Source organism: Bradyrhizobium sp. IAR9, from assembly GCF_013408065.1.
GTDB lineage: Bacteria > Pseudomonadota > Alphaproteobacteria > Rhizobiales > Xanthobacteraceae > Bradyrhizobium.
Genome location: NZ_JACBZW010000008.1, coordinates 1 through 57671, shown reverse-complemented (window position 1 = coordinate 57671; position 57671 = coordinate 1). Strand labels below are relative to the sequence as shown.

The window sequence follows — 57671 nt, the reverse complement described above, 5'->3', positions numbered from 1 at the left end:
GCATGTTGCGTGAGATGACGTCCGGCGCGCGGTAACGGTCGCTGCCAAGCGCGCCTTCGAGATAGCGACTGGCGTAGTACAAGATATCGCCGCCACCCCAGTCGATGAATTCGAGCAGTCCGAGTACCGCGTAGCGGAAGCCAAAACCGTAGCGGATCGCCTTGTCGATCTCCTCGGCACTGGCGACGCCTTCCTCGACCATGCGTGCGGCCTCGTTCATCGCCAGCGCCTGGATGCGCGGAACGATGAAGCCGGGCGTCGCCGCGCAGACGACCGGGACCTTGCCGATGCCTTCGAGCAGTCCCTTGACCTCGGCGACGATTGCCGGATCGGTGGCCTTGCCGGGCGAAACCTCGACCAGCGGAATCAGATAGGCTGGGTTGAGCCAATGCACGTTGAGGAAGCGGCGAGGATTCACGATCGCGCCGGAGAGATCATCGACGAGGATGGTCGACGTCGTCGATGCAATGATCGTGTCCGGTCGGACCTGCCGTGAGGCTGACCCAAGCACCTCGCGCTTGAGCTCGACGACCTCCGGAACCCCTTCGAAAACCATACCGGCCTCGGAGAGTGCTGCCCCGCTCTGGCTGGCGGGCACCACCGAGACGCGCGCGACGAGCGGATCGACATCGGCCTTAGTCAGCAGCCCCAGCTTGGACAGGCTGGCAAAGGTCTTCGCGACCTCGCCGAGCGCGTCCGCCTCCAGCTTGGCAAACTCCTCCGCGGAGCGCGCCTTGACGTCGATCATCGTGACCTGATGCCCAGCGTAGGCGAAAGCGACGGCAATGCCGCGCCCCATGCGGCCAGCCCCCAGACAGACGATGTTGGCGCGATTGGTCATCGGTCAAAATCCATTGCGAAGCAACGTCTGCAATTCAGCCTTGCTGAGATTGTCGAGCCCCAGCGTCTCAAGCGTTCTGCCGCCCTGCGCAAAGTTCTCGCCGCAAATCGCGCCACCGATCGCCAGAAAAGCTTTCGCCAGCGGCGTGGCCACGCCGGCCAGGCCGGCAGCGGAGACCAGCAGCGACAGCCCAAGCCGCAGGTCCTCACGCATATAGCGGTGCTCCGTCAGCACGATCCGCTCGCGCCAGTCGCCTGAATCCGTCAGCCGGTCGTGCGAGCCGCGGCCATACATCCAGATCTCGCCCTCTTTCGCATAGTGATGAGCGAGCGGGAAATGCGGTGCGCCGTAGCCGAGCGCTTCGCGTACGGCAATCCGCTCGGCATCAAGCGCGTCGGTCACCCGGCGGATCGCGGCCTGCGTCCCTTCCTTGTGAATGTCCCAGCGCTCGAAATGTTCGATTGGACCTGCATTCATCACGATCAGCGGCGGATGGATGATCGGCCCTGCATTCATCAGCGCACCGGACAGCGCGTCTCCGCACGGCTCGATCGTATCGGGGAAAGCGCGTCCGATGACCTCGAGCGCATGCGGTGCCCGGTCGAGGGGGAACACGCCGACTGGAAGCCGTTTGGCGCGGATGGTGATCGCGACCTCGAACGGTCCGTGCTTGCGGGTGAGCCACGGCAATGTGCCGGTTTCGGCAAAGCTTGCCTTGGCCTGGTTCCCAGCTTCCCGCGCGGCCTCTGCGAAGATCATCGAGCCGAATGTCGCTGGCGGCAGAAATACGACCTGACCGTCCCGCAGATGCGGGGCGAGCAGGCGAGCGATATCAGTCTGCGCGAAGGCAGGCGCGGGGCACAGGATCAGCTCGGTGTCGTTGACAGCTTCGGCGATGTCGGTCGTGACCAGCGCGAGCTTCACGTCGTGGCGGCCGTTGTGATCCTTGACCAGGATGCGCGAGCCGGCGGCGCGATGTGCCGCGACTTGATTGGCATCGCGGCGCCAGAGCCGCACTTCATGCCCCGACAGCACAAAATCGCCCGCGGCCGCGAAGGAGCCGTTTCCCCCACCCAGAACTGCAATCTTCAAGATGCTTCTCCTTGCGCGCGCGACTGCGCATCGAGCTGCTTCAGCAGGAAATGCTGGACCTTGCCGAGCGCGGTGCGCGGCAGGTCGGTGACGAAGACGATATCGCGTGGCACCTTGTAGCGGGCCAGTTGCGTCTGGATATATGTCTTGAGTTCATCCGCTTCGAGCCGGGAGCCGGATCTCCGTATCACATAAGCGATCGGCACCTCGTCCCAGCGCGGATCCGGCCGGCCGATCACGGCGCATTCCCTGACATCAGGATGTTCGAGCAGGACGCGCTCGACCTCGGCCGGATAGACGTTTTCTCCACCTGAAATGATCAAGTTCTTCTTGCGGTCGCGGACCCAGAAATAGCCGTCGGCGTCGCACAGGCCGATGTCGCCGGTGCGATACCAGCCGTCGTGCAACGCATCGCGCGTGGCGTCCGCATTGCCCCAATATTCGAAGAACACATTGGGACCGCGCACCGCGATTTCGCCCGGCGTGCCCGCCGGCAGTTCGTTGCCAGCCTGATCGATGATCTTTGCCTCGCAGCACAGGCCGGCGAGTCCGGTCGATCCCACCCGCGAGAGGTCGCCGCCGAGGCGCGTATAGATCGCGATGGGGCAGGTTTCCGTCGAGCCGTAGACCTGAAGCACCGGGACATCGCGCGCGACGAAACGCTCGATCAGATGCGGCGGCACGATGGTCGAGCCGGTGGCGACGGCGTTGAGTGACGAAAGATCAGTGGCGGCCCAGGCAGGATGTTCGCTCACCGCTTGGATGATTGCAGGCACCATGACCGTGAGTGTCGGCCGCTCCTGTTCGATGGTCGCGAGCGCGGTATCCGGCGTGAAGCGCGCGTGGACCGTGACGGTCGCGCCAAGCTGCAGTGCCGGCGTGGTCTGGATGTTGAGGCCGCCGACGTGGAAGAACGGCAGCACGGTCAGCACATGATCGTCGGACGTCATGTTGTGCATGTGCTGGCTCATGACGCCGTTCCAGAACAGCGCCTCCTGGCGCAGCACCGCTCCTTTCGGTCGCCCGGTTGTCCCCGATGTGTAGACGATCAGCAGCGGGCAGGAGAGATCGGTGTGCGGATTTCGGCTGCTGCCGTCACTGCGCGCCAGCAGGCTTTCGAATGTCGTGCCGCGGGGCGGTGCGAAGTCGAGGCCGACGACGGCAGTCCCCGGCGCGGTCCGGGCGAGCCCGGAAAGAACGCCCTCAAATGCCTGCTCGAGCACCAGCACATTGGCGCCCGCATCGGTGAGGATGAAGAGCTGCTCGGCGACCGCGAGCCGCCAGTTCAGCGGCACAAGTATCGCGCCAAGTCGCGCGCAGGCATAGAGCAGAACCAGATAGTCCGGCCGGTTCAGACTCAGAATGGCGACGCGGTCGCCGCGGCCGACGCCGAGCTCCTGCTTCAATGCCGTCGCGGTGTGTTCGATGCGTGCGGCGAACGCCGCATAGCTCAGCCGTTCCCCTTCGAAGGCAATGGCTGTCTTGTCTGGCGCGAACGCCGCGTTGCGATCGATCAGACTGCAGAGGTCCACCGTCAGTCGTCCGTCTCGCCGGTCTCATACAGCGCCTCGCGTCCGATCCGGTCGAGGCAGAGTTCGGCAGTCCAGGGCAGCATCAGCGAGCCGCAGCGGCTGTCGCGATAGATCCGCTCCAGCGGCAGCGAGCGAAGCATGGCCTGGCCGCCGCAGGTGCGGATCGCGAGCGCGGCGAGCTCGCTGGCACCCTCCATCACCGAATATTGCGCGGCGTAGGCCCGCAGCACCTGCTCCTTGCTCGGATTGGCGCAGGCTTCGGTGACGGCCTGGAACCAGATCGCCTTGATCTGCTCGAGCTTGATCTGCATCTGCGCGACCGCGATCTGCTTGGTCGGATACATCCGCCGCTTGACCGGTGGCATGCCCGGCACTTCGCCGCGCAGATAGCGCACGGTGAAGTCATAGGCGGCTTGAGCCAGGCCCATATAGGTCGGCGACAACGTCAGGAACATGTGCGGCCAGCGCATCGCGGCCTGGAAATAGACGCCGCGCGGCATCAGTGCAGAGTCGGTCGGCACGAACACGTCCTTGAACAGAAGCGTCCGTGAAACCGTTCCGCGCATGCCGAGCGGGTCCCAGTCACCGACGACCGAGACGCCTTCGGACTTGGCTGATATCGCGAGGTAAAGCGTGTTGCGGCGCGAGGCCTTCTCGCCTTCCTCGATCTCGGTGCAGAGCACGCCGTAATAGTCGGCGTGGCCGGAGAGCGATGCGAAAATCTTCTTGCCGTTGACGATCCAGCCGCCCTCGACCTGCCTTGCTTCCGTGCCGAAGGCGACACCGCCTGCGGCGGCCGCTCCGCCCTCGGAGAAGGGTTGCGAATAGATCGCACCGTCCTCGACGATGCGCTTGTAGTGAACCGCGCGCCGCCGCTCGTGCTCGGCGCGGGTGTCCGCGTCCATGTCGAGATCGTCGGCGAGCGGCCCCGACCACAGGGTCGAGCACACGTGCATGTTCCAGGTCAGCGCGGTCGCGCCGCAATAGCGGCCGATCTCGGCAGCCGCCAAAGCATAGGTCTGGTAGTTCGCGCCGAGCCCGCCATGTTTCTTGGGCACGGCAATGCCGAGCAGACCGACGCGGTGCAGGTCGCGATAATTCTCGATCGGGAAGGTCGCCTCGCGATCGTAGGTCGCAGCGCGAGCGGCGAACACGCTTTGGCCGATCTCCCTTGCGCGGGTGATGATGCCGGCCTGCTCGTCGCCGAGGCGGAATGCAACGGGATCGAAGATCGGCGCATCCAGTGCAACCTTGTCGGTCGTGCCGATCGTCTTGCTGACTTGCATGGTCATTGCGCAGTCACCTTACGCTTTGGTCGCGAGAGAGTTCAGGAACCGGCCGAGGGCCTCGTCGAAGGCCTCGGGGCGCTCGAGGTTGGCGAGATGGCCGACGCCGGCGAGCTCGACATATTCGGCACCAGGGATGTAGCTCGCCGTCTTTGCCATCATCGGCGCGGGCGCATTGTTGTCCTTGGAACCCGACAGCAACAGCGTGGGGACGGAAATATTCGCAAGCGTGCTGCGCTGATCGAAGCCGATCAGAGCCAGCATCATGGCACGATAGCTTGCTTCGGGCACGCTCCCCATGCATTCGCGTGCAAGCTCCATCCCGTTCGGATCGGGATCGTCGCCGACAAGCTCCTTCACCAGCGAGGGCGCCAGTGACTTCATCGTCTCCCCGCGATCGAGCGGCCCGAGCCGTGCCGCGATGAACGATTTCTGCCACTCGCCGTCGGCCTTGCCGAAGGCAGGGCTGGTCTGCGCCAGCACGACCGCGCGTGCCAGCTTTGGAGATTGCACCAGCCATTTCTGCACGATCATGCCGCCGATCGAGTGACCGACCAGGATGGGTCTGGCCGCGCCGAGCTGTTCGATGAATTGCTGGAGCGCCTCCGCCAGGGCAGCAATACTGACGCTGGCGAGCGGCGCCGATCTGCCGTAACCCGGCATATCCCATGCAATTGCGCGGAAGCCGCCGCCGAACGTGGCAAGTTGCCGCCGCCAGGCCCGCGCTGCACCGCCGATGCCGTGCAGGAAAATGAGAGGTGTCGCATTCGGATCGCCCGCGGCTTCATAGGCGAAGCGTCCGTCCTTTGTTATCATTGGCGCAGGCTGCGACACGCGACATCCTTTTGCTTGGCCCTTGATGCTAACAGGCCTGTGGGGGATGGGAAGCGATAATTTTATACTTAAAGCAATTTTCGGGCCGCCCTCTCGTGCCGTGACGTTTGCCGTGGCGAGCGCCGCTTTCGTTGCAAAAATTTGAAGGTTAAAATATATCGGAGGAACGATCATTGGATCCGAGGGAGCCTGCGCATGTCCGGATTGCCGCACTCGCCGCACGCACTGGTGACCGGTGGTGGCCGCGGCATCGGCCGCGCGATCGCGGCGTCTCTTGTCGGTGCCGGGGCCATCGTGACGGTGCTTGGCCGGAATGCCGCGACTCTTGCGGAGGCGGTCGACGCCGGCGCCGCGCATTTTGCGGCCGTTGCCGATGTTTCGGACGAAACGTCGTTGAAGGCCGCTATTAGCGAGGCCAGCGCGCGGCAGCCGATTGATATCCTGATTGCCAATGCAGGCAGCGCCGAATCGGCGCCATTCGCGAAGTCGGACGCCGCTCTTTTTGCGCGCATGATGGATGTCAATTTCATGGGCGTTGTCCACGCCGCCCGTGCTGTGCTGCCGGGCATGAAAGATCGTCCCTATGGCCGAATTGTCGCGGTCGCGTCGACGGCGGGGTTGAAGGGCTACGCCTATGTCAGCGCATACAGCGCGGCCAAGCATGCCGTGATCGGTCTGGTGCGCTCCCTTGCCATCGAGATGGCCGGAAGCAATATCACCGTGAACGCTGTGTGTCCGGGCTTCACCGACACCGATCTCGTCGCGGGCAGCATCGAGAACATCATGAACAAGACGGGGCGTAGTCGCGAGCAGGCGATCGCAGAGCTCGCGAAACACAATCCGCAAGGACGCCTGATCGCACCTCGGGAAGTGGCAGACGCGGTGCTCTGGTTGTGCGGCGAGGGCGCCGGCGCGATCACCGGGCAGGCGATTGCCGTGGCCGGGGGCGAGGTCTAGCGTGAATGGCGCAGGCGCGGAACAACGAAGCCAAGGAGATCGCATGAGCAGACCAGCAAATCCCGTCACCATTCCGCTCGCGGACTATTCGCCGCAGCACTTCGTGCTGGCGGTGGTCGACGGCGTCGCGACGGTCACGCTCAACCGGCCCGAACGAAAGAATCCGCTGACGTTTGAAAGCTACCGGGAACTGACCGATTTCTTCCGCGCTTGCGCCTTCGACGACGAGGTCAAATCCATCGTCGTCACCGGCGCTGGCGGCAATTTCTCGTCCGGTGGTGACGTGTTCGAGATCATCGGCCCGCTGGTAAAGATGGACACCAAGGGGCTGACGGCCTTCACGCGGATGACCGGTGACCTCGTCAAGGCGATGCGGGCCTGCCCGCAGCCGATCATAGCCGCGGTCGAGGGCATCTGTGCCGGGGCTGGTGCGATCGTCGCCATGGCCTCGGACATGCGTCTCGCGGCGAGCGGGGCCAAGGTCGCGTTCCTGTTCAACAAGGTGGGCCTCGCCGGTTGCGACATGGGCGCCTGCGCGATCCTGCCGCGGATCATCGGACAGTCCCGCGCCTCCGAGCTGCTCTATACCGGCCGGTTCATGACCGCGGAGGAGGGTGAGCGCTGGGGCTTCTTCAGCCGCATCGTGACGTCGGAGCAGGTGCTGTCCCAGGCGCAGGTCCTGGCCAAGCAGATCGCGGAAGGGCCTACCTTCGCCAACACCATGACCAAGCGGATGCTGGCGATGGAATGGGCCATGTCGGTGGAGGAGGCGATCGAGGCGGAAGCGGTTGCCCAGGCCCTGTGCATGACCACGGCCGATTTCGAGCGCGCCTTCGAGGCCTTCGCCAACAAGGTCAAGCCGGTCTTCAGGGGCGACTAACGGCGTCTTTGTCCGAGCCGGCCAGCAAGGGGGGACTTGCGCGAAATTATTTTAGGCTTAAAATAGTTTCATGGCCGGGTGAATTGGCGAGGCTCCCATGAAAGTCGCGATCATCGGTGGCGGACCTGCGGGTCTTTACGCTGCGATCCTGCTCAAGAAGCAGCGCCCGGGCGCCGACATCACGGTGTATGAGCGCAATCGGGCCGACGACACCTTCGGCTTCGGCGTGGTGTTCTCGGATGCCACGCTGGACAATTTTGAAAAACACGATCTGCCGAGCTATCGCCGCATCACCCAGGAGTTCGCCTACTGGGACGACATCGCCGTGCATTTTCGCGGCACGGTCCACCGGGTCGGCGGTAACGGCTTTTGCGGCTGCTCGCGGCGCAAGCTGCTCCTGATCCTTCAGGAGCGGGCCCGCGAGCTTGGCGTCGTCCTGCATTTCGAGGTGGACGTCGACGACGAATCCCGCTTCGCCGATGCCGATCTCGTCCTGATCGCCGACGGCATCAACAGCCGCTTCCGCGAGAAATACATCGATCATTTCCAGCCAGAGGTCGACCTCCGCTCCAACAAGTTCGCCTGGATGGGCTCGACCAAGCCGCTCGATGCCTTCACCTTCATCTTCCAGGAGACCGAGTGGGGGCCGTTCATCGCCCACGCCTATCAGTATGAGGCCGGACACTCGACCTGGATCTTCGAGACCGATCCCGAGACGTTCGAGCGGGCTGGCCTCACGGGGCTGGACGAGACCCAGTCCGCCGCGCGGATGGCCGAGATTTTTGGCTGGTTCCTCGATGGGCACAAGCTGCTCATCAACCGTTCGATGTGGCGCAATTTCCCGATGATCCGCAGCAAGCGCTGGGTCAAGGACAACATGGTGCTGCTCGGCGATGCCAAGGCGAGCGCGCATTTTTCGATCGGCTCCGGCACCAAGCTCGCGATGGAAGACGCGATTGCGCTGGCCGATGCGATGGAGAAAGCTCCCAGCATCAAGGCGGCGCTTGATGTCTACGAGCAGGGCCGCCGTGAGGAGGTCGAGAAGACGCAGCACGCCGCCGACGTCTCGCTGGTCTGGTTCGAGCATGTCGACCGCTTCTGGAATTTTGATCCCGTGCAGTTTGCCTTCGGCGTGATGACGCGCTCGAAGGCGATCACCTATGACAATCTCAAGCTCCGCGCGCCCGATTTCGTGGCCGAGGTCGAGAAGTCATTTGCCAAACAGGTTCGCGACAGCGGCTTTGACGTCGACATCAAAAAGCCGGCGGTGCCGTTGTTCCAGCCGTTCCGCCTGCGCGAGATGGAGGTCGCCAACCGCGCCGTGATGTCGCCGATGTGCATGTATTCGGCGAAAGAGGGCGTGCCGACCGACTTCCACCTCGTGCACTATGGATCGCGCGCGATCGGTGGCGCCGGCCTCATCTTCACGGAGATGACCTGCGTCAGCCACGATGCCCGAATCACGCCGGGCTGTGCCGGCCTGTGGAACGACGAGCAGGAGGCGGCGTGGCGGCGCATCGTGGACTTTGTCCACGGCAATTCGGCCGCGAAAATCTGCCTGCAACTCGGCCATGCCGGCCGCAAGGGTGCGACCAAGCTGATGTGGGACGGCATGGATCGCCCGCTGGACGAAGGCGGCTGGGACGTGTTCTCCGCATCGCCACTACCCTATTTCCCCGACAGCCAGGTGCCGCGCGAGCTCGATCGCGCCGGCATGAATGCGGTGCGAGACTCTTTCGTCGCGGCGGCCGAGCGCGGCGAGCGCTGCGGCTTCGACATGCTGGAGCTGCACTGCGCCCACGGCTATCTGCTCGCCAGCTTCATCTCGCCGCTGACGAACACCAGGACGGACGAATACGGCGGCTCGCTCGACAGCCGTCTGCGCTTCCCGCGCGAGATCTTCGAGGCGCTCCGCGCGGTCTGGCCGTCGCACAAGCCGATGTCGGTACGTATCTCCGCGACCGATTGGGCTGACGGCGGCATCACCGGCGACGATGCGGTGGCGGTTGCGCGCGCTTTCGCCGAGGCTGGTGTCGATCTCGTCGACGTCTCGACGGGACAGACGGTCCGCGACGCGCAGCCGATCTACGGCCGCATGTTCCAGACGCCGTTCTCGGATCAGGTCCGCAACGAGGCACGCGTCGCCACGATGTGCGTCGGCAACATCACGACCGCGGACCAGGCCAATACCATCCTGGCTGCTGGCCGGGCGGATCTCGTGGCGCTTGGGCGGCCGCATCTGGTCGATCCGTTCTTCACCATGAGGGCGGCGGCCTGGTACGGGGCAGAAAGCGCATTCTGCCCGCCCCAATATCTGCCCGGGAAGGATCAAATTTTCCGCAACAGCGTCCGCGACCGCCAGGATCTGGAGGAGCTGCGCATTAAGGCTAAGCCCAAGACCCGGGCCGAGCTCAAGGCGGAGGCGACAAAGCCGCTTGCGGCGGAGTAACCGCCCGTGCGACGTTAACCTCATTGCCTGGCATATTTCGAGTGGAGTAAGGGCGATGAAGGCGATTATCGTCGGTGGCGGTATCGGTGGTCTCACCACGGCGCTGATGCTGCGTTCGCGTGGCATCGGATGCGAGATCTTCGAGCAGGCTGACACCATTCGTGAGCTCGGCGTCGGCATCAATACGTTGCCGCATGCCATGCGCGAGCTTGCCGGACTCGGCCTGCTCCAGAAGCTCGACGATGTCGCGATCCGCACCGATCAGCTTTACTATCTCAACCGCCACGGCCAGGAGGTTTGGCGCGAAGCCCGCGGCATCGACGCCGGCCACGACGTGCCCCAATTCTCGATTCATCGCGGCCGGCTTCAGGGCGTCATCCATCGCGCCGTCGAGGAGCGGCTCGGAGTGGATGCAATCCACACCGGCTGCCGCCTCGGCGCGTTCACGCAGGACGAGGGCGGCGTCACCGCCTACTTCTTCGATCGTGCCGGCGCGCATGTCCACACCGCGCGCGGCGACATCCTGATCGGCGCCGACGGCATCCACTCCCGCGTCCGCGAGACGTTGTTCCCAAATGAAGGTCCGCCGTGCTGGAACGGCCTGATGCTGTGGCGCGGTGCGCGCGACTGGCCGCTGTTCCTCACCGGCAAATCGATGATCGTGGCCGGCGGCCTCAATGCCAAGGTGGTGATCTATCCGATCGCGGAGGGATCGAGCCCGGCGAGCCGCCTGACCAACTGGGCCGTGCTGGTGAAGGTGGGCGAGGGCAATGCGCCACCGCCGCGGAAGGAAGACTGGTCGCGGCCGGGCCGCCGCGAGGAGCTGATGCCGCACGTCGCTCGCTTCTCGGTGCCTTATGTCGACGTCAAAAGCCTGATCTCGGCGACGCCCGAATTCTACGAATATCCGACCTGCGACCGCGATCCCTTGCCCTATTGGTCCTCGGGCAGAGTCACGCTGCTCGGCGACGCCGCGCATCCCATGTATCCGGTCGGCTCCAATGGCGCCTCGCAGGCGATCCTCGATGCGCGCTGCCTTGCGGACGCGCTTGTGCGCGCCGAGCATCCGCGCCAGGCTCTGCTCGAATACGAGAAGAAGCGCCTGCCGATGACGGCCGATATCGTGCGCTCCAACCGGCGCGGCGGCCCTGAAGGCGTCATCGACGCCGTCGAGCAGCTCGCCCCCGACGGCTTTGACAATGTCGACAATGTGCTGAGCTATTCCCAGCGCGAGGCCATCGTGCGCGGCTACGCCACCAAGGCGGGCTTCGCCGCAGTGCCGGGGCTTGCGGCGGTGCGCGCTTAAGGCCTGCCGCTAGCCAGCGCCGGGCGGCGGCAGGAAGTGGATGTTGAACTCGGCGGCCATCGCCACCACGTCCTCCGGCTTCTGTTCCTTCATGTTGTGAAGGCCCCAGAACAGGTCGAACAGCTTCTTGGTCGGTGACACCCAGAACAGCACCTTTGCGGTCTGCTCCGACTTGTTGAAGATGCCGTGCGGCACGCCCATGCCGAGGCGGATCAGGTCGCCGGCGGTCGCCTGCGACTCGGAATTGCCCAGCATGAAGTCGAGCTTGCCCTCCAGCATGTAGAGATATTCATCCTGGTCGGGATGAATGTGCGGCGGCACGAACGTGCCCGGCGGCAATGTCGCGTGCCAGGAGAAGCTGTGCTCGGTCTTGCTCTTCGGCACGTAGGTTTGACCGAGGATGTTCCAGGAAATGCCCTGGATCCCCTCGTTGGCCCGGGTAATGCCGGTGATCTCGCTGCTCATTGAAGTCCTCCCTTAACGCGACGCGCGGCTTAGTTCGCCGCCTTGCAGTCCTTGGCGTAGCGGTCGCCGTAATTCTCGAAGACCTTCTGCACGATCTCGGTCTGGAACTTACCGTCCGGACGCTTGGCGACCTTGGTCAGATAAAAATCCTGGATCGGATAGCCGTTGGTGTTGAACTTGAAGGTGCCGCGCAGCGAGGTGAAGTCGGCCTTCTTCAGCGCGGCCTGGACCGCGTCCTTGTTCGACAGGTCGCCCTTCACGGCCTTGACCGCGCTGTCGATCAGCATCGCGGCGTCATACGCCTGGAAGGCGTAGGTGCCGGGCACGACGTTATAGGCGGCTTCATAGGACGCGACGAACTTCTTGTTCTGGGGATTGTCGAGATTGGGCGCCCAGTTGGCGCCGCCAAACATGCCGACGGCCGCATCCTGCTGCGCCGGCAGCGTCGATTCATCCACCGTGAACGCCGAGAGCACCGGAATGCTGTCGGCGAGGCCGGCCTGCCGGTACTGCTTGACGAGATTGACGCCGAGACCGCCGGGCATGAACGTGAACAGCGCATCGGGCTTCTGCGAGGAGATCTTGGAAAGCTCCGGCTGGAAGTCCAGCGTGTTCAGCGGCATGTAGGATTCCTCGACGATCTCGCCCTTGTAGTCGAGCTTGAAGCCCGCCACCGAATCCTTGCCGGCCTGATAGTTCGGCACCATCAGGTACATGCGCTTGTAGCCGCGATCCTGCGCGACCTTGCCGAGGATCTCGTGCACCTGATCGTTCTGATACGAGGTCACATAGAAGAACGGGTTGCAGTCCTTGCCGGCAAAGGTCGACGGGCCGGCGTTGGGGCTGATCAGAAAGGTCTTCGATTCCGTCACGGGCCGGTGGATCGCCTGCAGGATGTTGGAGAAGATCGGGCCGATCACGAAGTCGACCTTGTCGCGTTCCAGCAGACCCTTGACCTTGGTCACCGCCGCGTCCGGCTTCAGTTCGTCATCGACGACGACGACCTCGACGTCACGGCCGCCCATCTTGCTGCCGAGGTCCTTTACTGCGAGCGCAAAGCCGTCGCGAACCTGCTGGCCAAGCGCGGCGGCTGGTCCCGACAGGGTCACGATCACCCCGAGCTTGATCTTCTCCTGGGCGAGAGCGGGGGTCACGGCGGTGCCGAGCAGCAGGGCTGTTGCGGCCAAGGTCAATTGCGTCTTCATGATCTGTCCCCCGTGACATCAGGGCTTGCGTTGCAAGCCGCGTACTCTGATCCAAGCTTATGCTGATGATGGCGGCCGCGGCAAGCAGCGCTCAAAGTGTCGTCATCCCGCGGGCAGCGGCGCATGCAAGCGGCGCGCCAATTATTTGAAGCCTAAAGAAATTGGCGTGCGGTCGATTGTTGCAGCTTTGGACTTGCGGCCGGCGTCGATTTATTTGAAGCTCAAAATGTTGGGGAATCCGTGCCGGCGCCAATGCCCGCCGAGAGTGAACGCACCGAGATGCTCGATTCCGAGACCAAGGCCGTCGAAACGCCGGAAGACCATGCCGACGAGCTTCGGCTGTGGCTGCGCCTTCTGACCTGCACCACCGTGATCGAGGGCGAGGTTCGCGGCCGGCTGCGGCAGCGGTTCGACGTCACGCTGCCCCGCTTCGATTTGATGGCGCAGCTCGACAAGGCGCCTGACGGCATGACGCTGTCCGATGTCTCCAAGCGGATGATGGTGTCGAACGGCAATGTGACCGGTCTCGTCGAGCGCCTCGTGGAATCCGGCCATCTCGACCGTCGTACCTCGGAGACGGATCGCCGGGTCCAGGTGATCCGCCTCACGAAACTCGGTCGCGCCGAGTTCCGCAAGATGGCCGCGGAGCACGAGACCTGGATCGCCGATCTCTTCGCCGACCTTTCGCCGAAGGATGTGCGCGAATTGATGCGGCTGCTCGCCAAGACCAAGGCGTCGGCGCAGAAATCGGCCGCGCGCCGCCGGCCGTAAGCACCGCCGCCCAATCCCTTTTGCCGCAGGAAAAAGCACGGAATGCCCAAAATCCGCTATTGCGCCAAATTGTTTTAAGCCTAAAATGTTTCCCAGATCGTGCTGCCGGGTGCAATCCATGCTGAAAGGAGCGTGCGATGGCCAACGCCGCCAAGATTCAAGTGTCGGGCTCGCATGACGGCAACGCTGCGACGGCCCATGTCGATACGTTTGCGCGGCAGCATCTGCCGCCACGCGAGCTCTGGCCCGAGTTCATCTTCACGCGGCCGGAGCTGCACTATCCGCCGCGACTGAACTGCGTCAGTTACTTCCTCGACCGCTGGGTCGAACAGGGCCATGGCGATGCGCCCTGCGTCATCAGTCCCGCCGTCAGCTACACCTATCGCGAGCTGCAAGCGCTGGTGAACCGCATCGCCAACGTGCTGGTCGGCAAGCTCGGTCTCATCCCCGGGGGTCGCGTGCTGCTACGCTCGGCCAACAACCCGATGATGGTCGCGACCTATCTCGCAGTGATCAAGGCCGGCGGCATCGTCGTGGCAACGATGCCGCTCTTGCGCGCCAAGGAGCTGTCCTACCCGATCCAGAAGGCGGAGATTGCGCTCGCGCTGTGCGACGGAAAGCTCGCCGAGGAGATGGAGAAGGCAAAGGCTGCGGCGCCAATTCTCAAGCGAGTTGTTTATTGGGGCAATGGCGCGGCGGACTCGCTCGAAGCGCTCAGCGCGGACGCGAGCCCGGAGTTCAAGGCCGTCGATACCGCCTCAGATGACGTCTGCCTGATCGCCTTTACGTCCGGCACGACAGGCGATCCCAAGGGCACCATGCATTTCCACCGCGACATGCTCGCGGTCTGCGACGGCTATGCGCGCAACATCCTGCGAGCCGAACAGAAGGATCGCTTCGTCGGCTCGGCGCCGCTCGCGTTCACCTTCGGCTTCGGCGGTGTGCTGTTTCCGATGCATATCGGCGCCTCTTTCGTGGTGCTGGAGAAGACGACGCCCGACGACGTGCTGACGGCAATCGAGCAATACAAGACCACGGTCTGCTTCACGGCGCCGACCGCTTACCGGGCGATGATCGGCAAGCTGCCGGGCCGCGACATCTCCTCGCTTCGCAAATGTGTTTCCGCGGGCGAGACGCTGCCCAAGCCGACTTTCGACGCCTGGCTCAAGGCGACCGGGATCAAGCTGATGGACGGCATCGGCTCGACTGAATTGCTGCACATCTTCATCAGCGCGACCGAGGACGAGATCCGCCCCGGCGCGACGGGCAAGCCCGTGCCGGGCTATGAGGCCAAGATCGTCGACGATGACGGCCACGATTTGCCGCCGGGCACGATGGGGAACCTCGCGGTGCGCGGGCCGACCGGATGCCGCTATCTCGCCGACGAGCGGCAGCGCAAATACGTCAAGAACGGCTGGAATATCACCGGCGACACCTACCTGATGGATAGCGACGGCTATTTCTGGTACCAGTCTCGCTCCGACGACATGATCGTGTCGGCCGGCTACAATATCGCGGGCACCGACGTCGAGGCGGCGCTGCTCACGCATCCGGCGGTCGCCGAGTGCGGCGTGGTCGGTGCCCCCGACGAGGCGCGCGGCATGATCGTGAAGGCCTATGTCGTCGCGACGCCCGGCGTGACACCGGACGCAGAGCTCGTGACCGAGTTGCAGGAACATGTCAAACGCGAGATCGCGCCGTACAAATATCCGCGTGCCATCGAATTCGTGGCACAACTCCCCAAGACCGAGACCGGAAAATTGAAGCGCTTTGCCCTGCGGCAACTGGCGCAGGCCGCCGCAACGTCCTCAGGCGTCGCGGCGGAATGAGAAGAGGATGAAGAATTGTCCGTGACGACGCCGAAAGGCCCGCAACTCGCGGTGCTGCCGACAGCAGCCGAGGATGACACCCGCTCGCGGGTGCAGGTGCTCCAGCCGTCGGGGTGGCCGATGCCGAAGGGCTATGCCAATGGCATGGCCGCTGAGGGGCGCATCGTCGTCACGGGCGGGGTGATCGGCTGGGATGCCGAAGAGCGTCTTGCCGACGGCTTTGTCGCGCAGGTGGCGCAGACCTTGAGCAACATCGCCGCGATCCTGGCCGAGGCAGGCGCGAGGCCCGAGCACCTCGTGCGGTTGACCTGGTATGTCGTCGACATGGACGAGTACCTGTCCAAGCTGAAGGAGCTCGGCAAGGTCTACCGTGCCGTCTTCGGCGCAAATTACCCGGCGATGGCGCTGGTGCAGGTGGTGCGCCTCGTGGAGAAGGCGGCGCGCGTCGAGATCGAGGCCACCGCCGTCATTCCACGCTGAATCGCGTCCGGTTCAGCTCGCCTTGTCAGCTTGCCTTGTCAGCTGGCCTTGGCGAGCTCGTCGTCCTCGGGCGAGTTCAGATAGACGCCCGACATGGTGTCGACCCAGCACAGATGGTCGTGCACCTTCTTCACGCCATCGACGTTCTCGGCTGCGACGATCGCGGCCTGCCGCGTGCGCTCTTCGGTGATGACGCCGCTGAGGTGAACGATGCCGTCGCGGACGATGACGTTCAGCCCGAACGGGCACCAGTCGTTCTTCTCCATGGTGTCGATGATGCGGCTGCGAATGTGGTCGTCATCCGCCGTCGGATCACGCACTTCGCGGGCGAGCCCCGCCACCGCCTGCAGCAGATTGGCGCGGGATACGATCCCGACGACCTTGTCGCCGCGCACCACCGGCAGCCGCTTCACGTTGTTCCGCTCCATGAGGTCGACGATCTCGGCGAGCGCCGTATCCTCCGTGATGGTGACGACCGTGTCGGTCATCACCTCCGCGACCTTGCGGCCGTGCTCGTGGACGAAATCGCTGGCCGACTTGCCCGGACCAAGGATGAACCGCAGCCAGCGTCCGCGCTTGCGCCCGGTGCCGATTTCGCTGCGGCGGATGAAATCTCCTTCCGACACGACGCCGACCAGCTTGCCGGTATCGTCGACCACCGTGAGACCGCTGACATGCCGCTTCAGCATGATATTTGCCGCCTCGACGATGCTTGTGTCGGGGGTAACCGAGATGACCGACCGGGTCATGATCTGGTGGGCGCGCATGGACAACTCCGCTGGCTCTATCGAAATTCGATGCGCGAAAACTAGCTCGGACATCAGGGTGCGGCTTGACTCAGGTCAATCGGACGAGGCCCGTCCGTCCTGATTAAGCAATCGTGATCCGCGCCCCGGATTTGATGCAGCTCAACGCCTCTGCGAAGCCTCGTCATATCCTGCCGCCGACGTAGACCAGAAGCCCCTCGGGAACATTGAGCCATGAGCGTCGTGCAGATCTTTCCACGGGCCGAAGTGCCGGCGGCGCAGGCTCTTCCCGTCAATTCCGTCGCTGCTCCCGAAGCCTCGACGGTGAGCCCCGAAACACCCGCCGGAATGCCTGCCGCCGCCGATCCTCCGCCTGCATCGGAGCCATATCCTCTCGACCGCGCATTTCACGCGATGCTGGCGCGATTCACAGGCGGGATTTCGCCGCTGGCCTTGTCGCTCGCCTGGCTCGACTGGAGTTCGCATCTGGCTGCGGCGCCGCAGCGCCAGATGGAGATTGTCCGCAGCATCCTGCGCGACACCGGCCGGCTGGCGGAAGCCGCCGCGCACGCGGCGTCACCGGAGCAAAAGCCGTGGTCTGTGATCCAGCCGCAGGGACGCGATCGCCGCTTCAGCGGACCGCAATGGGAGACCGCGCCGTTCAATCTGCTGGCGCAGGCATTTCTGCTCACAGAGCGCTGGTGGCGGGACGCGGCGACCGGCGTGCGCGGCGTGTCGCACGCCAATGAGGCCATCGTCGAGTTCTCGATGCGCCAGATGCTCGACATGCTGGCGCCGTCGAATTTCGCGGCGACCAATCCGAAAGTCCTGGAGAAGGCGTTCCAAAGCGGCGGCGAGAACTTTGTCTTCGGTTGGCAGAACTGGTGCAGCGACTTGATGCGCCTGCTGTCCGCCTCGAAACTGGCGGACGGCGAGCAGTTTGTGGTCGGCAGGTCGGTGGCGGCGTCGCCCGGCAAGGTCGTCTACCGTAACGCGCTGATCGAGCTGATCCAATACCGTCCGACCACGGCGCAGGTGCGACCAGAGCCGATCCTGATCGTGCCGGCCTGGATCATGAAGTACTACATCCTCGATCTCTCGCCGCAGAACTCGCTGGTCAAATATCTGACCGGTCAGGGTTTCACCGTGTTCGCGATCTCCTGGCGCAACCCGGATGCGGCGGATCGGGATCTCGCCTTCGACGACTATCGCAGGCTGGGGGTCATGGCGGCGCTGGACATGATCGGCCGCGTTATTCCGGGTCGGAAGACCCATGCGCTCGGCTATTGTCTGGGAGGTACATTGCTGTCGATCGCTGCCGCCGCAATGGAGCGCGACGGTGATAAGCGCCTCGGCACCGTTACTCTCCTTGCCGCCCAGACAGACTTCACCGAGGCCGGAGAGCTGACGCTCTTCATCAATGAGAGCCAGGTCGCCTTTCTCGAAGACATGATGTGGCAGCGCGGTTACCTCGACACGACCCAGATGGCCGGCGCCTTTCAGCTGCTGCGCTCCAACGAACTGATCTGGTCGCGGCTGTCGCACGACTATCTGATGGGTGAGGGCGCGCCACCAAGCGATCTGATGGCGTGGAACGCGGACGCAACGCGGCTGCCTTACCGCATGCATTCGGAATATCTGCGAAAGCTGTTCCTCGACAACGATCTGGCCGGCGGGCGCTATCACGTCGGCGGCAGGAACGTTTCGCTGTCCGATATTCACGCCCCCATGTTCGTGGTCGGCACACTGGCCGATCACGTCGCGCCGTGGCGATCCGTCTACAAGATTCACTATCAGGTCGATGCCGACGTGACGTTCCTGTTGACCAGTGGCGGCCACAATGCCGGCGTCGTCGCGCCTCCCGACGAGCCCGGCCACAGCTATCAAGTGCTGAGCAAGGCCGAGGATGCGCCCTATGTCGGTGCGGACGAGTGGCTGAAGCTGGCTCCGCGCGTTGAAGGGTCGTGGTGGCCGGAATGGACCAAATGGCTGGCGGCGCGCTCCGGCGCGCCTTGCGATCCGCCACCGATCGGGCTTGGAGACGCTCCCGGCCTGCCCGATGCGCCAGGGGACTACGTCCACACTTAAACCTCCGGCTCGGAATTCGGTGCGAGGTCCGAGGAGCGAAAGGGTTTGGTCTTGTCCAGTTTGCGGTAGGCCGTTGACGCCGTCCGCAACAGCTTCTTTTCCCGTTTGCGGTTGCGGAATCGATTGCCGGCTTCGACGCCGGCGCCGTTCAACGACGCCGCCAGCGCCTGTCCCCGCGCATCGTCGTTCAATCGTCCGAGCGACCGTTGCGCCTTGCGCAATTTCTTGAGGATGGATTTCTGTTTCGTCAGCGATTCATCGGCGAACAGGTCCTGGAGCGACTCGATCGAATAGGTCAGCCGCTTGTTGAGAATCCGCAGCTTGTGGCGCTTCTCGACGTCGAGCTTGCGGAGTTTTCGCGCCTTCTTGAGCAGCGCCGTCTCCCACTCGGTCAGCCGCTCCGTCGCGTGATAGGCGAGCGTGCAGCGGCGCAATCGTATGGCTTCCTTGCTGCGCCGGGTCGACCAGGGGCCGCTCTCGATCCAGGTCGAGGTCTGCTCGACAAGGCGGCGATACCGCGCGGATTGCAGCGCGCGCGCCAGCAGGCGGTGGCTCTCGGCGCGCTTTTCGTCCCAACGCTGAAGCTCGGCGACCACCGCGAGATTGTCGCCACTCTCGGCGACGATCCGCTCGATCGCCACGTCGAGATCCCGTACCATGCCGAGCTGACCGTTCAGCCATTTTAGCTCGGCCCAGACCTTCGGGCGCAGGGCGTCGTCGACTATCGGCGAGAAGAAGCGGATGGCAGTTCGCAGATGCGTCAATGCGATCCGGATCTGGTGCAGCGCGTCGGGATCGCCGCGGCAGGTGCCGTCATGCTGGGCGAGCACGGCATCGAGGTGACGGCGCGCGATGATGCGGAACGCCGTATCGCAGGCCATGCCGGGGCTGAGGCGGCCGGGCAGGGCATTGCGCCGCGCCGCCGGCGTGGCGCGAACGGCCGTCGAGGTCGTGGTGGGTCGCGCCATCTTTGTCCGCGCCAATCAGATTGCCTTATTTGCTTTCAGCGATCGCGTCCCGGCAGTTCTGGAGCGTCTGCGCTTGTGTCCCGGATGCATCGATGGTCGCCCAGCCGACGTGACCGATATTATAGTGCTCTTGCTGCGCAGCAACCTCTTGCGTGGCGTCGGATGCGTCTCCCCGGCGACTTCCGATCCGCATCTGCCGGGTCGCAAGGTCCGCAACCAGAAACAGGCCGTTCAGGGGCACATTGCGCTCCCGCGCCAGTGTGGCGATCGCGTCCCGTTCGTCCTCGCGGGCGAAGACGCCGTCGATGATCGCCGAATGGCCCTGCGCCAGCACCCGCCGGGCGTGCTGAACCAGCGTGTCGTAGACGCGGGCCGCGTGCTCCGGCGTGTAGGCGGACGGCGGCAGGCGGTGCGTGTCCTCGACCCCGAACATCTGCTTGCGGACGAGGTCGCTGCGCAGCACGATTGCTCCCGGGGGCGGTGCGACGACGGGCGCGAGCGCGAGCGCCAGGACCGTCTTGCCGGTGCCTGACAGGCCGCCGACCGCAATCAGGCGCGGGGCGGCAGGATGGAGCAGCGTCCTGGCGAGGTCAAAATAACGCTGTGCCTGGTCAAGGATGCCGGCGTCATCGGAATGCGGCGGCTTCAGCCGTGCCAGGGCTACCTGGGCGCGGATCGCCGCCCGGATGGACATCAACAGCGGCAGGGCCGAGAGCGCGTCGAGATTGTCGGCCGGCGTCACGGCGAGATAGCGGTTCAGGACGATGTTGGCCGCATCTGGCTGATCGTGGTGCAACAGGTCCATCAGCGTGAATGCGAGATCGTAAAGCACGTCGACGGTTGCCATCTGCGCATCGAACTCGATGGCGTCGAACAGCACCGGCCGGTCATCGATCAGAACGATGTTTGCGAGATGCAGATCGCCATGGCAGCGGCGCACGAAGCCTTGACCGCCGCGCTCTGCGAGCAGCGGACGAACGCGCGAAAATGCCTCGTGGGAGGCTTTGCCGAGCTTCTCGATGTCTGCCGCGTTGAAATGGCCGCCGGTCCGCAGACCGTGACTGTTGCCGTCGATCAGGGCGGGGATGGAGGCGACCCATGCGTCGCCGTCGGCGCGTGTCGCCGCGCCGTGGGAAGCGACGATCGCGTCGGCGGCAGCCGAGGCAAGGGCTGCATCCAGCGGGCCGGCCTTTGCCAGATGATCGAGCGTCCGGTTTTCGTCGAAGCGCGCCATCTCCACCGCATACTCGATCGGCCGGCCGGGACCGTCGACCTGCACCGAGCCGTCCGCCTCCTCGGTGATCGCCACGACCCGGTGGTAGATCTGCGGCGCCAGCGGCCGGTTGATCCGGATTTCCTCCTCGCAGGCCGCCTTGCGCTTCTCGAGCGTCGAATAATCGAGGAAGGGAAACTGCACGGCGCGCTTGATCTTCAACGCGCGCTTGCCGTCGAGGAACACGGAAGCTGCGTGCGTATCGATCCGCCTCACGTCAGGATGCACGGCAGAATCGGTTAGAGCCGCAAAGATCCGGTCCTGGGTCGCAGAATCGTTTGTCATTCCCGCTGGCACATCCAGATGCGTCGGAAGGCGGCCCGTCCGCCGACCAAGGTAATCCTTAGAAGCAGATCGCGGCCAGTCCTTGACGTCGGTTAACGCCAGTTACTGGTGGACTGGACGAGGTTTTCTTGGCTTGACGAGGATCAAGCCTCTCGACCAAAGCCGGCCTATTGTGGCGGCCAAGGAGAATCCCGATGCCCATCAAGGATGTCTTTCTGCCGCTTGTCGGCCAGCCGCGCGGATCGGCCCTGGTTGCGATCGAGAAATGTGTGGCCGTCGCCGCCGACCTCGGCGCCAGGATCACGGCGCTCGCGCTCGAGGAAGACGTTTTCGAGCGGCCGAAAGTGATGCTGCCCCATGACCGCGATTCCGCGGAGGCCGGCAGTTCGCGTGAGGCGAACGACACGCAGCAGCTCCTCAATGCCTTCACCAATGCGGCGTCCCGCGCCAACATCCGCGCCCAGAGCCGAACGGGCAAGGTGCCGGCGGACGAGATCGCGGCGATCCTGGCCGAGCATGCCCGTTTCAGCGATCTCACGCTGTTTCCCGTGAAGCCGCACGACAGCCGAACGGAGCACATCATCGAAACTTTCCTGTTCGAATCCGGGCGGCCGCTGCTGCTCTGCCCGGAGCAGCATGCGGAGCAGTTGCGGCCGGAATTCGAGAACGTCATGATCGCCTGGGATCATTCTGCCCGCGCTGCGCGTGCGGTCGGCGACGCCTTGCCGATTCTTCAGGCTGCCAGCGTGGTCCGTGTGGTGACGGTAACGCAGGACAGGGATGACGCAGTCGTGCAATCCGGCGCGGCTCTCGTCGATCATCTCAGGGAACACGGGGTCTATGCCTCCTTCGAAACGGTGACCGGCAACGGCAGCTCGATCGGCAAGGTGCTGGGAAGCTGGGCGAATTCCCACGGCATGGATGCGATCGTGATGGGCGCCTACCATCACTCACGCCTGAACGAGATCGTGTGGGGCGGTGTGACAAAGACCGTCATTGGCCAGCCACCGTGCTGGGTTATGATCTCGCACTAGGCTCGCCATCTTTCCAGCCTGATCGTCAACCATCGGAACCGCCGCTGACCCGGCGCATTTGCTTTCATGTCAACCTATCGTCTCAACAATCTGCTGGCGCCGCGTTCGGTTGCGCTCGTCGGCGCGAGCGCCCGTCCGGTCTCCGTTGGACGCGCCGTTCTGGAAAACATCCACAAGACCGAATTCAAGGGGCGGTTCGGCCTCGTCAATCCACGCCATGCCGAAATCGGCGGCGTCGCCGCGGTGAAAAACCTGGACGGCTTGGACTTCGTGCCCGAGCTCGTGGTCATCACCGCGCCGGCGCGCGAGATTCCCGGTATCATCGACCAGGCCGGGCGTCGCGGCTCGGCGGGCGCGCTGATCGTCTCGGCCGGGCTCGGCCACGGACCGGGATCTCTGCACGAGGCTGCAATCGCGGCGGCCCGCAAATACGGCATGCGGCTGATCGGACCGAACTGCCTCGGCATCATGATGCCCGGGGTCAGCCTGAATGCCAGCTTTGCCGCACACATGCCGGGGGCGGGCAGCCTCGCGTTGATCTCGCAATCGGGCGCGATCGCTGCCGGCATGGTCGACTGGGCTGCGCAGCGCGGCGTCGGCTTTTCCGGCATCGTCTCGATCGGCGATCAGATCGATGTCGACATCGCCGATCTGCTTGACTATTTCGCGATGGATCACAAGACCCGCGCGATCCTGCTCTACATCGAATCTATCAAGGACGCGCGCAAGTTCATGTCGGCGGCGCGTGCCGCCGCTCGCGTCAAGCCCGTCGTCGTGGTGAAATCCGGCCGCATGGCGCAGGGCGCAAAGGCGGCCGCCACGCATACCGGCGCGCTCGCCGGCGCGGACGCGGTCTATGACGCGGCGTTCCGCCGCGCGGGTGTCCTGCGCGTCTCAGATCTGCGTGAGCTGTTCGATTGCGCCGAGACGCTCGGCCGCGTCGAATCTCCGACGGGAAAGCGTCTCGCCATCCTGACCAACGGTGGCGGCATCGGCGTCCTCGCCGTCGATCGATTGGTCGAGCTCGGCGGAATTCCGGCGACTATCTCACCGGAGGTGCGCAAGACGCTCGATGCGGCTCTGCCGCCGACCTGGTCCGGTGCAAATCCCGTCGACATCGTGGGCGATGCCGACGCCTCGCGCTACGCGGCGGCGCTGGAGGTGCTGCTGGCCGATCGCGACAATGATGCGGTCCTGGTCCTCAACGTGCAAACGGCGATCGCCTCGGCCGCCGAGATCGCCACGACCGTGACCGAGATCGTCGGCAAATATCGCGAGCAGCACCGCCGATGGGCCAAGCCCGTATTGGCGGCCTGGGTCGGCGCCGATCAGCACATCATTCAGGCCCTTTCCGGTGCCGGTATGCCGAACTATCCGACCGAGGACGACGCCGTGCGCGGCTTCATGCATCTGGTCCGGCACCGTGAAGTGGTGGAGGAGCTGAGCCAGGTTCCTCCCGCGATGCCCGATACGTTCGTACCGGATGCAAGGGGGGCGAGGCAGATCGTCACCGCCGCGATTGCTGATGGCCGCGAGTGGCTCGAGCCTGTCGAGATCAAGCACCTGCTCGAGGCCTACGACATCGCGATGGTGCCGACCTATGCGGCGGCCGATGTCGAGCAGGCGGTGGCCTATGCGAAGGAAATCTTCGCGCAGGGCGGCACCGTGGTGCTGAAGATCATGTCGCGGGACATCATCCACAAATCCGATGTCGGCGGCGTCGTGCTCAATCTGACGACGCCGGAGGCCGTGCGGGCCGCCACTTCAGACATCCTCGCCCGGGCGAGAAAGCTGCGGCCCGAGGCCCGCATCGGCGGCGTCATCGTCCAGGCGATGGTCGTCAAGGCGAAGGCGCGCGAGTTGATCTTGGGCCTCGCCAACGATCCCACTTTCGGCACCGTCGTGGTGTTCGGCCGTGGCGGCACGGCGGTGGAGATCATCAACGACAAGGCGCTGGCGCTGCCGCCGCTGGACTTGCAGCTCGCCCGCGATTTGATCGACCGCACGCGCGTGTCACGGTTGCTAAAAGCCTATCGTGATGTGCCGGCGGTCAAGCAGGACGCCGTGGCCATGGTGCTGGTCAAGCTGGCGCAGATGGCGGCCGACATTCCCGAGATCCGCGAATTCGACATCAATCCGCTGCTGGCGGACGAAACCGGCGTGACCGCGGTCGACGCCCGCGTTGCCGTCGGCCCGCCGCAGCGGAAGTTTGTCGGCTCCGGCCCGGCCAATTTCGCCGTTCGCGCCTATCCTTCGCAATGGGAGCGCCGCCTCAAGCTCAAGGACGACTGGCGCATCTTCGTGCGGCCCATGCGCCCCGAAGACGAGCCGACCATCCACGAGTTCCTGCGTCACGTCACGCCGCACGACCTTCGCCTGCGCTTCTTCGCACCGATGAAGGAGTTTACCCACGAGTTCATCGCGCGCCTGACCCAGCTCGACTATGCGCGCGCGATGGCGTTCATCGCCTTTGATGAGGCCACCGGCGAAATGGTCGGCGTGGTCCGGCTCCATTCGGATTCGATCTACGAGAGCGGCGAATACGCGATCCTGCTGCGGTCCGACCTCAAGGGCAGGGGGCTCGGCTGGGCGCTCATGCAGCTCATCATCAACTACGCCAGGTCGGAGGGGCTGAAAGTCATCTCGGGCGACGTGCTCAAGGAGAACAGCGTGATGCTCGAAATGTGCCGGCAGCTCGGCTTCGAGGTCAAGCCCGATCCGGCCGAGCCCGATATCTGCGACGTCAAATTGAAGCTCTGAGCGCCCCTGCTTCAGGAGCGCGCTTCAGCCGAATTCGCTGAGGCGGACGACTTGGAGGACGTCCCCAGGTTCCTGATGATGATCGCGATCAAGGGCACCAGTACCGGCACGATCGTGCTGAGCGGATGATGCACCGCGCCCGACACCTGGGCCTGAAGCGCACGCGCCTCGAGCTGAAGAGCTTCGATGGAGGTGTCGTGAATCTCGTTGGCGAGCTCGATATCGCGGCCTGACGGAGCCCGGCCGGCGATCGCGAAGAGAGCGGCCGCGATGGCGAAATTGACGGCGCCGAGGATGGCCGCCGCGGCAATCGCACTCCAGATCTGCACCAGCGCGAAATAGGCAGACAGCTCCAGCATCAGAAGCCCGAACGCCGCGATCAGCGCCGCAAAGGCACGCAAGCCGAGGCCAACAAGCAGATGGCGCAGCCTGATGTCCGCGATGATCCTGTCGGTGCGCCACAGCGCGCGTAGATGTTTGACCACATTCTCGGTATTCACCTAATGTCTCCTCAGCATGAAGCCGACAACGACGCCGAGCGCGAAGGCGGAGGCGAGCGACGTGATCGGACGCTGCGCTATGAGACCCTGGAGCTGCGCCTGCTCTTCGTCCACGGTCTCGCCGAGTTCGGTCAGCGCGGCACGGATCTGATCGGCGAGCGCCTCGGCGCGGTCCTTCGAGCTCTCGAACATCTCCTCGCCGGCGGTGCTCAGCAAGCGTGTGACATCAACCTTCAGCGCCCGCAATTCTTCGCTCATCCTGTCGCTGTCGAACATGGACTCTTATCCCCATTGAATGAAAGCGAGCCTAAGGCGCACCTGTGCGTTCGCGCTTGATTTGCCTCAAGCGGTGGCCGCAGTCCGGGTCTTGAGACAGGTCAAGCCGGCCGCCATATGCTGGCCTAGAAATGCCGTCTGAATGGGGACCGATTGTCCCGATGAGGTGGAAGCGTGAACCACGAACCGCTGTTGCTCGCGACGCCGTCCGGCGACGCGCTGAACCTGCGCCCCGAAGGGCCCTGGACCGCCGCGAATGTGGTCACGCTCGAGACATTGTCCCGGTCGGTCGGTGCCGACGTCGATCGCTCGCGCGTCGTCACCCTGGACATGTCGGGCGTCAGTGCGCTCGACACGCTCGGTGCCTGGGTCCTGGAAAAATTGTCGCGCCGGGCCGCAACATCGGGCAGATCGGCCGAATTCGTCGGCGTCGCCGATCAATTCAGCGGGCTGCTGGATGAGGTGCGCCAGGTCAACCGCCACACGCCGGCCCCGACGGCTGCGCCCAATCCGGTGCTGGCGAGGCTGGGCGATCTTGGCAAGTCCACGGCCGATGCGCGGGAAGACATCACGATCTTCCTCCAGATGCTCGGCGCATTGTTCATGGCCGCGATCGGCGTGCTGCGCCGGCCGCGTTCGCTGCGGCTGACCTCGCTGGTGTATCAGCTCTACCGCATCGGGTGGCAGGCGATCCCCATCGTCGCGCTGATCACCTTCCTGATCGGCGCCATCATCGCGCAGCAGGGCTTCTTCCACTTCCGCAGGTTCGGCGCGGAGTCCTACACCGTCGACATGGTCGGCATCCTGGTGCTGCGTGAGCTCGGCGTGCTGATCGTCGCCATCATGGTCGCGGGACGGTCGGGAAGCGCCTACACTGCCGAGCTCGGCTCGATGAAGATGCGCGAGGAGATCGACGCGCTCTCGACCATGGGGCTCGATCCCGTCGACGTCCTGATCCTGCCGCGCGTTGCGGCCCTGGTCATTGCGCTGCCGATCCTCACCTTCATCGGATCGATCGCCGCGCTCTATGGCGGCGGTCTCGTCGCGCAGTTCTATGGCGACATGGGGCCGGCGATCTACATCGCCCGGCTGCACGAGGCGATCTCAGTCACCCATTTCGAGGTCGGCATCCTGAAGGCGCCGTTCATGGCGCTGGTGATCGGGATCGTGGCCTGCAGCGAGGGATTGCGGGTCAAGGGCAGCGCGGAATCGCTCGGGCGGCAGACCACGACGTCGGTGGTGAAGTCGATCTTCCTGGTGATCGTGCTCGACGGCCTGTTCGCGATCTTCTTTGCCTCGATCGGAATGTGACGATGGACGCATCGCAGGACCAGTTCGCGATCCGCGTCCGTGACCTCGTGGTCGGATTCGGCCGCCAGACCGTGCTCGACCATTTGTCCCTCGACGTCCGCCGCGGCGAGATTCTCGGGCTGGTGGGGGCGTCCGGCGGCGGCAAGTCGGTGCTGATGCGCACCATCATCGGCCTCATCCCGCGCCAAGGTGGGACCATCGAGGTCATGGGGCAGCCCACCGGCGGCCACGGCCGCGGCGCCGCCACGACATGGGGCATCCTGTTCCAGCAAGGCGCGCTGTTCTCCTCGCTGACGGTCCGCCAGAACGTCCAGTTTCCCTTGCGCGAAAATCTCGTCCTGTCGCAGGAGCTGATGGACGAGATCGCGATCGCCAAGCTCGAGATGGTCGGCTTGCGCGCCCAGGACGCCGACAAATATCCGGCGGAGCTGTCGGGCGGCATGACCAAGCGCGTGGCGCTGGCGCGCGCCCTCGCGCTCGATCCGCCGATCCTGTTCCTGGACGAGCCGACCTCCGGTCTCGATCCGATCGCCGCCGGCGATTTCGACGCGCTGATCACGACGCTGCAAAAGACGCTGGGGCTGACCGTGTTCATGGTGACCCACGACCTCGCGAGCCTGACCACGGTCTGCGACCGCGTCGCCGCCCTCGCCGACGGCAAGATCGTGGCGATCGGCCCGATGCGCGAATTGCTGCAATCCGAGCATCCCTGGGTGCGCGCCTATTTCCACGGCAAGCGCTCGCAGATGCTGCAACACGAGATGAGATGAGACATGGAAACCCGCGCTCCCTACGTGCTGATCGGCAGTTTCGTGCTGGCCGCGATCCTCGCGGTGTTCGGCTTCGTCTACTGGCTGAACAACACCGGCGGCATCGGGCCGCGCACGAACTATCATGTGCAATTCCAGGGGCCGGTCCCAGGCCTCCTGGTCGGCGCCGGCGTGCTGTTCAACGGCATCCGCGTCGGTGAGGTGACCCAGCTCGGGCTCGCGCCGGATAACCCGCGCTTCGTCAATGCGACGATCTCGGTTGCGACCGCCACCCCGGTGCGTTCCGACACCAGGGTCGGCCTCGAATTCCAGGGCCTGACCGGCGTGCCGGTGGTGACGTTGGAGGGCGGCGCGATCGTCGCCAAAGCAGGCGAGCCCGTGACCTTGATCGCCGAAGCCGGCGCCGGCCAGAGCATGACGCAGGCGGCGCGCGATGCGCTGCGGCGGGTCGACACGGTGCTCCAGGACAATTCGGGCCCACTGAAGGACACCATCGCGAATTTCAAGACGTTCTCCGACGGGCTCGCGCGCAACACCGGCAAGCTCGACGGCATTATTGCGGGCCTGGAGAAGATGACCGGCGGTGGGACGCCCGCGCAGAAAATCACCTACGACCTGCGTACGCCGAAGAATCTCGAGCCGGCCGGCAAGACGCTCTCCGCCTCCCTGGCCATTCCCGAGCCGACCGCGGTCGCAATGCTGCAGACCCAGCGCATGCTGTTCGCGCCCGTCGGGGACCGGCCGGGTTTTGCGGATTTTCTCTGGGCCGACAGCATTCCGAAACTGGTGCAGGCGCGCCTGATCGACAGCTTCGAGAATTACGACATCGCCCACGCCCCGCTACGCACGAGCGATCTCGGTCAGGCGGATTACCAGCTCCTGATCGACATCCGGCGCTTTCGGATCGCCACGGAGGGCGAGGCACGGGTGGAGATCGAACTGTCGGCGCGGATCGTCGACAAGAACGGCAAGGTGGTGGCATCCCGACTGGTCGAGACCAGCGAAAAGCTCGACAAGGTCGAGCCGGCCGCTGCAGTCGCCGCCTTCGATGCAGCCTTTGGCCGCATCGCCAAGGAGCTGATCGGGTGGAGCGTGCAGGCGGTGTGACGCCTTCTATTCCAGCGTCTTCAGGTAGGACAGGAGATCGTGGATCTGGTCCGGACTGAGCTCGAAGGCCGGCATGTCGTCGTGACCGGTGTAGATCCCTTCGGCCAGCGCCTCACCAAGGGTCTCGATCGGATAACGCTGGTGCAGCGTGCGCAGCGGAGGCGCGCGCTCGAGCGGACTGCGGGAGACGCGGTCGATCGCGTGACAGCGTGCGCAATTGGCCCGTGCGAAGGCCTTGCCGCGCTGTTCGGCGGTCGGGGCCGCCAGCGCCGGCATCATCAGAAGTAGCCCGATCAGGCCGTGACGCAGGGCGGCTTGCAGCATGGAAAATGATCCCGTCGAACTCTGTACGCAGAATATGACGGGGACGCCGCTCAAATTTGATCTCTGTCAATTGGCTTTGGCGCAGTGCAGTAAAATGCACCCGCGCGGTGGACTCGGCCTGGTGTCGGGAGCAGCCGGCGCGGGGAGCGGTGGATGAAGCCTTCCGTGGTCACGATCGAGCCGAACGGCCATTTCTGCAGCGATTGCGCCGTACGTGGAGCGGCGGTCTGTTCGTCGCTGGATGCGGCCGAGCTCAGGGAATTCGAGCATCTCGGACGCCGCGTTCATTTTGACTCCGGCGAGACCGTGTTCTCCGAGGAGGACATCACGACCTCGTTCTACAACGTCCTCGAAGGCGTCATGCGGCTGTACAAGCTGCTGCCCGACGGCCGGCGGCAGATCGTCGGTTTTGCCTTGCCCGGCGATTTCCTCGGGATGAACATATCGGGCCGGCACAATTTTTCGGCCGATGCGATCGGCGCGGTGACCGTCTGCCAGTTCGCCAAGGCGCCGTTCGGCCGTTTCATCGAAGCCCGGCCGCTTCTACTCAGGCGGATCAACGAGCTGGCTATCCGCGAATTGAGCCAGGCGCGCGACCATATGGTCCTGCTCGGCCGCCGCTCGGCCGACGAGAAGGTCGCGACCTTTCTGCTCGGCTGGCGGGAACGGCAGGTCGCGCTCAAGGGGCTGTCCGACACCGTTCCGCTTCCGATGAGCCGTCAGGACATCGCCGACTATCTCGGTCTGACCATCGAAACCGTCAGTCGCACCTTCACCAAGCTGGAGCGTCACGGTGTGATCGAGATCATTCACGGCGGCATCAGCCTGCTCGATCCTGCCCGTGCCGAGGCGCTGGCCGCAGCCTGATGGTCCGTCCGCAACGCCCCGAAATTTTTGATCTCGATCAATGACACCGGGCGGCTGCAGCAAATAATGCTCCAACAATCCGGGAGGTACATGATGCCCGCTGATGCGTTGCTGGTGACCATCGTCGTCGTCGCGATCTTCGTCGCATTCGCCGCAGCTCTGGCCTGGGCAGACCGGCAAACCAGTGCAGGCCGGCTCGATCCGGATTCCAAGCGCTGACCTCCTGAGGTCTTGATCCGCTCAGACCCGCCAACAGCCGACGCTCGGCGGCTTGGCCTTCGCCAGCGCCTCAACGCAAGCGCGGCTTGCGCTGCCTGCAACTCTGCATCGACCGGGCCGCATCGGCGCAGCCTTCGGATGCAGGCTTTCGGCTTGAACGCGGCCTTTTCGCGGCATTTGCCACAAAACGCGCGGGTGCTTTCCGGTTGAAAAGCCTGATAACGTTGACTACGCAGGAACCTCAGTGCCTCGCAGTCTTAGGAGCCCCGCGGCGTGCCTCAGGACAAGACCGGCGACCCCCGACAGTCGGCGGGCAACAAACTATCGGTCCTGCGCAAGCACCCGATCTTCGCGGATCTGGAGCCGGAAGCGCTCGATCAGCTTTGCCGCTACGCCAAGCACACCACCGTGAAGCGCGGCGCGACGATCGCTGCCAAGGGCGATCCCGGCAACAATCTGTTCGCGGTGATCACGGGGACAGTGAAGATTTCCTCCTCGTCGCCCGATGGACGGAACGCCATTCTCAATCTGATCGGTCCCGGAGAAATCTTCGGCGAGATCGCGGTGCTCGACGGCGCTCCCCGGTCGGCCGATGCGACCGCCAACACCAATTGCGAGCTCTACATCATCGATCGCCGGGACTTCCTGCCGTTCGTGAAGAGTCAGCCGGCGCTGGCGATGAAATTCATCGAGCTGCTCTGCGCCCGTCTGCGCTGGACCAGCCAGCAGGTCGAGCAGGTCATCCTCCAGAATCTGCCGGGCCGGCTGGCGAGCGCACTTCTCGGTCTCACCGAGGAGCGCAAGCTCGACTCCGGCAGCGGCACGCTCGCCATCACGCAGCAGGAGATCAGCGAGATGGTGGGGATGACGCGCGAGAGCATCAACAAGCAATTGCGCGCCTGGGCCGGCCGCAACTGGGTTCGGCTCGAGCACGGCGCCATCGTCGTGCTCGATACGGATGCGCTGCGCGAACTCGCCGAGAGCGGTCTCGACGGCGAGTAGTCGCTCCGTCTTAATCCTCGATGATCGCGACCGCGCGGGTCCAGCCCGCGGAGGCGCGTTCGATCTTCACCGGAAAGCATGAGACCGTGAAGCCGGTCGAAGGCAGCTGGTCGAGATTGTGCAGCTTCTCGAGATGGCAATAGCCGATGTGCCGTCCCGCCTTGTGGCCTTCCCAGATCAGGCCGGCATCCTTTGTTTCGGCATATTTCTTCGCGGTGTAGAGGAACGGCGCGTCCCAGCTCCAGCCGTCGGTGCCGGTCAGCCGCACCCCGCGTTCGAGCAGATACATGGTGGCTTCATAGCCCATGCCGCAGCCGGAATTGACGTAGTCGGCCTTGCCGAATTTGGCGCCGGCGCTGGTGTTGACGACCACGATCTCCAGCGGCGACAGCGTGTGCCCGATGCGCTTCAGCTCCTTCTCGACGTCGTCGGCACCAGCCACGTAGCCGTCGGGCAGATGCCGGAAGTCGAGCTTCACGCCGGGCTGAAAGCACCATTCCAGCGGCACCTCGTCGATCGTCCATGACCGCTCGCCGCGGTTCATCGTCGGATGGAAGTGCCAGGGCGCATCGAGATGGGTGCCGTTATGGGTCGACAGCGAGACCTGCTCGACGGCCCAGCCCTGGCCATCGGGCAAATCCTGCGCCTTGAGGCCCTCGAAAAACTGCAGCATGCGGGGCAGGCCCTGCTGGTGATCGATATACTGGATGGTCGGATGGTTGCCCGGCGGATCGGCCGTCACGTCGTTTCTGAGCGGCACCGAGATATCGATCAGCTTCCGCGGCATGGGCATTCCTTCGAGATAGTCCGCTGTTTCGGACATCTTGAGGGGCCTGTCTTGGGCGCGTCAAGTCACCTGCCGGCGACGCAAGCCGTCCCGCCGGCTTCCACAACGACGCGAATTGCGCCAGATTGATCGATGCAACTGCTGCATCGATCAATGCCGGATTTGGCTTGGACATGGAATGCCGCGCGCCCTAGGGACGACATTGGCGCTTGACTTCACACCTGAAGGGGAGCGACCCAAGGCGGCGTGCAGCCTGCCGACAACGACATAATCAACCCAGGAGGAAGCCCAGATGAAGACACTCACCGGTATCGTCGCAGCCGTTGCATTGGTGCTCTCAGCGCCGCTGGCGACCGCACGCGACTTCCGCTCCGCCGACGTCCATCCCGCAGATTACCCGACCGTCGAGGCCGTCAAGTTCATGGGCAAGCAGCTCGCGGCGGCGAGCGGCGGCAAGCTCGGCGTAAAGGTGTTTCCCAACGGAGCCCTGGGCTCCGAGAAGGACACCATCGAGCAACTCAAGATCGGCGCGCTCGACATGATGCGGATCAACGCATCGCCGCTCAACAATTTCGTGCCGGAAACCATCGCGCTGTGCCTGCCGTTCGTCTTCCGCGAAACCCAGCACATGCGCACCGTCCTCGACGGGCCGATCGGCGATGAGATCCTGGCGGCCATGGAGCCGGCGGGCCTGGTCGGCCTTGCCTATTACGACAGCGGCGCCCGGTCCATTTACACCGTGAAGGCGCCGGTCAAGTCGCTCGCGGACCTGAAGGGTCTGAAGATCCGCGTTCAGCAGTCCGATTTGTGGGTCGGCATGATCCAGAGCCTCGGCGCCAACCCGACGCCGATGCCGTATGGCGAGGTCTATACCGCGCTCAAGACCGGCCTCGTGGACGCTGCCGAGAACAACTGGCCTTCCTACGAGTCGTCGCGCCATTTCGAGGCCGCCAAGTTCTACAACATCACCGAGCACTCCCTGGCGCCCGAAGTCCTGGTGATGTCCAAGAAGGTCTGGGACACGCTGAGCAAGGAGGACCAGGCCATGGTCCGCAAGGCGGCCAAGGAATCGGTTCCCGTCATGCGCAAGCTCTGGGACGAGCGTGAGCAGGCGTCCCGCAAGACCGTCGAGGCCGCCGGCGTTCAGGTCGTGACGATCGCCAACAAGGCGGAATTCGTCGATGCGATGAAGCCGGTGTACCAGAAGTTCGCGGGCGACGAGAAGCTGCAGGGCCTCGTCAAGCGTATCCAGGACACGAAGTAACACCACAGCGTCGGGTCCGGCGTCGCCGCGAAGGCGACACCGGACCCGCGCCAGGAGGCGCGGGAATGACAGACCCACACGTCGCAGATCACGAGCAGGGGGCAGTCGTGGCACGCCCGGCGACCGGCTTGCTGTCGCGCGTCAATGCCGTCGTCGCGCGCCTGGGCATGTATCTGTCCGTGAGCGGACTGCTCCTCATCGTCACCGTCGTGTTCTACCAGGTGTTCGGTCGTTACGTGCTCAATTCGAGCCCGACCTGGACGGAGAACCTTGCGCTGGTTCTCATCCTCTACGTCACGCTGATCGGCGCCGCCGTTGGCGTGCGCGATGCCGGACACATCGGGATGGACAGCCTTCTGGTGATGCTGCCGGATCACGCGCGCGAGAAGATCGAGCTCGTCATCCACGTCCTGGTGGCCGCGTTTGGCGTCGCGATGGCCTATAACGGCTGGATTCTCGGCGCATCCGTCGGGACCGTGAAGATCCCCAATCTCGGCCTGCCCGAGGTCATCCGCTATGTCCCGTTGATCGCCTCCGGCGTCCTGATCGTCTCCTTTTCAATCGAGCACATCATTGCTCTCCTGCGCGGCGAAGAGGTCGTCCCCTCATGGAACTGATCATCCTCGGCGCCACCTTCTTCGGCTTCCTGATCCTCGGCGTCCCCGTCGCCTTCGCGATCGGTCTCTCGGCGATCTGCACCATCCTCTACGAGGGTCTGCCGGTCGCCGTCATCTTCCAGCAGATGATGTCGGGGATGAACATCTTCTCGTTCCTTGCCATCCCGTTCTTCGTCTTCAGCGGTGAGCTGATGCTGCATGGCGGCGTCGCCGACAAGATCGTGCAGCTCGCCAAGAATCTCGTCGGTCACATCCGCGGCGGGCTCGGCATGTCGAACGTGGTCGCCTGCACCTTGTTCGGCGGCGTCTCCGGCTCGCCCGTGGCCGACGTGTCGGCGATGGGCGCGGTGATGATCCCGATGATGAAAAAGGAAGGATTCGACACCGACTACGCGGTCAATGTCACGACCCACGCCTCGCTGGTGGGCGCCTTGATGCCGACCAGCCACAACATGATCATTTATGCCCTGGCAGCCGGCGGCAAGGTCTCGATCGGCGCGCTGATCGCCGCAGGCCTCCTGCCGGCAATCGTGCTGATGGTGTGCATGCTGGTCGCCGCCTACGCTGTCGCGGTAAAGCGCGGCTATCCGGCCGGCAAGTTTCCGGGCTGGGCTGAGGTTTTTCGCTCGCTCGCGGCCGCGCTGCCGGGTCTTCTGATCGTCGGCATCATCCTGGCGGGCATCCTGTCCGGCGTCTTCACGGCAACCGAGTCTGCGGCCGTCGCGGTCACCTACACGATGCTGCTGACGTTCTTCATCTACCGCACCATGACCTGGAACAATTTCCTGCGCGCCGCCGCCAAGGCGGTGAAGACGACGGGCGTGGTGCTGCTGCTGATCGGCGTCTCCACCATGTTCCAGTACCTGATGGGGCTCTACGAGGTAGCGGACCTCGCCGGCGACCTGATGAGCAAGGTCTCCACGCAGCCCTGGGTCATCTTCCTGCTCATCAACGTCATCCTGTTCGTGCTCGGCACGTTCATGGACATGGCTGCGACCATTCTGATCTGCACCCCGATCTTCCTGCCGATCGCGATGAAGGCGGGCATGGATCCGGTGCAGTTCGGCATGCTGATGCTGATCAATTGCGCCCTCGGGCTGAACACCCCGCCGGTCGGAACCACCCAGTTCGTGGGCTGCGCCATCGGCGGCATTTCGGTGGGCGCGGTGATGCGCACCATCCTGCCGTTCTACGCTGCGCTGATCGCAGCACTGATGTTCGTGACCTACGTCCCTGCATTCTCGCTGTGGCTGCCCCGCCTGCTGATGGGTTACAAGGGCTAGCAGCTACAGGAGAAGCTATCAGTGACTGACTATCGCAAGCTCTTTGATCTCACCGGCAAGACGGCCGTGGTGCTCGGCGCCGCATCGGGCATCGGCAAATCGTCGGCCGAGGCGCTGGCTGGGCTCGGGGCCCGCGTTGTTTGCGCCGATCGCGCGCTTGACGCCGCGGAGGCGACCGCCGTCGGCATTCGCGACAAGGGCGGCTGGGCTGAAGCAGCCAGCTGTGACGCCGCAAGCGCTGCGGACGTCAATGCGCTGGCCAAAACGGTGATGCAGAAATTTCCGCGGCTCGACATCGCGGTGACGACGCCAGGGCTCAACATCCGCAAGACCATCCTCGACTACACCGAGGAGGATCTCGACCGTGTCCTCAACCTCAACGTCAAGGGCACGGTGTGGTTCTTCCAGGCCTTCGGCCGCATCATGGTCGCGCAAAAGGGCGGCAGCATCATCGCCTGCTCGTCGGTGCGCGCGGTGACCATCGAGCCGGGCCTCGGCGTCTACGGCTCAACCAAGGCGGCGATCGGCCTGCTGGTGAAGGGCTTCGCCTCCGAGGTCGGCCATGCCGGCGTGCGCGTCAACGCGATCGCGCCGAGCATCGCGGAGACCGCGCTGACCGGCCCGTTCAAGCAGCGGCCAGACATCTATAATCTCTACGCCGGCCATACCGTGTTCAACCGCTGGAGCAGCGCCGACGAAGTCGCGACCGCCGTGGCCTATCTCGCTTCGGACGCCGCGAGCTATGTCAGCGGCAGCACGATGTTCGTCGATGGCGGCTGGACCGCCGTCGACGGTCCGCCGACCGGTCTCACCCAGCTGCACAAATAGGGCGTCATCGGCATCTAGCCGGTAAAGCCAGCGCGCTGGCGCAGGTCCTTCCGATCTGCGCCGGTCAGCAACGCGATCAGCGCGGCCGCCTCCTTCGGATGCGCCGCCCGCGCGGTCACGCCGGCCGTGTACATCGTCACGAGTTCGCAGCCGGGAGGCAGCGCCCCTGACAGGGCAATGCCGTCTGTCGCGATGATCTCGGTCGCCTGCGTGCATCCGATCGGCCGCGTCGCTGTGGACGCCGCGAGCTCCCGCATCGCGGTTGCACCGTTCGGAAAGATCTTGAGGCGCGATGCCACCTCATAGGCGATGCCGAGCTGGTCCAGCACTTTTGCGAAATGCTGTCCCGCGGTCGAGGCCTTGGTGTCGGGGACGTAGATTGCATCGGCACCGCGTAGTACCTCGCGCAGATCGGCCTCGGTCTTCACCGTCACCTTGGCATCGCGGCTGCGGACCGCCAGCGCGGTCTCGACCCGGCCGACATCCGTGATCGAGGAGGGGACGATGAGCTTCTCCTCGGCAAGCCTCGCAAGCAGCGCCTGCGTCAGGATCACGAGATCGGCCGGCGTGCCCGCGCGCAGCTTGTCCGCCATCACGCCGACCGCACCAAATTCGCCGTCGATACCGAGGCCGGTTTGCGCCTTGAAGGCCTCGGTGACGCCGCGCACCAGGCCTTGTGCCGCGCCTCCGCTCAAAACGTTCATTGTCGTCAAGACGCACGCTCCATCGCTGCAATGATCTTGTCGCGCGTGATCGGCAGGTCACGCACGCGGACGCCGAGGCAATCGTGAACCGCATTCGCGATCGCCGCCGTCACCGGCCCGTGCGCAGCCTCGCCGGCGCCGACCGGCTCGATCTCCGGGCGCTGGATGATCTCGACATCCACCGCCGGCACCTCGCTGAAGGTCAGGATCGGATAGTCGGTCCAGGAGGTCGAGGTGATGCGCGTCCGGTCGAAGCGGACGCGCTCCTTCAGCACCCAGCTCGTGGCCTGGATTGCGCCGCCCTCGATCTGGTTGATCACGCCGTCCGGATTGATGGCCTCGCCGACATCGACCGCAAGCGTCAGCCGCTTGACACGGATGTCGTCAGCGCCCTCGATCTCGGCAATCGCGGCGCAATAGGCGCCCGTGTTCTTGTAGCGGGCAAAGCCGACGCCATGTCCGATGCCGGGTTGCTTCTGCGGCTTCCAGGCGGCGCGCCTCGCCGCGGCGCGGATGACGTCTCTGGCCCGTTCGTCCCGCAGATGCCGCAGACGGGACGCGATCGGATCTTCGCCGCGCAGGGCGGCGATCTCGTCGAGCAGGGACTCGATGGCGAACACGTTGCCTTGGCCGCCCAGCGTCCGCAACGCCGAGGTCCGCACCGGCATGGTCAGCAGCCGGTGGCTCGTGATGGTCCAGCCCGGGAAGTCATAGAGCGGAACGGAGTTGCGATCGCCGCCGCCGCCATTGGCCGCGGGCGGATTGGTCGAGATCATGCGGGGATGGGGATTGGCGATCTCGGTTGCCGCGAGCAGCGCCGGCTGCGCCGCGCGTCCCGGCCGCGCCGCATGGCCGTTGCTCCAGATCGCATGGCGCCAGCCGGTGATCTCGTTGCCTGCGTCGAGATCGGCCTCGATCTCGATGGCCATCGCCGCCCCAAAGGGCGCGTGGGACATCTCGTCGTGGCGTGACCACTGCACCCGCACCGGACGGCCGCCAGCGGCCTTGGCCAGGAGCACGGCGTCGAGCGCGACGTCGTCGGCCGCGTTGTGCCCATAGCATCCGGCGCCCTCGATGTGCTCGACGACGATGTTCTCGGCCGGCAGCTTGAGGACGATTGCGAGATCGGCGCGCAGCAGGTAGACGCCCTGGCTATGCGTCCAGACATGGACACGATCGCCGTCCCATTGTGCGACGGCGCAGGACGGCGCGATCGAGGCGTGGGCGATGTAGGGGCGGGTGTATTGCCGGCGGAGGGTTTGGGCGGGTTTGTGCGCTGGCCCCGCCGCCTTGGCGTCGATGACGGTGGTCTCGACCGGCTGGCTCTTCAAAAAGCCCGCCAGATCGTCTTCATCCGGCAACGGCTCACCGGCCGACCACGTCGCGCCCTTGCGCAGAGCCTTGAGGGCCGCGTCCACCGCCGCCTCGTTGTCGGCGACGACGCCGGCAAAGCCGCCGTCGCGGACGATCGCAACGACGCCGGGGACGGCGCGTGCAGCCTCCTCATTCAGTGCGATCAATTTGGCGCCCGAGATATCCGGCCGCAGCACGCGCCCATGCACCAGTCCCGGCAGCGCAAGGTCGTGAATGAAGCGCGGCCGCGCGAACACCTTGTCGGGAATGTCGACACGCTGGACCGAGCGTCCGGCGACGGTGCGCCCGGCGGCACTCTTCGCTGTCGGGCCTGGGGTGGCGTCCTGGTCGAGCGAGACCTCGTCCATCAACTCCCAATAGCTGGTCCTGACATTGCCGGGACCCGAGATGGTGCCGTCATCGATATCGAGCCGCGATGCATCGACGCCGAGACGTTCCGATGCCGCGCGAAGGAAGCGCTGGCGCACCTCGGCACAGACCTGGCGCAGCGCGCGGCCGGACTGCTGGATCGAGAGACTGCCCGAGGTGACGCCTTCATTCGGGCTGGTCGCCGTCGAAGCGCGGATCATCTGGATCCTGACGATCTCGACGTCGAGCTCGTCCGCCGCGATCTGCGCCAGCGCCGTGACGATGCCCTGGCCGATCTCGACCTTGCCGGGCGAGATCACCACACGGCCGTCATCGGTGAATCGCACCCATGACGACAGCTTGGGATTGGCCGCGAGGCTGACCGGCAGCCTCGGGGCAGGAGAGGGCGCGCTCATGACGTCGCCACCTCTGCTGCCGCACGCAATACGGCGCGGACCATGCGGTTGTGCGACCCGCAGCGGCACAGATTGCGATCCAGCGCGGCCCTGACCTCGGCTTCCGTCGGGGACGGATTGCGCTTCAGCAGCGCCGCCGCGCTGATCAGGATCCCCGCGACACAATAGCCGCACTGCATCGCCTGTTCGGTGATGAAGGCGCGCTGCAGCGGATGCGGCTGCTCCACTGTCCCGAGGCCTTCCACCGTGACGACGTCCTTGTCCGTGACCGACCACATCGGCATGTCGCAGGAGGCCATCGCGCGGCCGTCGACCATGACATGGCAGGCGCCGCACTCCCCGGCGCCACAGCCGAAATGCGGCCCAGTGATGCCGAGTTGGCTGCGTAGCACATCAAGCAGCATCTGGTCGGGATCTACATCCACGGCGATCGCCGCGCCGTTGAGCCGGAATTGAACGGAGGGCATGAGCAGTACGGCCTCAGGACTTGTCGAATTTCTTGACGACGTCGGCCCATTTCTCGATGTCGCCGCGCAGGAATTTGTCGAACTGGTCCGGCGTCATCGACATGGGCACGGCGCCCTGTTCCGTCCAGAGCTTGACGATGTCGGGTCGCTTCACCATTGCGTTTACGGCCGCATTGAGCTTGTCGATCACGGGCTTGGGTGTTCCCGCGGGCGCCATCAGGCCAAGCCAGATCGTGGCCTCGTAGCCTGCGACACCGGCTTCACCTGATGTCGGCACGTTCGGCAGCACGGTCGAACGCTGCTTGCCTGTCGTGGCGAGCGCGCGCACCTGATTCTCGGCGATGTTCGGCGCCATCGCCGGCACCGCGTCGATCATCATCTGCACCTGTCCGCCGATCACGCCGCTGCGCGCCTCGCCGCTGTTGCGATAGGGCACGTGCACGACATCGATGCCGGCCATGGCTTTGAACAGCTCGCCGGCCATGTGGTAGGGCGTGCCTTGGCCCGAGGAAGCGTAATTCAGCTTGCCCGGCTGCGCCTTGGCGAGCGCGATGAACTCGGCCAGCGTCTTCGCCGGGACCTGCGGGTTCACCACGATGACGAGATCGGAATAATTCACCGGCGCGATCGGCGCGAGGTCGCGCATCAGCTCGTATTTGCGCTTGTCCGCCGTCAGCAGCGATTCATTCGCGGTCTGGGTGTTGGACATCATCAGCAGCGTGTAGCCGTCGGCCGGTGATTTCGCGGCCTCAATGGTGCCGATGACGCCGCCGGCGCCGGTGCGGTTCTCGACCACGAAGGGCTGACCAAAACTCTCCTGGAGCACGTTGCCGATCAGCCGGGCCGCGACGTCGGCCGGCCCGCCCGCGCCGAACGGCACGACGATACGGACCGAATGGCTGGGATAATCCTGCGCGAATGAGGGGGCTGCGGAGAATGCGGCAAGCAGGCCGGCCGCCAATGCCAGCACGGATCTTCGGGCGATCATGCCCACCTCCCTGATATCGTTCTTGTTGGCCGGCACTGTAGCGGCAGGGAATGCGGACTGTCGACGGCTCACAAAGCCGATTGTATCAGGGACTATCGCGCGGTTTTCGGGGTGACTGCGCCGCCTTCGCGCTTGCAGCAGGAACCCGCGGCGCGCGCGCTTTGAGCAAATCGCATGGGCCGTGCCGGATAAATGCGCTCGGCTGGCTGGTATTTTGGTGTTACGAACTGGGACATGAACCAGCACGCCAAAATCGAAATCCGCCATTCGACCTGTCCGCATGATTGCCCCTCGGCCTGCGCCCTCGATGTCGAGGTGGTCGAAGGCCGCAGCATCGGCCGTGTCCGCGGTTCGAAAAAGCAGACCTACACGGCCGGTGTCGTCTGCGCCAAGGTTGCCCGCTACGCCGAGCGCATACATCACCCCGAGCGGGTCACGTTTCCGATGCGCCGCATTGGGCCGAAGGGCTCGGGGCAATTCGCGCGCATCTCCTGGGACGAGGCGCTGGACGAGATCGGGCATCGCTTCAATCAAGCCGAACGCGAGTTCGGCGCGGAATCGATCTGGCCCTATTATTACGCCGGCACGATGGGCCTGGTGATGCGCGACGGTCTCAACCGTCTCACGCATGTGAAGAAATATTCGCGCTTCTATCAGACCATCTGCGCCAATGTCGCGCGCATCGGATTCGCGATCGGCACCGGCAAGATCGCCGGCGTCGATCCGCGCGAGATGGCGCTGTCCGACCTCGTCGTGATCTGGGGCACCAACCCCGTCAACACGCAGGTCAACGTGATGACGCACGCCTCCCGCGCCCGCAAGGAGCGCGGCGCGAAGATTGCGGCGGTCGACATCTACGACAACGAGACGATGAAGCAGGCTGACATCAAGATCATCCTGCGTCCCGGCACCGACGGCGCCTTCGCCTGCGGCGTCATGCATGTCCTGTTCCGCGACGGCTACGCCGACCGCGCCTACATGGACACATACACCGACTGCCCCGCCGAGCTCGAGGCGCATCTGAAGACGCGCACGCCGGAATGGGCGTCCGCGATTTGCGGCGTGCCGGTGGCCGAAATCGAAGCCTTCGCGAAAGCGGTTGGCGAGACCAAGCGCACCTTCTTCCGCTTTGGCTACGGCTTTACGCGCAGCCGTAATGGTGCGACCCAGATGCATGCGGCAAATAGCATTCCCGCGGTGACCGGCGCCTGGCAGTATGAGGGCGGCGGCGCCTTACCATCATCGAGGGCCACGACGCCATCGACCAGAGCATCCGTGCGCTCGACCAGTCCAAGATCGGCCGTATCCTCACCGGCGATGCCGAGGCCCTGCGCGGCAAGGGGCCAGTCAAGGCGTTGCTGATCCAGAACACCAATCCGATGACGGTGGCGCCGGAGCAGGCGCTGGTGCGGCAAGGCTTTGCGCGCGAGGATCTGTTCGTCGCGGTGCACGAGCAGTTCATGACCGAGACCGCGCAAATGGCCGACATCGTGCTGCCGGCCACCATGTTCATGGAGCATGACGATCTCTATTACGGCGGCGGCCACCAGCACATCTCGGTCGGGCCGAAGCTGATCGACCCGCCCGGCGAATGCCGCTCCAACCACGAGGTCCTGCAGGCCCTGGCGCCGCGGCTCGGCGCCAGACATCAGGGTTTCGAGATGACGCCGCGCGAACTGATCGACGCGACCTTGAGGCTGAGCAACCACGGCGACATCGGCGGCCTCGAGGCCGACATCTGGCGCGATCTGCAACCGGACTTCCGCACCTCGCATTATCTCGACGGGTTTGCCCATGCGGACGGGAAATTCCACTTCAGGGCCGATTGGGCGCATCCGCCGTTCGGCGTGACCATGGGCAATTTCGACAAGATGCCTGATCTGCCGGACCATTGGGCGGTGATCGAGCACACCGACCAGGCCCATCCGTTCCGGCTCGCGACCAGTCCCTCGCGCAGCTTCCTGAACACCACCTTCAACGAGACGCCGTCCTCGCAGGCACGCGAGGGCAAGGCGAGCGTGATGATCCATCCGCTGGATGCCGCCGCGCTCGACATCGCCGAGGGCGATGCGGTGACGCTCGGCAACCCCCGCGGCGAGACCACGCTGGTGGCGACGCTGTTCGACGGCGTGCGGCGCGGCGTGCTGATCGCGGAGTCCGTTCATCCCAACAAGAACCATATCGGCGGGCGCGGCATCAACATGCTGACGGGCGCCGAAGCCGTGGCGCCGATCGGCGGGGCCGCGTTCCACGACAACAAGGTCTGGATCAGGAAAGCGGCCACCCCTTAGGGGCTGCACTCGGTGACGCCGTAGCCCGCGAACTCCTTCGCAATGTTCGGGTTCATGGACTTTGCCTGCGCGATATCGGTGGCGCCGTCGCCGCCGTTCTTGCGGGTGGCGATGCCGCGGCCGAACAGCGACGATGAGGAGCGCGGGTTGCGCTGGATCGCGTCGGTGTAATCCTTGATCGCCTCAGCGGTCCGGCCGAGCTTGAGGTTGACGAGCCCGCGGCTGTCGAGCGCATCGCTCAATCCGGGATCGACCTGGAGCGCCAGATTGCAGTCGGCGAGCGCGCCCTGCAGATCGCCGGTCGCCGCGCGCGTCCAGCAGCGATTGTTGAGCGCCTCGCCATCCCCAGGATTGCGACGGATCACGAGGTCGAAATCCTGCATGGCGGGCGCGTAGGCGCGCTTGATCGCGTAGACTTGGCCGCGCTTGTAGCGCGAGGCGACGTCATTGGCATTCGCCGCGATCTTGCGGCTGAGATCGGCGATGACGGGATCCCTGGCGAGATCGTTCGCGCTCGGGGCAGGTTCTGCCTGCGGCACCTCGCAGACCGGTTTCTGCGGCTCCGGTTTCTGAGGCTCCGGCTTGGTCGGGTCGCCGATCTTGTTGTCGGGCGGCCGCGTCACCGAACCTCCGAACGAGAATTCCGTGGTGAGCGAGGACGACAGCCACGGCACCTGCTCGCGCCTGGTGGCGGCGACGACGCCGTTCTTGGTGTTGGTCAGGGCCTGCTCGGCGCTGATGTTCGGCGCACGCATCTCGCGCAGCAGTTCGGCGACGAACAGGCCGTGCTCGGTCTTGCCGCTGGCCGCGACCGCACCGAGCGCGGCGGAGTAGAGCACGAGCGAATTGCTCGGCGCGATCGCCGGGGCAAGGCCGGCCGAATAGCGGCGGAAGCGCCGCTCGAACGGGTTGCGGCGCGAGGCGTCGATCAGCGCGATCTTGATCGCCGCGCCGCGCGTGTTCATTTCGGCGAGGATGGTGTCGAGGCTGAAGCCGTCGCGCGCCACATCCGGCTCCGTCCAGATCTGCGCGTCGACCGGAAGCAAATAGGTCTGCCGGTTCGACTGGATGGCAAATCCGTCGAAGAAGATCAGCGCCACCGCGCCACGTTCGATCCGGGCGTAGAAGCGATCCAGCACCTGCCGCATGGCGTCGGCCGTGAGATTGCTCTGCCGGTCGACGACGAAGCCGTCGCGCTTCAATTCTTCAGTGACGTCCTGGGTGTCGTTGGCGACCTCGTTCAGCACGAACTCGTTGTCGGGATATCTCGCATTGCCGATGACCAGCGCCAGTTTCGCGGCATCGGCCGCGTGGCTTGCGGGCGCTGCGCCCAGCACGAGCAAGCCTGTCAGCAACAAAATCGTCGCGGCGCGCATGAAATGGCTCATCGGTGATCAAAATCTCCAGTCAGGATAACGGCCGTCACCCGCAATTCAATCACCAAGCGAATTTGCGCCCACACGCTATGGTGACACGGTGTTGCAGATTGCCCTTGCGCGCGACGCCCGTCCTGCCGCAAATGGCTGCAAAATGGATGGCAAGGAAGCGAGCGTACCATGACCGACACCACAGCAATCATCACAGAGAAGCGCGGGCAGGCGTTCTGGATCACCATCAACCGGCCGGAGAAACGTAACGCGCTGAACGGCGAGGTCATCGCCCGCATCACCAAAGGCTATCGCGACGCGCACGACGACAAGGACGTCCGCGTCATCGTGCTGACGGGCGCGGGCGACAAGGCGTTCTGCGCGGGCGCCGATCTGCAGAATTCCGGCGCGGCTTTCGCGATGGATCATTCCAAACCAAATGTCGACTATGCCGATCTGTTACGTTTGTCACAGAACGCCACCAAGCCCGCGATTGCGCGGGTCGGCGGCGTCTGCATGGCCGGCGGGATGGGCCTGCTCTGCATGACCGACATGGCGGTCGCGGCCGATCACGTCGTCTTCGGCCTGCCGGAGGTGAAGGTCGGCGTGTTTCCGATGCAGGTGCTGAGCCTGCTGCAGTCCATTGCGCCGCCGCGGCTCGTCAACGAATGGGCGCTCACCGGCGAGCCGTTCGATGCGAAGACGGCGCAAGCCGCGGGTCTGCTCAACTACGTCGTGCCCACCGCCGAGCTCGATGCCAAGGTCGACTGGCTGATCGGCCGCATCGTCGACAAGTCGCCGACCGCGATCCGTCGCGGCAAATACGCCATGCGTGCCATCGCCTCGATGTCGTTCGACGAGAGCATCGCCTACACCGAAAGCCAGATCGCGCTGCTCGCGATGACCGAGGACGCCAAGGAAGGGTTGAAGGCGTTCAGCGAAAAGCGGAAGCCGGTCTGGACGGGAAGGTGAGGGGCGCTACCGCGCACGCAACTCGTAGGGTGGGTTAGCGTAGCGTACCCACCGCTTCTGCTGCCGCAGAGAAAGAAGAGGTGGGTTACGCCCTGCGGGTCGCGCTTTGCGCGCCCACAGTGCTAGCCCATCCTACGGCATGTCAGCCCGCGTTGGGCTTCAGCCCCGCCGCCTGGATGCCCGCCACCGCGCAGGCCTCGTCATTGTCGGAGGTGTCGCCGGAGACACCCACCGCGCCGAGCAGCGTCGTGCCGTCCATGATCAGGACGCCGCCGGGGACCGGCACCAGCGCGCCCTTGGCGATGGTGTTCACGGCGTCGATGAAAAAGGCTTGCTCCTGGGCGCGCTGGAACAGCGCCCGCGAGCCCATGCCCATGGCGAGCGCGCCATAGGCCTTTCCGTGGGCGATCTCGCCGCGCATCAGGCTGGTGCCGTCCTGCGCCGCGGCGAGCTTGAGCACGCCGCGCGCGTCGAGGATGGTGACGACCAGCGGCTTGAGCTTGAGTTCGCCGGCCTTCGCGAAGGCGGCGTCGAGGATCTTGCGGGCGGTGTCGAGGGTGAGGTCAGCCATGGCTGGTTTCCTTTGCGATTGAGTTGGTTGAGGAATTGGATTCGGCACGATCAAGGCTCATCGCCAGCACGCGCGCGACGTGAAGCGCCTCGCGCTGGGTGCCGTCATGGATCTGGTGGCGGCAGGAGGTGCCGTCGGCGACGACGAGAGTCGTCGGGTCTGCGCGCCGCACGGCGGGCAGCAGCGACAGTTCGGCCATCTCGATCGAGGCATCATAGGTGTCCGCGCCATAGCCGAACGCGCCGGCCATGCCGCAGCAGCTCGACTCGATGGTCTCGACTGCAAGGCTAGGGACGAGGCGCAGCACCTGCTCGACCGGCTTGAAGGCGCCGAAGGATTTTTGATGGCAATGGCCGTGCACGACGGCCTTCTCAGCGACGGTGCCGAGCGGCAGTTGCAGCCGGCCGGCCTCGGCCTCGCGCACCAGAAATTCCTCGAAGGTCAGCGCATGGGCGCCGACCGCCTTGGCGTCGTTGTCCTTGCGCAGCGAGGCGAGCTCGTCGCGCAGCGTCAGCAGGCAGCTTGGCTCGAGGCCGACGATCGGCACGCCGCGCGCGGCAAAGGGCGCAAAGGCAGCGACCAGCCGATCGAGCTCGACCCTGGCTTCATCGACGAGGCCGGCGGACAGGAAGGTGCGGCCGCAGCAGAGCGGGCGGCCGCCGCTCAGCGCCTTCGGCAGATGCACGCGATAACCGCCGGCCGTGAGCACGCGCAGGGCGGCATCGAGGTTCTCGCGCTCATAGATGCGGTTGAAGGTGTCGGCGAACAGCACGACCTCACGGCCATCGACGGGCCCGACCACGTCAGCCGCCGGCGCAAACACGTCGCTGCGGAAGGCGGGCAGGGCGCGGCGCGCGCTGATGCCGGCGAAGCGCTCGAGCAGCTTTCGGAGCAGCGGGCTGCGGTTGCGCAAATTGGCCAGCGGCGCGAAGCGCGATGCGAGGCCGGCATAGCGCGGGAGATAACCGACCAGGCGGTCGCGCAATGTCAGGCCGTGCGAGGCGGCGCGCGCGGCCAGCACCTCGATCTTCATCTTGGCCATGTCGACGCCGGTCGGGCATTCGTGGCGGCAGGCCTTGCAGGAGACGCAGAGTTTCAGCGTTTCCATCATCTCGTCGGACGACAGCGCGCCGGGGCCGAGCTGGCCCGAGATCGCAAGGCGCAGCGTGTTGGCGCGGCCGCGGGTGACGTCCTTCTCGTTGCGCGTGGCGCGATAGGACGGGCACATCACGCCGCCCTCGAGCTTGCGGCAGGCGCCGTTGTTGTTGCACATCTCGACCGCGCCCTGGAAGCCGCCGCCGGCGCCGGGATAAGCCGACCAGTCGAGCTTCGTCTTCAGCTCGCCGACGCGATAATGGGGCTTGAAGCGGAACAGCGAGCGGTCGTCCATCTTCGGTGCGTCGACGATCTTTCCGGGATTGAGCACGCCATCGGGATCGAAGCGCTGCTTCACCTCCCTGAAGTCGGCGACCAGACGCTCGCCGAACATCGTCTCGTGGAATTCGGAGCGCACCAGGCCGTCGCCATGCTCGCCGGAATGCGAGCCCTTGTACTCGCGCACCAGCGCGAAGGCCTCTTCGGCGATCGCGCGCATCGCCTTGACGTCCTTTTCCAACTTCAAATTCAGCACCGGGCGCACATGCAGGCAGCCTTCGGAGGCGTGCGCATACATCGTGCCGCTGGTGCCGTGTTTGGCAAACACCTCGTTCAGCCGTGCGGTGTAGTCGGCGAGGTGCGGCAGCGGCACCGCGCAATCCTCGACGAAGGAGACCGGCTTGCCCTCCTGCTTCATCGACATCATGACGTTGAGGCCGGCGGCGCGGAAATCGGCGATGCCGCTCTGCAATGCAGGGTCGGTGATCTCGACCACGCCGCCCCATTTGCGTTTGTCGTTGGTCCAGCCGAAACCGAGATCGCCCATGAGCTCACCGAGCTGTTTGAGACGGAGGACGTTGTCCGCCTGGTCTTCTTCGGCGAATTCGACCACCAGCACGGCGTCCGGATCGCCCTTGATCGCGGCGGAGATAATGGGACGGAACATCGCGATGTCGCGGCCGAGCGCGAGCATGGTGCGGTCGACCAGCTCGACCGCGATCGGCTTCAGCTTGACGAGATGCTGGGCCGCATCCATCGCCTCGTAGAAGCTGCCGAAATGGCAGACGCCGAGCGCCTTGTTGCGGATCACCGGCCACAGCTTCAGCTCGACCTTGGTGGTGAAGGCCAGGGTGCCTTCCGAGCCGACCAGCAGATGCGCCATGTTGTTGCGCGCATTGCGCGGCACCAGCGCATCGAGATTGTAGCCGCCGACCCGCCGCTGCACTTTGGGAAACCGCGCGGCGATCTCGTCGGCCTCGCGCGTGCCGAGATCGAGCATGTCGCGGAACAGGGCGCGCGCGCTGTCGTTGGCGTCGAGGTCGGAGAGATCGCGCGAGATCTCGCCGTAACGGCTCAGCGTGCCGTCGGCGAGGGCGGCCTCCATCGACAGCGTGTTGTCGCGCATGGTGCCGTAGCGGAGTGAGCGCCCACCGCAGGAATTGTTGCCGGCCATGCCGCCAATGGTGGCGCGCGAGGCCGTGGAGACGTCGACCGGGAACCACAGGCCATGCTTCCTGAGCTGGCGGTTGAGATCGTCGAGCACGATGCCGGGCTCGACCACGCAGGTGCGGCCCTCGACGTCGAGCGAGAGGATGCGATTCAGGTGTTTCGACAGATCGACCACGATCCCGTCATTGACGGTCTGGCCGCATTGCGAGGTGCCGCCGCCCCGCGGGGTGACCTTGCGCCCCTCGTCGCGGGCGATCGCCAGCGCCAGCAAGGCCTCGTCCATGGTCTTGGGCACGACCACGCCGACCGGCACGATCTGGTAGAACGAGGCGTCGGTGGCGTAGCGGCCACGGCTGAAGCGGTCGAACAGGACATCGCCGGTGATTTCCCGGGCCAGGCGTGCCGCCAGGCTGCCCTTTTGAGCCGATTCCGGTGATTTTCCAGCCACTTCCGCCGCCATGGTCCGCTTTCGCCTGTTCGCCGGCACCGTCTTGCCTCCCGTCACGGCCCTTGGCAAGCGAGCCCTGCTTCTTGTGCATTGACGGACCTCGCCGGGCGAGGGACAAGCCCGGCGAATAGTGATATGCGAGCGGCTCGCGGGAGCCCCGAATTCGGGCCCCCGACGCTCACGTCGAGACAAGCCTCAAAGACCGGGAAGGACGCCGATGACCGTGCACACTGGAAGGCATTTCTTACAGATTCCAGGACCGACCAACGTGCCCGACCGGGTGCTGCGGGCGATGGACATGCCGACGCTGGACCATCGCGGTCCGGAGTTCGCCGAGCTCGGTTTTGCGGTTCTCGCCTCGATGCAGCGGGTGTTCCGCACCAAGCAGCCCGTGATCATCTTCCCCTCGTCCGGCACCGGCGCCTGGGAAGCGGCGATGGTCAATGTGTTCGCGCCCGGCGACAAGCTCCTGATGTGCGAGACCGGCCAGTTCGCCGTGCTGTGGCGCGGCATCGCCGACAAGTTCAAGCTCGACGTCGACTTCATCCCGAGCGACTGGCGCCACGGCGCCGACCTCGCCGAGATCGAGAAGCGCCTCGTCGCCGACAAGCAGCACGCGATCAAGGCGGTCTGCGTCGTGCACAACGAGACCTCGACCGGTTGCGTGACACCGCCCTTGGAGGTGCGCAAGCTGCTCGACCGCGTCAAGCATCCGGCGCTGCTGATGGTCGATACCATCTCCGGCCTCGGCTCGATGGAATATGAGCACGACGCCTGGGGCATCGACGTCTCGGTCGCCGGCTCCCAGAAAGGCCTGATGCTGCCGCCCGGACTCGGCTTCAACGCCGTCTCGGAGAAGGCGCTGGCCGTGGCCAAGGCCAACCCCGGCATGCGCTCCTACTGGGACTGGCAGGAAGTCATCAACTTCAACAAGCTCGGCACCTTCCCCTATACCCCCGCCACCAACCTGCTCTACGGCCTGCGCGAAGCGGTCAAGATGCTGGAGGAGGAGGGGCTGGAGAACGTCTGGACCCGCCACAAGCGCCACAGCGCGGCGACGCGTGCCGCGATCAAGGTCTGGGGCCTGGAGACGCAGTGCGCCGACCCGGCTGCACACTCGCCGGCGCTGACCGGCGTGCGCGTGCCTGATGGCCACGACGCCGACGCCTTCCGCAAGGTTGTGCTGGAGAACTTCGACATGTCGCTCGGCACCGGCCTGAACAAGGTCAAGGGCAAGGTGTTTCGCATCGGCCATATCGGCCACTTCAACGATCTGATGCTGATGGGCACGCTCGCCGGCGTCGAGATGGGCCTGGATCTCGCCAAGATTCCGCACCGGAGCGGCGGCGTCCTGGCGGCCATGGACGTCCTGAAGGGACGCGACGTGGTGCCGATGACCAAGGCTCAGGTGGCTTAACGCCTCGGCAGGTCTCGAGGAACTTAAGAGAAGAGAGCGCGCGATGAACGCACCGACGACTGCCAACGAAGACCTGCTCTACTCCGTCCAGGACGGCATCGCGCGGATCACCTTCAACCGCCCGCAGGCGCGCAACGCAATGACCTTCGCCATGTATGATCGCATGGCGGAGATATGCCAGGAGATCAACGCCGACCGTTCGATCAAGGCGCTGATCCTGACCGGCGCCGGCGACAAGGCGTTTGCCTCCGGCACCGACATTTCCCAATTCCGTGCGTTCAAGACCGCGCAGGACGCGCTCGACTACGAGGCCCGCATCGACCGCGTGCTCGGCACGCTCGAGCAGTGCCGCGTGCCCGTGATCGCGGCCATCGCCGGCGCCTGCACCGGCGGCGGCGCCGGCATCGCGGCCTGCTGCGACCTGCGCATCGGCACCGAGACGACGCGCATGGGCTTTCCGATCGCGCGCACGCTCGGCAACTGCCTGTCGATGTCGAACATCAGCCGCGTCGTCGCGCTGGTCGGACCGGCCCGCACCAAGGATCTGATCTTCAAGGCGCGGCTCGTCGAGGCGCCGGAGGCGCTGGCGCTTGGCCTCCTCAACGAGGTCGTGCCCGACGTCGAGACGCTGCAGCGCCGCGCCGATGAGACCGCAAAGCTGGTCGCCAGCCACGCACCGCTCACGCTGGAAGCGACCAAGGAAGCGGTGCGCCGCATCCGCCGCACGCTGTCGCGCGAAGAGGGCGAGGACCTGATCCTGAAAGCCTATATGAGCGAAGATTTTCGCGAGGGCATGGACGCCTTCCTCAACAAGCGCACGCCGAACTGGAAGGGCAAGTAGCCTGCGTCATTGAACGGCTGCGCCATATTAGGGCGTTTACTCATAAAGGCGCAGACGTCGGCTTTGAGATCTAAGCAGAAATTTTCTGCTCAATCAGAGCGTCGCCGGTTTTGACCCATTGCGGAAATTCCGTCGTTCGGTGTATGCGGTGTCCCTGAGGGACTGGATTGTTCTCACTAACTTTGAGTAATCGGCCCAAAACGCTCAGCCAGAGCACCGGATCTTGGCGTCAGGAACGCCCCCTCGATCTTGGCATGTTGACTTTTCAAATACTGAAGGGATGTTAGGACAATCTGTCGGTTCTGCTTCGTGGCGGCGCAGCTACGACCTCGATCGTTGCTGACACGGTCCGTATCAGCTCAGATTGCCTTTGAACTCGGCAGAGATGCTCGGCGGAATGGTGCGCATATAGACGACGATCCCTTTTCATCCTATTCAGCTCCTCATGACCTAAGGCGGCGGGGCTGGGAAGAGAATAGCGCGCTCGCAGTCCCGAGAGGAGTGAGGGCGACTGAACGTCGTCTATTGGCCCGGAGACGATCCAAGCTCCGGCCGCTCTTAGGTCTGCTGTCGGTAGTGGACCGGTCACGAGGCCGCCCTCGCCGAGCGGCAGGTCGTTCGCAATCTGTTACTACGACAACGTAGTTATGTAGTCGCAATGTAGGACTGTTGGTCTTGCAGCGTCATCAAAGAGAACTGTAACGCCGCCGGTGCGTTGGCTGAATTCGACAACCGTGCCAGTTTTGTGAGCCAAATCCGGGCATCGAAGCGCTCCAAGCTCACTTATTTTGAAATGGGTGCCGACGGCAAACCTGCGTGCCTCATGAACAATCATTTTACCATCCGAATTAAAGAAAAGGACGATTTAAAGGAATCATTATAGCGCAAGCTGGAAATTTCGCAACCTAAGGTATGTTGGTGGGCGTTGCAGCTTGGTCCAGCGACGGAGTGATGGGGGTCATGCCGATAAACAAGATGCCGGATTTTCCCTCGTATTTTGGCTATTGGCTTCTTTGGCTGGTTGCGGGTTTCGTCGTTTGGCTCTTTAGCATAGCGCTGTTCTGGTCCGGACACTGGATCATTGGCGTTATGGCCATCCTCGCGACCATCGCTGTCTATTTCCGTCACGGGATGGCAATCGCAAAGCAGCGGGAACGATGGCTGCGCTTTTCGTACGGCCCCCGCTATCGCCGGTATTCTCTCCGAGAGCGTTTCGGCACGGGTTCTCCGTTTCGACCTCACAACGAGAGCTAATTCGGCGCAACTCAACCTTCCGCCTCTGGCCGACAGGAGACCTCTCACGCGTGCCGGGCGTAAGACCCCGGGACATCAATGGAATGCTGATGGGACACTTCGGCGTAGGCCAGTGAAAGCTCAATCAACGGACACCATCTACGTGATCCTGCTGATCACGACCCTTGTTCTGGGGTTCGTCGCAACCGTCTTAGGGGGGCCAGATTTCGAGTGGCTTGGGCGCGATGTTGAGGCGGCTTACATCTTCAAGCTGGTCGGCATCGGGCTGGTCGTGTTCTTCTTAATCGCGATCACCTTCAGCCTCATCTGAGATCGATCTTACAAACCCGGACGGCGCGGCGCCTTAGAGAGCGACGACACTCAGCGTAGCCGTCCGTGTTCGACGTCGCGCTGCGGTTTAGCTACGAATAAGCGGATTGCTCACCTCCGGGCCGAGCGTAGCCAGTGCATGCGAAACGTCGGTTTATGGCCCGAAGGCGAGCTTCGAACGGCGTCCTCAGTTGTCGGCTCGTTGGGGTAGACCGGAACCACCCGGCCGATCCTCCAAACGGCGCTAATGACCCGAAGCAGACTATCCCCGAGCCTCATCGATCTTTTGCCGAAGCTTACGCGCCCACCTTGGAGGCTCGGTACCAAAGAGGCTCGCATTTACTATTCCGCAAAGCGTGCCTAAGCCGAAACCGCCGAGACCAAGCCCTACCAGTAGCCCGAGCGCAAGGAACACGTACAAATCGCCGGACGACAAAGAAAGGAGCATCACTAATGTCGGCATATTGGAGCCTATAGCGAGCCACCAAGCCAATGTCGGTTTTTTGCGAGCAAGCAATAAAGTCAGCGGCCATCCCGCGACGAAGCCAATGACGGTGCAGATCAAGACGTACTTCATAGCCCGACCCTCGCTCAGGCGAGTTTAACAAAGATGAATATCATTGGTTGTAGTATGCCCAAATGTGCCTTGTGGCCCATCGCTTCCGTACGGGGCATTGCGGTGACCGGGGTCGGAGCTATAGCGGAATCGCCACGCCGCTGGTCAGAACGGCGCTGTTGACCCAAAGCCGACTTGAGGCGCCCGGTTTTTATTGGCCCGTCGTCACTGCGGTAACGAGCCCAAGCAAAGTCAGGAGAATGGTGAGGGGATCACCGCAAGCACGCCGTCGATGAAGGCTCGGCATTCTGCATGAGTCTTAAAGGTCCCCTTGTACTTCCCAAATAAGAAAACGGTTCGACCCTGCCCCTTTCCGAAAAAGTATTGGCCGACGGGCCGTCCGAGCTCGTCTTGGAGCTCAACGCTGCCAAGGGTTTGCACGGTCTTAAGGTCTATCTCGGGAAGGTTAATCTTCACGTCAGTCTCTGGCTCGCTAACGTGGTTCAGCTTCTTTGCGAGATGGGGGAGGCGACATTGGCAGTCACTAAGTCGCAACATTCATGGAAACGGTCGAACAGGGAAAGTCCAATTCGCTCTACAAACCGTGTGCGACCCCGCGTCCGCATGCCGCACTTTCCGCCTCTGCCCTTAGCCGGACCACGCTTACCACGGCGCAGCCGCGCTCTCTCCGGCTGCGCTTGTGAAGAATGGAGCACTTGTCCGACTTCATTCCAAAGCTGACTCAAGCCCTTGAGTTTTTTCTCAAAATTCTGAACTTCGGACCGCGACTAAACCCGGCTTCCCGGTGGGAAACATGGTCGATTGATGCGAGCGGGAGGCGGGTTGCGCGACCCGAAAGTTCGCCTTTAGGAACCGCTTAAATGATCTCTGCTGTGGCGTACAGGTGACATGCTTAGTGCGACTCCTCGGCTATGTTGCATCATCAAATTGCTCGCATTCCATGTCTAAAAATTGGGGAAGATAATGAAAAAGCTCGCCATCGCCGCCGCCGCTCTTGTCCTCGGCACCGCCGGCGCGTCAGCGGCCGATCTGGCCGCCCGGCCTTACACGAAGGCGCCGGCGCCTGTCGCCGCCGTTTACAACTGGACCGGCTTCTACATCGGTGCGCAGGCCGGTTACGCCTGGGGTGATAACAGCACCCGTGAGTTCGTCACCGCAACGGGCGCCCCCACTGGCTTCGTCCAAGGCTTCAACGCTGATGGCTTCGTTGGCGGTGGTCACATTGGCTACAACTGGCAGTTTGGCCAATTCGTCTTCGGTCTCGAGGGCGACATAGAGGGCGCCGACGTCAAGGGCGGTTATCGCCTGGCAAACACCAACGGCACGGACTTCCGGATCGACGCTCAGGCCTCTATCCGTGGTCGCCTCGGTGTAGCTTTCAACAATTCGCTGCTTTACGTGACCGGTGGTGCGGCCTGGGCAGATATGGACCACACCTACGTGCTCGCGAACGCGCTGTTCGAGACCGTCTCCACCACCCGCACCGGCTGGACAGTCGGCGCAGGCTGGGAATACGGCTTCACGCCCAACTGGTCGGCCCGTGTTGAGTACCGCTATACCGATTTCGGCACCTTCCGGAACAACTCCACCGTCTCTTTCCCCGGCTTCTCCTACGAGCACGATCCGGTGTTCCACACCGTGCGTGCGGGTGTCAGCTATCGCTTCGGCGGCCCGGTGGTCGCGAAGTACTGATCTGCCCAAGCCGATCAAAATCAGCAGCTCAAAGCCCCGGCGTCGTCCGGGGCTTTTTGTTGTCGGATAGTGAGCAGCTCCTGCGAGCGCTAGCATTCCGCTTCAGGGCCTTCAGCGACAAGCCTTCAGATATTCTCGGTGGATCATCAGCGACGAGTGGCGGCTTCAATGAGCGGCGCGATAGGATTGGAGCGAGCGGAAGCAGTGGCGATGTCAGCTTTTGGCCCCTAGCTGACCTGAACAGCGCTTGTTGGAAAGCCGCTATTAAGGGCCAAGCGGACCATCGCCTAATCGCGCCGCGCTCCACTGGGTTGCATTTCTCGTACCGTCCATCGACGCAGCCGAGGTCCGACGACCGCCAGCGGCGTCGACTTCAGTGCCAGCATCTCTTCGGTTCATGCCGACGTCAAATTCGAGGGTTCGCCCACCAGGGGCTCGAAACATCTCCAGGCGAAGACGTCGGCTGCGCATGTCGATACCCACTGCCGCTCGACTTGGGCCTGCAACTATCGCGTACTGCAAGGAATGCGCTCAACAACACGGCTCAACCAGCGGCGCTGGGCTGTCCTGCTCAACGCCCCCAGTCAAGGATTAGAAGGAGCTATCGTTGCGCCAATCCTAACTAGTGCAGCGACGCCGACGGCCGAAGCTCGGGGGCTAGTCAGCGTGAATGGTCAGAAAATCTAAGCATCTTATAAATTGGGCGGCTTGTCTTCCCGGTTGAGCAGCCCCAATCGTCGTTCAAGCTCTTCCTTTTTAGCCACGAGTCTAGCAGCGAGAATGTCATTGACGACCGTGTGGAGTCGCCACAGCTCATCGAGAGACATCGTCTCAAATGGCTTCCGTTCCATGAATCCCCCCGACTCACGAATTGCCCATAGATTGAGGCTATGAAGGGCAATTGGCAACTCGGGGCTTGTTACCCGGAAGGTTACCTACACTTACGGCGCCGACCTAGTTTACTGGAAACTAAACGCCCCGACCTTGACCGCGAACGGCGCAACTGGGCGTGCGCTAATCGGTTTCGCAGGTCAACCAATTCAGAAATTTGACGTTCGAGAAATACGCTACGTTGGTGCAGAGCAACAGCGGCATCGAAGATCCGACCGGAAATACTCATCACGACCTCAACACAACAGGACTGAATAAAATTCTCAAACAATCTTAGCATTACGACCCTCGACGGGCACAATTGCAAGGCGAATTCTTGGGCAACGCCTTGGTTCGAGAACGCGTGGGTGGCCTGATGCGTGAACGCTGGCCCCCGCGGCAATCCAACATCGTAGTGCGCGGCGAAATTCCCGCTTCCGGGTTCTATCTTCCCGTCGGGCGGGGCAAAAATTTAGCAGCCCAGAGGATCGTTCCTTTCGTCCAAGCCACGTGTTCCCAGCGCGGCCGATGTGCTTAGGAACTGAGATCTCAGCGTGACTTTTATCGCCAGGCGTAAAGGCGGGCGCGAATCGCTCGTTGCGCCGATACCCAGCAAGCAACTATGGCGGTTGCGGCGCGTTTCAGCTTCTGAACGATTGATCCAAAGAGCAAGGAAATGGGCATGGCTGACAAATCAACCTTCACATCCGACGAATGGAAAACCCTTTTGGAAAGCGTGATGGCTCCGGGACTCGCCGTCAGCGCCGCCGAGCCAAGTGGCCTCTGGGGTTTACTCCAAGAAAGTTTTGCGAGCGGCACGCTACTCGCGAAAGCCAAAATGGACACTGGTTCGAACACGCTCATCAAGGCCGTTGTCGATGACTTTGCAACAAGTGAGGGACGGACCGCGTCCCGAGATGGCCTGAAGGAAAAACTGAGCGGTAAAAAACCTGCCGAAGTGAAGGACGCCTGTATTCAAATTTTGCGGAAAGTTGACGGCATTCTCGCTGCGAAGTCCCCCGGCGACGCCGTGGCTTTCAAGAACTGGTTGCGTCAGATCAGCCAAAGCGTTGCCGAGGCGTCGAGCGAGGGCGGAGTCTTGGGTATTGGAGGTGTAGCTGTCAGCGACGCCGAGAAGGCGACCGTGGCTGAGATTTCCAGCGCACTCAAACTGCCAAGCTAAGCGGCAACCGGCGGGGCAACCCGCTCAATGGGAGCGGTGGCGGCTCGCAAGCTGAAGCCGACGTCAAGTTGTTGCCCAACAGGGGGCGTGTCTCCGCGACGGCCAATCCCATGATGCTTAGTCCTCTTTCTTTAGCGGTTAGTTTCTTGGCGTCATTGCCGCGATGGATCGGGATTGAAGCCGCGAACAACGCAAAACGAAAAAAAAGCGCATCGGGCTATGGCCGCCGACAAGCTACCGTGACTTAGCGTTGTCCTGTTGATGTCCCGTTTTGGCCTTTATGAGGTGCGGGGACGAGGAGCGTGGGCGCGCGATGGTCGATGAAGCCCGGCTTATCGCCCAAACAATCGACCCAAGCATCAGCTACGCTGAAGGTGCCCGTATAACTGTCTGCTTGATGCAGATCGTTGGCGATCAAGACAAGGATGGACAGGGCTGTACGTTGTGGCCCATCAGCGAAGTAACGCCCCCTCTGTCAGGCGAAAAGTATTCTTATCTCCGTATCAAATGATACAGAGCTTCTACCGGCTTGAACCTATTCCTAACGAGCGCCGGCAACTCGTGCGCGGAGGTCGGATGCATAAATCAGGCGCTGAGAGCCAGGGTGGAGGCCGTGCTCGCGCGATGTCATGTACTCGTGGCCTGCAACAATGACTGCTTGTGGCCCCGAGCGGACCTTCACGGTGATGGCCGTTGAGGGCCGCTTGTGACCCTGGCTGTGTGAAAACGCTGCGCTTGATGTGATTCGCGCGATATGATTCCCGCACGATTTGCGGGGGGCTGGAATGAAGCGCTTCGTTGC

The 57671-nt window shown here is 64.1% G+C and carries 48 protein-coding genes and 1 pseudogene (1 of these 49 running past the window's edge); 27 read left to right on the top strand and 22 right to left on the bottom strand.

The window, feature by feature from the left end; all coding sequences use genetic code 11:
* The 5 genes in view from GGD67_RS21425 to GGD67_RS21405 are tightly spaced (at most 12 nt apart) and all read right to left on the bottom strand, a layout consistent with a single transcriptional unit that may run on beyond the window.
* On the bottom strand, positions 1-841 hold the 5' portion of the coding sequence (locus GGD67_RS21425) for a 3-hydroxybutyryl-CoA dehydrogenase (RefSeq protein WP_179735664.1). The gene continues 152 nt to the left of window position 1, outside the view; 841 of the gene's 993 nt are visible here — the first part of the coding sequence; the start codon lies at positions 839-841; the stop codon falls past the left edge of the window.
* A 3-nt stretch (positions 842-844) separates the two neighbouring features.
* The gene (locus GGD67_RS21420; RefSeq protein ID WP_179735662.1) at positions 845-1933 is read right to left on the bottom strand and encodes an NAD/NADP-dependent octopine/nopaline dehydrogenase family protein; all 1089 of its coding nucleotides are present in this window, start codon (positions 1931-1933) and stop codon (positions 845-847) included.
* Positions 1930-3465: a class I adenylate-forming enzyme family protein gene (locus tag GGD67_RS21415; protein WP_179735660.1), complete on the bottom strand. Its 1536-nt coding sequence runs from the start codon at positions 3463-3465 to the stop codon at positions 1930-1932. Before GGD67_RS21415 ends, GGD67_RS21420 begins: the two co-directional genes overlap by 4 nt.
* Before the next feature lie 2 nt (positions 3466-3467).
* On the bottom strand, positions 3468-4757 hold the full coding sequence (locus tag GGD67_RS21410) for an acyl-CoA dehydrogenase family protein (RefSeq protein WP_179735658.1): 1290 nt from the start codon (positions 4755-4757) through the stop codon (positions 3468-3470).
* 12 nt (positions 4758-4769) lie between these two features.
* Positions 4770-5585, bottom strand: a complete 816-nt coding sequence (locus GGD67_RS21405; RefSeq protein WP_179736001.1) for an alpha/beta fold hydrolase — start codon at positions 5583-5585, stop codon at positions 4770-4772.
* 195 nt (positions 5586-5780) lie between these two features.
* Between GGD67_RS21405 and GGD67_RS21400 the strand changes: the two genes are divergently transcribed.
* From GGD67_RS21400 to GGD67_RS21385, 4 genes are all read left to right on the top strand, one after another.
* A complete protein-coding gene (locus GGD67_RS21400) occupies positions 5781-6542 on the top strand; it encodes an SDR family NAD(P)-dependent oxidoreductase (RefSeq protein WP_179735656.1) in 762 nt (253 codons plus the stop codon).
* 43 nt (positions 6543-6585) lie between these two features.
* The gene (locus GGD67_RS21395) at positions 6586-7422 is read left to right on the top strand and encodes an enoyl-CoA hydratase family protein (RefSeq protein WP_018319240.1); all 837 of its coding nucleotides are present in this window, start codon (positions 6586-6588) and stop codon (positions 7420-7422) included.
* 97 nt (positions 7423-7519) lie between these two features.
* Positions 7520-9871 (top strand): bifunctional salicylyl-CoA 5-hydroxylase/oxidoreductase, encoded by a 2352-nt coding sequence (locus tag GGD67_RS21390; RefSeq protein WP_179735654.1) that lies wholly within the window; start codon positions 7520-7522, stop codon positions 9869-9871.
* Between the two features lie 55 nt (positions 9872-9926).
* Complete coding sequence (locus GGD67_RS21385; RefSeq protein WP_179735651.1) at positions 9927-11177, top strand: flavin-dependent oxidoreductase; 1251 nt, start codon at positions 9927-9929, stop codon at positions 11175-11177.
* Between the two features lie 9 nt (positions 11178-11186).
* On the opposite strand, the gene GGD67_RS21380 is transcribed toward GGD67_RS21385, so the two are convergent.
* Positions 11187-11642 carry a cupin domain-containing protein gene (locus GGD67_RS21380; RefSeq protein ID WP_179735649.1) on the bottom strand — a complete coding sequence of 152 codons (456 nt, stop codon included), beginning with the start codon at positions 11640-11642 and terminating at the stop codon, positions 11187-11189.
* A gap of 29 nt (positions 11643-11671) precedes the next feature.
* Positions 11672-12847, bottom strand: a complete 1176-nt coding sequence (locus tag GGD67_RS21375; protein WP_179735647.1) for an ABC transporter substrate-binding protein — start codon at positions 12845-12847, stop codon at positions 11672-11674.
* Between the two features lie 252 nt (positions 12848-13099).
* Here GGD67_RS21375 and GGD67_RS21370 point away from each other — a divergent pair, with 252 nt between their 5' ends.
* The 3 genes from GGD67_RS21370 to GGD67_RS21360 all read left to right on the top strand — a co-directional run bounded on the left by GGD67_RS21370 (position 13100) and on the right by GGD67_RS21360 (position 15927).
* Entirely contained in the window at positions 13100-13618 is a 519-nt protein-coding gene (locus GGD67_RS21370; RefSeq protein WP_179735645.1) for a MarR family winged helix-turn-helix transcriptional regulator, read from the top strand.
* Positions 13619-13755: 137 nt separating this feature from the next.
* Positions 13756-15447, top strand: coding sequence for a benzoate-CoA ligase family protein (locus GGD67_RS21365; protein WP_179735642.1), 1692 nt, complete (start codon positions 13756-13758; stop codon positions 15445-15447).
* Between the two features lie 21 nt (positions 15448-15468).
* Positions 15469-15927: a RidA family protein gene (locus tag GGD67_RS21360; RefSeq protein ID WP_409411111.1), complete on the top strand. Its 459-nt coding sequence runs from the start codon at positions 15469-15471 to the stop codon at positions 15925-15927.
* Between the two features lie 38 nt (positions 15928-15965).
* Here the strand turns inward: GGD67_RS21360 and GGD67_RS21355 are convergent, their stop codons facing one another.
* The gene (locus tag GGD67_RS21355) at positions 15966-16694 is read right to left on the bottom strand and encodes a CBS domain-containing protein (RefSeq protein WP_092260888.1); all 729 of its coding nucleotides are present in this window, start codon (positions 16692-16694) and stop codon (positions 15966-15968) included.
* 213 nt (positions 16695-16907) lie between these two features.
* Between GGD67_RS21355 and GGD67_RS21350 the strand changes: the two genes are divergently transcribed.
* Entirely contained in the window at positions 16908-18761 is a 1854-nt protein-coding gene (locus GGD67_RS21350) for an alpha/beta hydrolase (RefSeq protein ID WP_179735638.1), read from the top strand.
* Here the strand turns inward: GGD67_RS21350 and GGD67_RS21345 are convergent.
* On the bottom strand, positions 18758-19729 hold the full coding sequence (locus tag GGD67_RS21345; RefSeq protein WP_018319249.1) for a CHAD domain-containing protein: 972 nt from the start codon (positions 19727-19729) through the stop codon (positions 18758-18760). The genes GGD67_RS21350 and GGD67_RS21345 overlap by 4 nt on opposite strands.
* Positions 19730-19754: 25 nt before the next feature.
* Positions 19755-21287 (bottom strand): bifunctional aminoglycoside phosphotransferase/ATP-binding protein, encoded by a 1533-nt coding sequence (locus tag GGD67_RS21340; protein ID WP_179735636.1) that lies wholly within the window; start codon positions 21285-21287, stop codon positions 19755-19757.
* Between the two features lie 194 nt (positions 21288-21481).
* Here GGD67_RS21340 and GGD67_RS21335 point away from each other — a divergent pair, with 194 nt between their 5' ends.
* Both GGD67_RS21335 and GGD67_RS21330 read left to right on the top strand, forming a co-directional pair.
* Positions 21482-22321 (top strand): universal stress protein, encoded by an 840-nt coding sequence (locus tag GGD67_RS21335; protein WP_179735634.1) that lies wholly within the window; start codon positions 21482-21484, stop codon positions 22319-22321.
* 66 nt (positions 22322-22387) lie between these two features.
* Positions 22388-25081 (top strand): bifunctional acetate--CoA ligase family protein/GNAT family N-acetyltransferase, encoded by a 2694-nt coding sequence (locus tag GGD67_RS21330; RefSeq protein ID WP_179735632.1) that lies wholly within the window; start codon positions 22388-22390, stop codon positions 25079-25081.
* Between the two features lie 11 nt (positions 25082-25092).
* Here the strand turns inward: GGD67_RS21330 and GGD67_RS21325 are convergent, their stop codons facing one another.
* Positions 25093-25581 (bottom strand): phage holin family protein, encoded by a 489-nt coding sequence (locus tag GGD67_RS21325; RefSeq protein WP_179735630.1) that lies wholly within the window; start codon positions 25579-25581, stop codon positions 25093-25095.
* Positions 25582-25857 carry a hypothetical protein gene (locus tag GGD67_RS21320; protein ID WP_179735628.1) on the bottom strand — a complete coding sequence of 92 codons (276 nt, stop codon included), beginning with the start codon at positions 25855-25857 and terminating at the stop codon, positions 25582-25584.
* Positions 25858-26031: 174 nt separating this feature from the next.
* Here GGD67_RS21320 and GGD67_RS21315 point away from each other — a divergent pair, with 174 nt between their 5' ends.
* From GGD67_RS21315 to GGD67_RS21305, 3 genes are read left to right on the top strand one after another with little or no spacing between them, the layout of a single operon-like run.
* On the top strand, positions 26032-27168 hold the full coding sequence (locus GGD67_RS21315; RefSeq protein ID WP_179735626.1) for an ABC transporter permease: 1137 nt from the start codon (positions 26032-26034) through the stop codon (positions 27166-27168).
* 2 nt (positions 27169-27170) lie between these two features.
* Positions 27171-27938: an ABC transporter ATP-binding protein gene (locus GGD67_RS21310; RefSeq protein ID WP_018319256.1), complete on the top strand. Its 768-nt coding sequence runs from the start codon at positions 27171-27173 to the stop codon at positions 27936-27938.
* A gap of 3 nt (positions 27939-27941) precedes the next feature.
* Positions 27942-29045 (top strand): ABC-type transport auxiliary lipoprotein family protein, encoded by a 1104-nt coding sequence (locus GGD67_RS21305; protein ID WP_179735624.1) that lies wholly within the window; start codon positions 27942-27944, stop codon positions 29043-29045.
* A gap of 6 nt (positions 29046-29051) precedes the next feature.
* On the opposite strand, the gene GGD67_RS21300 is transcribed toward GGD67_RS21305, so the two are convergent.
* Entirely contained in the window at positions 29052-29369 is a 318-nt protein-coding gene (locus GGD67_RS21300) for a c-type cytochrome (RefSeq protein WP_092260908.1), read from the bottom strand.
* 153 nt (positions 29370-29522) lie between these two features.
* Between GGD67_RS21300 and GGD67_RS21295 the strand changes: the two genes are divergently transcribed.
* The 3 genes from GGD67_RS21295 to GGD67_RS21290 all read left to right on the top strand — a co-directional run bounded on the left by GGD67_RS21295 (position 29523) and on the right by GGD67_RS21290 (position 31457).
* The gene (locus GGD67_RS21295) at positions 29523-30236 is read left to right on the top strand and encodes a helix-turn-helix domain-containing protein (protein WP_179735622.1); all 714 of its coding nucleotides are present in this window, start codon (positions 29523-29525) and stop codon (positions 30234-30236) included.
* A gap of 90 nt (positions 30237-30326) precedes the next feature.
* Entirely contained in the window at positions 30327-30455 is a 129-nt protein-coding gene (locus GGD67_RS39790) for a hypothetical protein (RefSeq protein WP_283806129.1), read from the top strand.
* Between the two features lie 273 nt (positions 30456-30728).
* Positions 30729-31457 carry a Crp/Fnr family transcriptional regulator gene (locus GGD67_RS21290; RefSeq protein ID WP_092260910.1) on the top strand — a complete coding sequence of 243 codons (729 nt, stop codon included), beginning with the start codon at positions 30729-30731 and terminating at the stop codon, positions 31455-31457.
* A gap of 10 nt (positions 31458-31467) precedes the next feature.
* Here GGD67_RS21290 and GGD67_RS21285 read toward each other — a convergent pair whose 3' ends face one another.
* Positions 31468-32244, bottom strand: coding sequence for a cyclase family protein (locus tag GGD67_RS21285; RefSeq protein WP_092261203.1), 777 nt, complete (start codon positions 32242-32244; stop codon positions 31468-31470).
* Positions 32245-32536: 292 nt separating this feature from the next.
* Between GGD67_RS21285 and GGD67_RS21280 the strand changes: the two genes are divergently transcribed.
* The 4 genes from GGD67_RS21280 (at position 32537) to GGD67_RS21265 (ending at position 36236) form a co-directional block, all read left to right on the top strand.
* A complete protein-coding gene (locus tag GGD67_RS21280) occupies positions 32537-33508 on the top strand; it encodes a TRAP transporter substrate-binding protein (RefSeq protein ID WP_179735620.1) in 972 nt (323 codons plus the stop codon).
* Positions 33509-33573: 65 nt separating this feature from the next.
* Complete coding sequence (locus GGD67_RS21275) at positions 33574-34125, top strand: TRAP transporter small permease (RefSeq protein WP_179735618.1); 552 nt, start codon at positions 33574-33576, stop codon at positions 34123-34125.
* Complete coding sequence (locus GGD67_RS21270; RefSeq protein ID WP_092260916.1) at positions 34116-35408, top strand: TRAP transporter large permease; 1293 nt, start codon at positions 34116-34118, stop codon at positions 35406-35408. The genes GGD67_RS21275 and GGD67_RS21270 overlap by 10 nt, the downstream gene beginning before the upstream one ends.
* 21 nt (positions 35409-35429) lie before the next feature.
* Entirely contained in the window at positions 35430-36236 is an 807-nt protein-coding gene (locus GGD67_RS21265) for an SDR family oxidoreductase (RefSeq protein ID WP_179735616.1), read from the top strand.
* Between the two features lie 14 nt (positions 36237-36250).
* Here the strand turns inward: GGD67_RS21265 and GGD67_RS21260 are convergent, their stop codons facing one another.
* The 4 genes from GGD67_RS21260 to GGD67_RS21245 are packed head-to-tail and all read right to left on the bottom strand — an operon-like array spanning position 36251 to position 40533.
* Positions 36251-36949 carry a substrate-binding domain-containing protein gene (locus tag GGD67_RS21260; RefSeq protein WP_179735614.1) on the bottom strand — a complete coding sequence of 233 codons (699 nt, stop codon included), beginning with the start codon at positions 36947-36949 and terminating at the stop codon, positions 36251-36253.
* A complete protein-coding gene (locus GGD67_RS21255; protein ID WP_179735612.1) occupies positions 36946-39078 on the bottom strand; it encodes a molybdopterin cofactor-binding domain-containing protein in 2133 nt (710 codons plus the stop codon). Before GGD67_RS21255 ends, GGD67_RS21260 begins: the two co-directional genes overlap by 4 nt.
* Positions 39075-39545, bottom strand: a complete 471-nt coding sequence (locus GGD67_RS21250; RefSeq protein WP_179735610.1) for a (2Fe-2S)-binding protein — start codon at positions 39543-39545, stop codon at positions 39075-39077. The genes GGD67_RS21255 and GGD67_RS21250 overlap by 4 nt, the downstream gene beginning before the upstream one ends.
* 13 nt (positions 39546-39558) lie before the next feature.
* Complete coding sequence (locus GGD67_RS21245) at positions 39559-40533, bottom strand: tripartite tricarboxylate transporter substrate binding protein (RefSeq protein WP_179735608.1); 975 nt, start codon at positions 40531-40533, stop codon at positions 39559-39561.
* A gap of 234 nt (positions 40534-40767) precedes the next feature.
* Between GGD67_RS21245 and GGD67_RS21240 the strand changes: the two are divergent.
* Positions 40768-42824: pseudogene (locus GGD67_RS21240) on the top strand (molybdopterin oxidoreductase family protein).
* Here GGD67_RS21240 and GGD67_RS21235 read toward each other — a convergent pair.
* Positions 42821-44212: a caspase family protein gene (locus tag GGD67_RS21235; protein WP_179735605.1), complete on the bottom strand. Its 1392-nt coding sequence runs from the start codon at positions 44210-44212 to the stop codon at positions 42821-42823. The pseudogene GGD67_RS21240 and the gene GGD67_RS21235 sit on opposite strands and share 4 nt — an antisense overlap.
* A gap of 168 nt (positions 44213-44380) precedes the next feature.
* On the opposite strand from GGD67_RS21235, the gene GGD67_RS21230 reads away from it, so the two are divergent.
* Complete coding sequence (locus GGD67_RS21230) at positions 44381-45163, top strand: enoyl-CoA hydratase/isomerase family protein (protein WP_179735603.1); 783 nt, start codon at positions 44381-44383, stop codon at positions 45161-45163.
* A gap of 142 nt (positions 45164-45305) precedes the next feature.
* Here the strand turns inward: GGD67_RS21230 and GGD67_RS21225 are convergent, their stop codons facing one another.
* Together GGD67_RS21225 and GGD67_RS21220 are read right to left on the bottom strand one after the other, a co-directional pair.
* Complete coding sequence (locus GGD67_RS21225; RefSeq protein WP_179735601.1) at positions 45306-45734, bottom strand: heme-binding protein; 429 nt, start codon at positions 45732-45734, stop codon at positions 45306-45308.
* Positions 45727-48738 carry an FAD-binding and (Fe-S)-binding domain-containing protein gene (locus GGD67_RS21220; RefSeq protein ID WP_179735599.1) on the bottom strand — a complete coding sequence of 1004 codons (3012 nt, stop codon included), beginning with the start codon at positions 48736-48738 and terminating at the stop codon, positions 45727-45729. Before GGD67_RS21220 ends, GGD67_RS21225 begins: the two co-directional genes overlap by 8 nt.
* A 205-nt stretch (positions 48739-48943) precedes the next feature.
* Between GGD67_RS21220 and GGD67_RS21215 the strand changes: the two genes are divergently transcribed.
* From GGD67_RS21215 to GGD67_RS21205, 3 genes are all read left to right on the top strand, one after another.
* The gene (locus GGD67_RS21215; RefSeq protein ID WP_018319274.1) at positions 48944-50143 is read left to right on the top strand and encodes an alanine--glyoxylate aminotransferase family protein; all 1200 of its coding nucleotides are present in this window, start codon (positions 48944-48946) and stop codon (positions 50141-50143) included.
* Positions 50144-50186: 43 nt separating this feature from the next.
* Positions 50187-50984, top strand: a complete 798-nt coding sequence (locus tag GGD67_RS21210; RefSeq protein WP_018319275.1) for an enoyl-CoA hydratase/isomerase family protein — start codon at positions 50187-50189, stop codon at positions 50982-50984.
* A gap of 1396 nt (positions 50985-52380) precedes the next feature.
* The gene (locus GGD67_RS21205) at positions 52381-52548 is read left to right on the top strand and encodes a hypothetical protein (protein ID WP_179735597.1); all 168 of its coding nucleotides are present in this window, start codon (positions 52381-52383) and stop codon (positions 52546-52548) included.
* A gap of 261 nt (positions 52549-52809) precedes the next feature.
* Here GGD67_RS21205 and GGD67_RS21200 read toward each other — a convergent pair whose 3' ends face one another.
* The gene (locus GGD67_RS21200; protein ID WP_179735595.1) at positions 52810-53124 is read right to left on the bottom strand and encodes a hypothetical protein; all 315 of its coding nucleotides are present in this window, start codon (positions 53122-53124) and stop codon (positions 52810-52812) included.
* Between the two features lie 963 nt (positions 53125-54087).
* Between GGD67_RS21200 and GGD67_RS21195 the strand changes: the two genes are divergently transcribed.
* Together GGD67_RS21195 and GGD67_RS21190 are read left to right on the top strand one after the other, a co-directional pair.
* Positions 54088-54816: an outer membrane protein gene (locus tag GGD67_RS21195; protein ID WP_179735593.1), complete on the top strand. Its 729-nt coding sequence runs from the start codon at positions 54088-54090 to the stop codon at positions 54814-54816.
* Positions 54817-56368: 1552 nt separating this feature from the next.
* Positions 56369-56869, top strand: a complete 501-nt coding sequence (locus GGD67_RS21190; RefSeq protein WP_179735591.1) for a hypothetical protein — start codon at positions 56369-56371, stop codon at positions 56867-56869.
* Positions 56870-57671: the final 802 nt, after the last annotated feature.

What these genes read in the sequence shown, in the direction of transcription:
- GGD67_RS21320 (WP_179735628.1), bottom strand. Translation starts at nt 25,857, where the DNA reads ATGTTCGACAGCGACAGGATGAGCGAAGAATTGCGGGCGCTGAAGGTT.
- GGD67_RS21200 (WP_179735595.1), bottom strand. Translation starts at nt 53,124, where the DNA reads ATGAAGTACGTCTTGATCTGCACCGTCATTGGCTTCGTCGCGGGATGG.
- GGD67_RS21380 (WP_179735649.1), bottom strand. Translation starts at nt 11,642, where the DNA reads ATGAGCAGCGAGATCACCGGCATTACCCGGGCCAACGAGGGGATCCAG.
- GGD67_RS21250 (WP_179735610.1), bottom strand. Translation starts at nt 39,545, where the DNA reads ATGCCCTCCGTTCAATTCCGGCTCAACGGCGCGGCGATCGCCGTGGAT.
- GGD67_RS21385 (WP_179735651.1), top strand. Translation starts at nt 9,927, where the DNA reads ATGAAGGCGATTATCGTCGGTGGCGGTATCGGTGGTCTCACCACGGCG.
- GGD67_RS21395 (WP_018319240.1), top strand. Translation starts at nt 6,586, where the DNA reads ATGAGCAGACCAGCAAATCCCGTCACCATTCCGCTCGCGGACTATTCG.
- GGD67_RS21275 (WP_179735618.1), top strand. Translation starts at nt 33,574, where the DNA reads ATGACAGACCCACACGTCGCAGATCACGAGCAGGGGGCAGTCGTGGCA.
- GGD67_RS21330 (WP_179735632.1), top strand. Translation starts at nt 22,388, where the DNA reads ATGTCAACCTATCGTCTCAACAATCTGCTGGCGCCGCGTTCGGTTGCG.
- GGD67_RS21370 (WP_179735645.1), top strand. Translation starts at nt 13,100, where the DNA reads ATGCCCGCCGAGAGTGAACGCACCGAGATGCTCGATTCCGAGACCAAG.
- GGD67_RS21235 (WP_179735605.1), bottom strand. Translation starts at nt 44,212, where the DNA reads ATGAGCCATTTCATGCGCGCCGCGACGATTTTGTTGCTGACAGGCTTG.
- GGD67_RS21300 (WP_092260908.1), bottom strand. Translation starts at nt 29,369, where the DNA reads ATGCTGCAAGCCGCCCTGCGTCACGGCCTGATCGGGCTACTTCTGATG.
- GGD67_RS21310 (WP_018319256.1), top strand. Translation starts at nt 27,171, where the DNA reads ATGGACGCATCGCAGGACCAGTTCGCGATCCGCGTCCGTGACCTCGTG.
- GGD67_RS21345 (WP_018319249.1), bottom strand. Translation starts at nt 19,729, where the DNA reads ATGGCGCGACCCACCACGACCTCGACGGCCGTTCGCGCCACGCCGGCG.
- GGD67_RS21340 (WP_179735636.1), bottom strand. Translation starts at nt 21,287, where the DNA reads ATGACAAACGATTCTGCGACCCAGGACCGGATCTTTGCGGCTCTAACC.
- GGD67_RS21220 (WP_179735599.1), bottom strand. Translation starts at nt 48,738, where the DNA reads ATGGCGGCGGAAGTGGCTGGAAAATCACCGGAATCGGCTCAAAAGGGC.
- GGD67_RS21355 (WP_092260888.1), bottom strand. Translation starts at nt 16,694, where the DNA reads ATGCGCGCCCACCAGATCATGACCCGGTCGGTCATCTCGGTTACCCCC.
- GGD67_RS21230 (WP_179735603.1), top strand. Translation starts at nt 44,381, where the DNA reads ATGACCGACACCACAGCAATCATCACAGAGAAGCGCGGGCAGGCGTTC.
- GGD67_RS21375 (WP_179735647.1), bottom strand. Translation starts at nt 12,847, where the DNA reads ATGAAGACGCAATTGACCTTGGCCGCAACAGCCCTGCTGCTCGGCACC.
- GGD67_RS21335 (WP_179735634.1), top strand. Translation starts at nt 21,482, where the DNA reads ATGCCCATCAAGGATGTCTTTCTGCCGCTTGTCGGCCAGCCGCGCGGA.
- GGD67_RS39790 (WP_283806129.1), top strand. Translation starts at nt 30,327, where the DNA reads ATGATGCCCGCTGATGCGTTGCTGGTGACCATCGTCGTCGTCGCGATC.
- GGD67_RS21365 (WP_179735642.1), top strand. Translation starts at nt 13,756, where the DNA reads ATGGCCAACGCCGCCAAGATTCAAGTGTCGGGCTCGCATGACGGCAAC.
- GGD67_RS21255 (WP_179735612.1), bottom strand. Translation starts at nt 39,078, where the DNA reads ATGAGCGCGCCCTCTCCTGCCCCGAGGCTGCCGGTCAGCCTCGCGGCC.
- GGD67_RS21280 (WP_179735620.1), top strand. Translation starts at nt 32,537, where the DNA reads ATGAAGACACTCACCGGTATCGTCGCAGCCGTTGCATTGGTGCTCTCA.
- GGD67_RS21195 (WP_179735593.1), top strand. Translation starts at nt 54,088, where the DNA reads ATGAAAAAGCTCGCCATCGCCGCCGCCGCTCTTGTCCTCGGCACCGCC.
- GGD67_RS21270 (WP_092260916.1), top strand. Translation starts at nt 34,116, where the DNA reads ATGGAACTGATCATCCTCGGCGCCACCTTCTTCGGCTTCCTGATCCTC.
- GGD67_RS21390 (WP_179735654.1), top strand. Translation starts at nt 7,520, where the DNA reads ATGAAAGTCGCGATCATCGGTGGCGGACCTGCGGGTCTTTACGCTGCG.
- GGD67_RS21295 (WP_179735622.1), top strand. Translation starts at nt 29,523, where the DNA reads ATGAAGCCTTCCGTGGTCACGATCGAGCCGAACGGCCATTTCTGCAGC.
- GGD67_RS21410 (WP_179735658.1), bottom strand. Translation starts at nt 4,757, where the DNA reads ATGACCATGCAAGTCAGCAAGACGATCGGCACGACCGACAAGGTTGCA.
- GGD67_RS21215 (WP_018319274.1), top strand. Translation starts at nt 48,944, where the DNA reads ATGACCGTGCACACTGGAAGGCATTTCTTACAGATTCCAGGACCGACC.
- GGD67_RS21350 (WP_179735638.1), top strand. Translation starts at nt 16,908, where the DNA reads ATGAGCGTCGTGCAGATCTTTCCACGGGCCGAAGTGCCGGCGGCGCAG.
- GGD67_RS21400 (WP_179735656.1), top strand. Translation starts at nt 5,781, where the DNA reads ATGTCCGGATTGCCGCACTCGCCGCACGCACTGGTGACCGGTGGTGGC.
- GGD67_RS21210 (WP_018319275.1), top strand. Translation starts at nt 50,187, where the DNA reads ATGAACGCACCGACGACTGCCAACGAAGACCTGCTCTACTCCGTCCAG.
- GGD67_RS21285 (WP_092261203.1), bottom strand. Translation starts at nt 32,244, where the DNA reads ATGCCGCGGAAGCTGATCGATATCTCGGTGCCGCTCAGAAACGACGTG.
- GGD67_RS21305 (WP_179735624.1), top strand. Translation starts at nt 27,942, where the DNA reads ATGGAAACCCGCGCTCCCTACGTGCTGATCGGCAGTTTCGTGCTGGCC.
- GGD67_RS21225 (WP_179735601.1), bottom strand. Translation starts at nt 45,734, where the DNA reads ATGGCTGACCTCACCCTCGACACCGCCCGCAAGATCCTCGACGCCGCC.
- GGD67_RS21190 (WP_179735591.1), top strand. Translation starts at nt 56,369, where the DNA reads ATGGCTGACAAATCAACCTTCACATCCGACGAATGGAAAACCCTTTTG.
- GGD67_RS21245 (WP_179735608.1), bottom strand. Translation starts at nt 40,533, where the DNA reads ATGATCGCCCGAAGATCCGTGCTGGCATTGGCGGCCGGCCTGCTTGCC.